At 62.4% G+C, this 57671-nt stretch carries 43 protein-coding genes and 1 pseudogene (1 of these 44 running past the window's edge); 15 read left to right on the forward strand and 29 right to left on the reverse strand.

The genetic code is table 11. The annotated features are described in order from the left end of the window. Positions 1-225, forward strand: a pseudogene (locus tag BN1233_RS08060) (serine--glyoxylate aminotransferase); the annotation flags it as partial. A 418-nt stretch (positions 226-643) separates the two neighbouring features. Here BN1233_RS08060 and BN1233_RS08065 read toward each other — a convergent pair. The 4 genes from BN1233_RS08065 to BN1233_RS08080 form a co-directional block, all read right to left on the reverse strand. Next, a complete protein-coding gene (locus BN1233_RS08065) occupies positions 644-976 on the reverse strand; it encodes a BA14K family protein (RefSeq protein ID WP_052763732.1) in 333 nt (110 codons plus the stop codon). 158 nt (positions 977-1134) lie between these two features. After that, positions 1135-4548, reverse strand: a complete 3414-nt coding sequence (locus tag BN1233_RS08070; protein WP_046862950.1) for an acyl-[ACP]--phospholipid O-acyltransferase — start codon at positions 4546-4548, stop codon at positions 1135-1137. Positions 4549-4677: 129 nt separating this feature from the next. Beyond that, positions 4678-4956 carry a YiaA/YiaB family inner membrane protein gene (locus tag BN1233_RS08075; protein ID WP_046862951.1) on the reverse strand — a complete coding sequence of 93 codons (279 nt, stop codon included), beginning with the start codon at positions 4954-4956 and terminating at the stop codon, positions 4678-4680. Between the two features lie 44 nt (positions 4957-5000). After that, positions 5001-5702, reverse strand: coding sequence for a PspA/IM30 family protein (locus tag BN1233_RS08080; protein WP_046862952.1), 702 nt, complete (start codon positions 5700-5702; stop codon positions 5001-5003). A 101-nt stretch (positions 5703-5803) separates the two neighbouring features. On the opposite strand from BN1233_RS08080, the gene BN1233_RS08085 reads away from it, so the two are divergent. Further along, positions 5804-6427: a TetR/AcrR family transcriptional regulator gene (locus BN1233_RS08085; protein ID WP_046862953.1), complete on the forward strand. Its 624-nt coding sequence runs from the start codon at positions 5804-5806 to the stop codon at positions 6425-6427. Between the two features lie 85 nt (positions 6428-6512). Here the strand turns inward: BN1233_RS08085 and BN1233_RS08090 are convergent, their stop codons facing one another. The 15 genes from BN1233_RS08090 to BN1233_RS08160 all read right to left on the reverse strand — a co-directional run bounded on the left by BN1233_RS08090 (position 6513) and on the right by BN1233_RS08160 (position 23812). After that, positions 6513-6962: a BA14K family protein gene (locus tag BN1233_RS08090; RefSeq protein WP_046862954.1), complete on the reverse strand. Its 450-nt coding sequence runs from the start codon at positions 6960-6962 to the stop codon at positions 6513-6515. A 167-nt stretch (positions 6963-7129) separates the two neighbouring features. Then, positions 7130-7378, reverse strand: a complete 249-nt coding sequence (locus BN1233_RS48255) for a hypothetical protein (RefSeq protein WP_187144260.1) — start codon at positions 7376-7378, stop codon at positions 7130-7132. 211 nt (positions 7379-7589) lie between these two features. After that, positions 7590-10214: a caspase family protein gene (locus BN1233_RS08100; protein WP_048709568.1), complete on the reverse strand. Its 2625-nt coding sequence runs from the start codon at positions 10212-10214 to the stop codon at positions 7590-7592. A 295-nt stretch (positions 10215-10509) separates the two neighbouring features. Further along, positions 10510-10887 carry a hypothetical protein gene (locus tag BN1233_RS08105; protein WP_046862956.1) on the reverse strand — a complete coding sequence of 126 codons (378 nt, stop codon included), beginning with the start codon at positions 10885-10887 and terminating at the stop codon, positions 10510-10512. A gap of 34 nt (positions 10888-10921) precedes the next feature. Next, entirely contained in the window at positions 10922-11917 is a 996-nt protein-coding gene (locus BN1233_RS08110; RefSeq protein WP_046862957.1) for a peptidoglycan-binding domain-containing protein, read from the reverse strand. 138 nt (positions 11918-12055) lie between these two features. Beyond that, on the reverse strand, positions 12056-12520 hold the full coding sequence (locus BN1233_RS08115; RefSeq protein ID WP_046862958.1) for a hypothetical protein: 465 nt from the start codon (positions 12518-12520) through the stop codon (positions 12056-12058). A gap of 75 nt (positions 12521-12595) precedes the next feature. Further along, a complete protein-coding gene (gene tssH / locus BN1233_RS08120; protein WP_046862959.1) occupies positions 12596-15337 on the reverse strand; it encodes a type VI secretion system ATPase TssH in 2742 nt (913 codons plus the stop codon). 11 nt (positions 15338-15348) lie between these two features. Beyond that, the gene (gene tssG / locus BN1233_RS08125) at positions 15349-16410 is read right to left on the reverse strand and encodes a type VI secretion system baseplate subunit TssG (RefSeq protein WP_046862960.1); all 1062 of its coding nucleotides are present in this window, start codon (positions 16408-16410) and stop codon (positions 15349-15351) included. Next, on the reverse strand, positions 16374-18329 hold the full coding sequence (gene tssF / locus BN1233_RS08130) for a type VI secretion system baseplate subunit TssF (protein WP_046862961.1): 1956 nt from the start codon (positions 18327-18329) through the stop codon (positions 16374-16376). Before tssF ends, tssG begins: the two co-directional genes overlap by 37 nt. 8 nt (positions 18330-18337) lie before the next feature. Beyond that, positions 18338-18886, reverse strand: coding sequence for a type VI secretion system baseplate subunit TssE (tssE, locus tag BN1233_RS08135; protein WP_342341640.1), 549 nt, complete (start codon positions 18884-18886; stop codon positions 18338-18340). Between the two features lie 124 nt (positions 18887-19010). Then, the gene (locus BN1233_RS08140) at positions 19011-19490 is read right to left on the reverse strand and encodes an Hcp family type VI secretion system effector (protein ID WP_046862962.1); all 480 of its coding nucleotides are present in this window, start codon (positions 19488-19490) and stop codon (positions 19011-19013) included. Between the two features lie 127 nt (positions 19491-19617). Beyond that, on the reverse strand, positions 19618-21126 hold the full coding sequence (gene tssC / locus BN1233_RS08145) for a type VI secretion system contractile sheath large subunit (RefSeq protein WP_046862963.1): 1509 nt from the start codon (positions 21124-21126) through the stop codon (positions 19618-19620). A 19-nt stretch (positions 21127-21145) separates the two neighbouring features. Continuing rightward, positions 21146-21670 carry a type VI secretion system contractile sheath small subunit gene (gene tssB / locus BN1233_RS08150; RefSeq protein ID WP_046862964.1) on the reverse strand — a complete coding sequence of 175 codons (525 nt, stop codon included), beginning with the start codon at positions 21668-21670 and terminating at the stop codon, positions 21146-21148. Between the two features lie 96 nt (positions 21671-21766). After that, entirely contained in the window at positions 21767-23212 is a 1446-nt protein-coding gene (locus tag BN1233_RS08155; RefSeq protein ID WP_046862965.1) for a type VI secretion system protein TssA, read from the reverse strand. Between the two features lie 57 nt (positions 23213-23269). Further along, entirely contained in the window at positions 23270-23812 is a 543-nt protein-coding gene (locus BN1233_RS08160; protein WP_048709570.1) for an OmpA family protein, read from the reverse strand. 98 nt (positions 23813-23910) lie between these two features. On the opposite strand from BN1233_RS08160, the gene BN1233_RS08165 reads away from it, so the two are divergent. Genes BN1233_RS08165 through tagH form a run of 3 tightly spaced genes read left to right on the forward strand, consistent with a single transcriptional unit; the run spans position 23911 to position 27781 of the window. Next, on the forward strand, positions 23911-25761 hold the full coding sequence (locus BN1233_RS08165) for a type VI secretion system Vgr family protein (RefSeq protein ID WP_046862966.1): 1851 nt from the start codon (positions 23911-23913) through the stop codon (positions 25759-25761). Positions 25762-25769: 8 nt separating this feature from the next. After that, complete coding sequence (locus BN1233_RS08170) at positions 25770-26333, forward strand: DUF6931 family protein (protein WP_046863225.1); 564 nt, start codon at positions 25770-25772, stop codon at positions 26331-26333. A gap of 38 nt (positions 26334-26371) precedes the next feature. Further along, positions 26372-27781, forward strand: a complete 1410-nt coding sequence (tagH, locus tag BN1233_RS44135) for a type VI secretion system-associated FHA domain protein TagH (protein ID WP_046863226.1) — start codon at positions 26372-26374, stop codon at positions 27779-27781. A 584-nt stretch (positions 27782-28365) separates the two neighbouring features. On the opposite strand, the gene BN1233_RS48260 is transcribed toward tagH, so the two are convergent. Beyond that, positions 28366-28863 carry a PAAR domain-containing protein gene (locus BN1233_RS48260; protein WP_046862967.1) on the reverse strand — a complete coding sequence of 166 codons (498 nt, stop codon included), beginning with the start codon at positions 28861-28863 and terminating at the stop codon, positions 28366-28368. A 186-nt stretch (positions 28864-29049) separates the two neighbouring features. Here BN1233_RS48260 and tssK point away from each other — a divergent pair, with 186 nt between their 5' ends. From tssK to BN1233_RS08210, 6 genes are read left to right on the forward strand one after another with little or no spacing between them, the layout of a single operon-like run. Next, complete coding sequence (tssK, locus tag BN1233_RS08185) at positions 29050-30387, forward strand: type VI secretion system baseplate subunit TssK (RefSeq protein ID WP_046862968.1); 1338 nt, start codon at positions 29050-29052, stop codon at positions 30385-30387. Further along, positions 30384-31805, forward strand: coding sequence for a type VI secretion system protein TssL, long form (tssL, locus tag BN1233_RS08190; RefSeq protein ID WP_046862969.1), 1422 nt, complete (start codon positions 30384-30386; stop codon positions 31803-31805). Before tssK ends, tssL begins: the two co-directional genes overlap by 4 nt. A gap of 27 nt (positions 31806-31832) precedes the next feature. Then, positions 31833-35423, forward strand: a complete 3591-nt coding sequence (gene tssM, locus BN1233_RS08195; RefSeq protein WP_147707048.1) for a type VI secretion system membrane subunit TssM — start codon at positions 31833-31835, stop codon at positions 35421-35423. Between the two features lie 6 nt (positions 35424-35429). Beyond that, positions 35430-36122 (forward strand): type VI secretion system-associated protein TagF, encoded by a 693-nt coding sequence (tagF, locus tag BN1233_RS08200; protein WP_046862971.1) that lies wholly within the window; start codon positions 35430-35432, stop codon positions 36120-36122. Continuing rightward, positions 36119-36892, forward strand: coding sequence for a PP2C family protein-serine/threonine phosphatase (locus tag BN1233_RS08205; protein ID WP_046862972.1), 774 nt, complete (start codon positions 36119-36121; stop codon positions 36890-36892). The genes tagF and BN1233_RS08205 overlap by 4 nt, the downstream gene beginning before the upstream one ends. Beyond that, positions 36892-38718, forward strand: coding sequence for a serine/threonine-protein kinase (locus BN1233_RS08210; protein WP_046862973.1), 1827 nt, complete (start codon positions 36892-36894; stop codon positions 38716-38718). Before BN1233_RS08205 ends, BN1233_RS08210 begins: the two co-directional genes overlap by 1 nt. An 11-nt stretch (positions 38719-38729) precedes the next feature. On the opposite strand, the gene BN1233_RS08215 is transcribed toward BN1233_RS08210, so the two are convergent. Next, positions 38730-39008, reverse strand: coding sequence for a hypothetical protein (locus tag BN1233_RS08215; protein ID WP_046862974.1), 279 nt, complete (start codon positions 39006-39008; stop codon positions 38730-38732). Between the two features lie 97 nt (positions 39009-39105). After that, positions 39106-39543, reverse strand: coding sequence for a hypothetical protein (locus tag BN1233_RS08220; protein WP_046862975.1), 438 nt, complete (start codon positions 39541-39543; stop codon positions 39106-39108). Between the two features lie 222 nt (positions 39544-39765). On the opposite strand from BN1233_RS08220, the gene BN1233_RS08225 reads away from it, so the two are divergent. Continuing rightward, positions 39766-41493 (forward strand): DUF4384 domain-containing protein, encoded by a 1728-nt coding sequence (locus BN1233_RS08225; protein WP_244470976.1) that lies wholly within the window; start codon positions 39766-39768, stop codon positions 41491-41493. Positions 41494-41688: 195 nt separating this feature from the next. Here the strand turns inward: BN1233_RS08225 and BN1233_RS42685 are convergent, their stop codons facing one another. The 4 genes from BN1233_RS42685 to BN1233_RS48265 all read right to left on the reverse strand — a co-directional run bounded on the left by BN1233_RS42685 (position 41689) and on the right by BN1233_RS48265 (position 47252). Further along, on the reverse strand, positions 41689-43230 hold the full coding sequence (locus tag BN1233_RS42685; RefSeq protein ID WP_052763734.1) for a transglycosylase SLT domain-containing protein: 1542 nt from the start codon (positions 43228-43230) through the stop codon (positions 41689-41691). A 95-nt stretch (positions 43231-43325) separates the two neighbouring features. Then, positions 43326-44879 (reverse strand): methyltransferase regulatory domain-containing protein, encoded by a 1554-nt coding sequence (locus BN1233_RS08235; protein ID WP_046862977.1) that lies wholly within the window; start codon positions 44877-44879, stop codon positions 43326-43328. Positions 44880-44935: 56 nt separating this feature from the next. Then, positions 44936-46939, reverse strand: a complete 2004-nt coding sequence (locus tag BN1233_RS08240) for a caspase family protein (protein ID WP_197094622.1) — start codon at positions 46937-46939, stop codon at positions 44936-44938. Next, on the reverse strand, positions 46917-47252 hold the full coding sequence (locus BN1233_RS48265; protein ID WP_187144262.1) for a hypothetical protein: 336 nt from the start codon (positions 47250-47252) through the stop codon (positions 46917-46919). The genes BN1233_RS08240 and BN1233_RS48265 overlap by 23 nt, the downstream gene beginning before the upstream one ends. A gap of 963 nt (positions 47253-48215) precedes the next feature. Between BN1233_RS48265 and BN1233_RS08255 the strand changes: the two genes are divergently transcribed. The 3 genes from BN1233_RS08255 to BN1233_RS08265 all read left to right on the forward strand — a co-directional run bounded on the left by BN1233_RS08255 (position 48216) and on the right by BN1233_RS08265 (position 54669). Beyond that, complete coding sequence (locus tag BN1233_RS08255; protein WP_082145257.1) at positions 48216-50027, forward strand: ShlB/FhaC/HecB family hemolysin secretion/activation protein; 1812 nt, start codon at positions 48216-48218, stop codon at positions 50025-50027. Between the two features lie 51 nt (positions 50028-50078). Continuing rightward, entirely contained in the window at positions 50079-54248 is a 4170-nt protein-coding gene (locus BN1233_RS08260) for a two-partner secretion domain-containing protein (RefSeq protein ID WP_048709573.1), read from the forward strand. Between the two features lie 127 nt (positions 54249-54375). Further along, positions 54376-54669, forward strand: coding sequence for a hypothetical protein (locus tag BN1233_RS08265; RefSeq protein ID WP_046862981.1), 294 nt, complete (start codon positions 54376-54378; stop codon positions 54667-54669). Between the two features lie 369 nt (positions 54670-55038). On the opposite strand, the gene BN1233_RS08270 is transcribed toward BN1233_RS08265, so the two are convergent. From BN1233_RS08270 to BN1233_RS08280, 3 genes are all read right to left on the reverse strand, one after another. Continuing rightward, positions 55039-55620 (reverse strand): glycosyltransferase, encoded by a 582-nt coding sequence (locus BN1233_RS08270; RefSeq protein WP_048709576.1) that lies wholly within the window; start codon positions 55618-55620, stop codon positions 55039-55041. Positions 55621-55788: 168 nt separating this feature from the next. Then, on the reverse strand, positions 55789-56775 hold the full coding sequence (locus BN1233_RS08275; protein WP_046862982.1) for a Bug family tripartite tricarboxylate transporter substrate binding protein: 987 nt from the start codon (positions 56773-56775) through the stop codon (positions 55789-55791). Positions 56776-56810: 35 nt separating this feature from the next. Further along, a protein-coding gene (locus BN1233_RS08280; RefSeq protein ID WP_046862983.1) for a fumarylacetoacetate hydrolase family protein crosses the window boundary here: on the reverse strand, positions 56811-57671 show its 3' portion. 18 nt of this gene lie beyond the right edge of the window; 861 of the gene's 879 nt are visible here — the last part of the coding sequence; its start codon lies off the right edge, out of view; its stop codon occupies positions 56811-56813.

The following is a 57671-nucleotide window of genomic DNA, read 5'->3' on the forward strand; positions in this document are numbered from 1 at the left end:
AGGCGCTCGAACATGAGCCTCGGCAGCGGGCTCGGGCAACTCGCCGACCGGGTGTTCCGGATCGGGCATCTCGGGGATTTTCACGAGCTGATGGTCACGGGCACGCTGACCGGCATCGAGATGGGGCTCTCCGTCTGCGGCATCCCGCACCGGCCCGGCGGCGTCGACGCCGCCATGGCCTACCTCTCCGGAAACACAAGACCCCTCCAAGACGCGGCTGAGTAAGAGAAGTCTCAACTCGCGAGGTTCGCCCGACGAGGTGGATCTCGCGAGTTGCTGGAAATGGAAGTCAGAAGACTTCCCGCTGCCACTGTCGACGTGGCAAGCCGTAGGCGTGATGCACTGCCCATCCCACCGCACTGCCGTGATTGCGAGCCGCAGGCGAAGCAATCTACCCGTCGCCCGATGCGCTCCTGGATTGCTTCACTGTGTTTGCAATGACGAAGAGGGTATGAGGACGCGAAGAGCACCGCCGGAAACGGAGTGACGCTGGACGCACTTCCGTCATCGCGATCCGAAGGCGAAGCAATCCAGAACTATGCGGCATCAGTGAAGTTATGTCTGCACATATGGCGCCGTCATTTCCTCACTCAGCTGTATTCACAGCCGAGTGAGAGTTGTAAATGACGGCGGCGTCGCCGTCTCAGTACGTGCAGACGATCCGCTCTCCGGTGTGTGCGAGATACGTCCCGGTCAAAGGATCGAACGACCGGTATTTGCGCGCGCAATAGGCAGCGAGGCTCGGGCTCATGGTGGCCGGAGGCGGGGGAGCCGGCGGCTGGTTCGCCATGGCTCCGGCGATCATCGCACCGGCCGCGAGGCCAACCACGCCTGCTGCGAGGGCACCGCCATAATCATGATGGTGATGACGATAGTAAGGGCCGTAGTAGCGACCGCGATAGCCGGCTTCGGCCTCGGTGACAGCCGCTCCGAGAAACGTGGTTGCGGCAAGACACGCGACAATGATCTTCTTCATGGTCAGCCCCCGTGGAGTTCAGTTTGTCCCGAATGGCCAATTACCGGGACTTTGTTGCGCGTTTGTTGCGCGGCGTGTTTCGCATATTGGATGGCGCCGGGCAACGGCCCCCTCCATCGGCCAGCTGTCTCGCACTTCGTAATGCAGCACGATCAACCTTACTCCGCAGCGATGACCGGTGCGGCCTGAGTTGCACGCTCACGCACGAGACGAGTGACGCCGGCGAAATCAATCTTTCCCGACCCGAGCACGGGGACCTTATCGACCACGATGAGTTCCGCCGGAATCATCAGGTCGGATGCTCCCTTGCCTTTCGCGAAAGTCTGGAAAGCGGCGCGCGTCGCTTGCGCCTTCTCGGTCACGAGCACCAGCCGCTCGCCCTTGCGCTGATCCGGCAGGGACGCGACGGCCGAAAGCGCATCCGGCCAGAGTTCGGCGGCGAGGGCCTCCACGGCAGCAAGCGAAATCATTTCGCCGCCGATCTTCGCGAAGCGCTTTGCGCGACCCTTGATCGAGATGAAGCCCTCGGGATCGATCGAGACAATGTCCCCGGTATCGTGCCAGCCTTCCGCGGGCGGCTCCAGGACGCCGGGATTCTCGGCGCGCAGATAACCGAGCATCACGTTCGGTCCGCGCACGAAGAGGCGCCCTCCGTTCTCGACTCCCGGCACGGGTTCGAGCTTCGCCTCCATGCCGGGCATCAGGCGGCCGACCGTGCCGAAGCGGTTGAACATCGGCGTATTGATGGCAAGGACCGGCGCCGTCTCGGTGACGCCATACCCTTCGAGAATGCGAATGCCGAACTTCTCCATGTAGGTCCGGCGTGTCGATTCCTTCACGGGCTCGGCGCCGGCGAGGATGTAGCGTAGCGACCGGAAGTCGTAGGCGTGTGCTGCTCGGGCATATCCGGCTAGGAATGTATCGGTCCCGAACAGGATCGTCGCATTCACGCCGTATACGAGTTCCGGAACGATCCGGTAGTGCAGGGGAGACGGATAGAGATAGACTGGTACGCCGGACACGAGCGGCAGGACGAGCCCGACGGTGAGCCCGAAGGAATGGAAGACCGGCAGGACGTTGAAGACCTTGTCGGTGCGGCCGAAATCGATGCGCGCTGCCGCTTGCGCCGCATTCGCGAGCATATTGGCGTGCGAGAGAACGACACCCTTCGGCACGCCCTCGCTGCCGGACGTGAAGAGAATCGCGGCCGGGTCGTTCGCCCCACGCTTTACGATCGGCTTGCCGGACGAGAGGAGCGCCCGGACCTTGTCGAGTGTGCCGACGTCGGCACGCACATCCTCGAGATAGACGAACCGCACGTCTGCGCTCAGGGCGCTCACCAGGTTATCGAGTTTCGCTTTCTCGACGAAGCCGCGCGACGTAACGATCGTCGTGATCTCTGCGGCGCGGCAGGCCGCGAGGATATTGGTCGCGCCGGCCGTGAAGTTGATCATCGCGGGGACCCGCCCGGCGGACATGAGGCCGAGCAACGTGACGGCCGCGCCGTTGGCATTCGGCAGCATCACACCCAGCGCTCTCCCCTCATCCGCGAGCGGCATCAGCTTGCGCCCGAGCACGTTCGCTCCGATCAGGAGTTTCCGGTAGGTGAGGGCGCCGGTGACAGGATCCTCGACCGCGATGCGGCGCTTGCCGTGCTCCGCCGCGGCCGTGGCGACGGCCTCGAAGACGGTGCGGTCCGTGGATGTCGTGCGGAAGACGAGGTCCGACATGATCTGGTAGAGCGCCGCGCCTGCCGCCTGGCGGCGCCTCTTGCCCTTCAACTCGGGATCGACGGAGAGCTTCACGGGCTCGAGGATCGTGACCGTGACTTTTGGCCACCAAGCACGCCGAACCTGGCTGCGCGTGAGCCGCGAGAAGAATGTCTTTTCGAGCCCCTCGATGCGCACGGGCACGACCATCGCCTCGGATTTGTCGGCGATCAGCCCGGCGCCGTCGTACACCTTCATCAGGCTGCCCGTGACGGTCAGGCGTCCCTCCGGGAAGATGATCAGGGATTCTCCGTTCCTCACGGCGTTGATGAGCGTGCGCGTCGCCATCGGTCGCGTCGGATCGAGCGGCATGGCACGGGTGATCTTCAGGAAGGGCCTGACCCACCACCGTTGGGCGATGCCGTGGTCGATCGCGAAGACGGGCTCCTGCTCGAGGAGCGACATCGCGAGCGCGCCATCGAGAAAGCTCACGTGGTTGAGCGCGATGATCGCATTCGGGCCGGCCTTCGCGAGGTTTTCGAGGCCCTTCACCTCCAGGCGATAGAAGGCGCGGAAGAGGATCGAGAGCAGATCGCGGAAGGGGCTCGTCGGAAGTGTGCGCAGGATGACTAGGCCGGCCACGATGTTGAGGCATGCCAAGCCCCCGATCAGAAGGGCGAGGGAAACGCCCGCGGTCTGCAGAGCAGCGACCGTAATGCCACCGCCGACCATGAAGGCCGCGGAGAGGACATTCACGCCGGCGACGACCCGCGCGCGCCGTTCCGCTCCCGACCAGGCCTGGATTGCCGCGAAGGCCGGCACGATGAAGAGGCCGCCGGCAACGGCGAGCATGCCGAGGTCGATCGCGACGCGCAGGCCTTTCGCCGTTGCGAGGAATTCCTGAGCGCCGATCGGGCTCGCTGCGGGCATTGCACTCGAGATCGCGAAAGCGAGGTCGAGACCGAAACCGCCCATGAGCAGTGCTGCGATGGGCGTCGGCAGGAGCACGATGCGCCCGCTCGCAAACCAGGAGGCGAGCCCGGAGCCGACAGCAATCCCGACGGAAAACACGGCGAGGAGGGCTGTCACGACCTCTTCGGTGCCGCCGAGCGAATTCTTTACGAGAGGCGGCAGCAGCGACAGCATGACCGCGCCGACGAGCCAGAACCAGGAGACGATCACGCCGCCGCGCCATAGCCTCGCATCACCCCACAGATCCTGCAGCAGCGTGCGGGTAGAGCGGAGGACATTCGGATCGACGCGGAGCTCTGGCGCGGCCTCGCCGGTCTTCGGGATCATGAGGGCTGCGCCCCAGCACAGCATCGCGAGCCCGATGACGAGGGCGCCGAACGAGGCGGGGTCACCGCCCTCGCGTGCCGCGTAGCCGCCGACGATCGTTCCGAGAAGAATAGCCAGAAAGGTTGCCGCTTCGACGAGTGCATTGCCCGCCGGCAGTTCCTCCCGCGCGAGGTGATCGGGGAGAATTCCGTATTTGATGGGCCCGAAGAGCGCGGAAATGGTGCCGAAGGCGAAGAGGGCCGCGAACAGGATCGGCAGCGAGTGAAGCGCAAAGCCCAGTACCGCAAGGCTGGCGGCGGCGATCTCGGCGAGCTTCAGCCGCCGGGCGACGAGAGCCTTATCGAAGCGATCGGCGAGTTCGCCTCCGAGGCCGGACAGCAGAAAGAACGGCGCGATGAACACCGCCCCAGCTAGGGTCACCAGCGCCTCCGCATCGGATCCGCCGATCTTGAAGAGGATCAGGAAGACGAGGGCGTTCTTCAGGAAATTGTCATTGAAGGCCGAGAAGAACTGGCACCAGAAGAGGGGCGCAAAGCGCCGGGACGACATGAGCTTCGGGAACATCGGATGAGTCTCGGTGTGGGCAGGCTTCGGCGGGCCAGTGCCAGAATAGGTGGTGACCCTGAAAGATCAGCTGAAGCCTGCGCCGGGTTGCTATTGCGGTAAAGGTTCCGTTTCGGCGCTCGAGCATGGTCAGTCCCGGCTCTGCTCGATCCCCATGAGCAGGCGCTCCGTCTTTGCGTCTTCGATGCGGTTCATCAGCCTGCGGCCCTCGTGCACGTCGCGAACGGTCTTCGTCACGGTAATGCAGGACTGCACCAGCATGACGATACCCATGGCGAAGTAGCCTTTGATCCAGGTATCGAGAGGCATGAAGAGGATGCCGGCAACGACCATCGCAAGGGATGTCAAGAACGAGGCATAGGTGAATGTGACCCACGACTGCGAATGGGGTGTGGCTTGCGGGTTCATGAGAATTGTCCTTCCGGTTCAAGGAGGGGTTTCGGGTGAGGTTCTCAGGCGGATGTTTGATCGGCGCTTTTCTGCCTGAGGCGATTGAGGACATCAGCCGCGGTCGGCCGTGTGCGAGGTCCGAAGCCCGCGGCCTCCAGGCGCTCCGAGATGCCGTCGGCCCCGGTTTCTGGATCGAGGGATTCGAGCGCCGCCTCGGCTGCTGCCTCTTCGGCCTGCTTTTCACGCAGGCGTTTCAGCGTCTTTTCGGCTTCCGCCAGGGCGCCTTGATCGGCCACACCATGCCTTGGAAGATCTGCCCTGAGGCGGCGCACGGCCTCGGCTGCTCTCGCGATCCGGCGGCCGCGCTCCAGGTCCTGCAGGCGCGCCGTTGCTCGGGAGACGGCACATTTCAGGCTCGCGATCTCGGTCCCGAAGGCTGCTCTTGCGCTTCGAATGGCATCCCGCTCGGCCTCGAGCCCGGCAATGGCTTCGGCGGCCTCGGTGGCGAGGTCCTCACGGTCGCCTTTCAGGGCCGCAACGGCCCGGGTCTCGAGATCATTGATTCGGGTCAGCGTATCGTCGAGGCGCTTCGCCTCTGCCTGATCCTGAGCGATCGCGAGGCCGAGGGCCTTTCGACTACGCTCGACAGCAGCCGTTGCATCCCGCATCTGTTGGTCGAGGAGCAGGAGTGCGTGCCGATCGATAGCTTCCTCCTCGGCGGCCGCAACAGTGCCGCGAGCGAGGGTTACGAGAAACTTGAACATGGCGTTCTCCCTGGCGCGTGAACATCGTTCACGAGAGAGTTATGACAGAGCTATGAACGATGTTCAAGAGAAAAATGTGTGCTGGCCAGGAGGGTCGTCGCATGAGTACGGATGAACGCCGCCGGAGGCTCCGGGAAGCGCTGGTCGATGCGGCGGAGCGCGTCATTGCCGAGTCGGGGCTCGGGAGCCTCAAGGCGCGCGACCTGGCCCGGGAGGTCGGCTGTGCGCTTGGTGCGATCTACACCGTATTTCCGGACCTCGACACGCTGATCCTCTCCGTCAATTCGCGTACTCTGGCGTTGCTTGACAAACACCTGATGGAATCAGGGGGAATCGGACCCAAGGCCGGGTCCGTCGAAGAGCCTGGTGCAGCCACACAACGCCTCGTCGCGCTCGCGAACGGATATCTCGGGTTCGCCGCACAAAACCGGCACCGGTGGCAGGCCCTGTTCGCACACCGCATGGCGGACGGCCGCCCCGTTCCCGACTGGCATCGGGCCGAGCAGATGCGACTGTTTTCCTATGTCGAGGAGCCACTCCGCGCCCTGCAGACCAATCTCCCGGACGAGGATCGCTCTCTCCTGGCCCGCTCCCTGTTCTCGGCGGTGCATGGGATCGTCAGCCTGGGCCTCGAGGAAAAGCTCACCAGCGTTCCGCTTCCGAAGCTCCAGCGGCAGCTCGAGCTTCTGGTCTCGGCCACTGCACACGGGTTGAAAGACGGCTGAGAACACCGTGCGGCCAACGAGGCGGTCCGCACAAACAAAAGGGGAGAGCTGATGCTCTCCCCTTCGTGATCGCAACCTCTGTTGCTCACGGGCAGGGATGACGGTTGCCGTCGTAGCCCAGATAGGTCCCGCTTGCCGGGTCATAGGAGCGGAAGCGCTGCGAGCAATAGGCATGAGCGCTCTGGTTCGGCACCACATAGGTCGGTGCAGCCTGTGCCTGCTGTGAGGCTATAGCTCCGCCGATCAACGCGCCGGCAGCAAGTCCCGCGATGCCGGCTGCTGCCGCGGAGCCGTGGTCACGGTGGTAGTAACGGCCATGATAGGGGCGCCCGTAGTAGCGGCCGCGGTAGGCCGGCCGACCGTAATAGCCGTGCCGATAGCGGTATTGCGCATAGGTTGTGAGTGGATTGGAGTCTTGCATCTTGGCAATCGCCTCGGCGATTCGGGTATTCTCAGCCTGTGCCGGAGCCGAAGCAAATAGAGCGGCCCCGAAAGCTGCCATGGTTGCAGTGGCAATCATGGTCTTTTGCATCATTCTTCTCCTTCCGTCAGCACGGAAGGCGAACGTTTTGCTACCGCTACTGTTCCAAGACACGTCGGGACGGCGTGCCGAACTCCGGGCGCTGTGACCGAAATAGCACTTGAAACCTGAGCAGCGGTTCCGAGCCGCGGAGAAGAATGCACGGCGGCAGCAGCAGAGTTCTAGCGCAACCAGGCTCGGCTGCTCCCGCCGTGGGCGCGGAGCGTGTCGGAGGAAAATCCGATGAGGCGATCGGAAGCGTCAGCCGCCCCAGCCGCCCCCACCGCCTCCACCGCTTGGGCCGCCACCGCCTCCTCTTGACCCGCCGGACGGGCCGCCGCCGCCTCCACCGCCGCCGGACGATGCTGAGCCGCCTCCGCCGCCACCACCACCGCCCCGGGAGCCTCCGCCACCCGAACTGCGCCCGCCACCGAAGTCACCCATGGGGGAATACATCGGCGAAGGCGCATACACGGCAGGCGGCTGATACATGCTGGCAGGGGCCGGGGCGGCATAAGGCTGTGCGCTGAATGCCCCTGGCCCTTGGGCAGGCACGCAGCCGCCGACGAGCGACGCGGTACAGATGCAAAGTGATCCTGCGAAAACGAACTTCAAGTGGTTCACGACCATCGTTAGCTCCTCTTAAAAGAGATCGACCCTCGGATTTCGTTTCTGCCAAGCCGCGCGCGCGATCTGGACCAGTTCGGAGTCCAGATCGGCATCACGCGGAACACGTTCACTTGACAGCTCGCGAGAGAGGTCACGCGCGGCCTGCCGCTTTGCCGCAAGCGGCAGGCCGGCAAGCCTCTCCTTCCAGGACGTGTTCGTTCCTGTCCGGTCCAGTGCGATCGCAAGCGACATGAATTGCGCAGCAGTCGAGAGATCGCGTGCGGACTTGCCCTGCGCGGCGAGCTCGCCGCGCCAGAAGGCGCCCCAGGCGTCTCCGCGCTCAGCGGATTTCTCGAACCAGCGTGCGGCCTCCGCTTCATTCTTTCGAACCGAGATCCCGTCGCGATACATCCGCCCGAGATTGCTGGGAGCCGCCGGGTGACCGCCTTGCGTTGCCGCCGAGAAGAGTTCGCGCGCCCGCTTGAAATCCTTTCGAACGCCTTTGCCTTCGAGATAGGCAAGGCCGAGATTATTCATCGAATAGATGTCGTTGCGCGCCAAGCCGGCCTTGTAGAACTCGATGGCCCGGGCCTGGTCTTGTCCGATGTTGCGGCCGTAGAGGAAAATCGCCCCGAGCTCATTCATGGCATAGGTGTGACCCATCTCGGCCGCTCGCAGCATCAGCTCGAGTCCCTCGGTGACATTGGGCTCCATCCCGCGACCATAGAAGACGGCGCGGCCGTAGTTGTAGATTCCGTACGGATCTCCGAGATTGGCGTTCTGCTTGTAATAGTCGTTTGCCTTCGAGCGATCGATCGGCCGACCTGCACCAACGGCGTACATGTAGCCGAGCTGGTGAAGGGCGCGCCTGTGGTGCCGTGCGGCACTTTCCTCGAAACTGTTCCAGGCCGCATCGATGTCACGGGCCGCGAGTTGCGCCCGTCCGAGCTGAAAGAGGAACCGTGCAACGTTCGGGTATGTCCTCGAGGCTTCGGTGCACGCCGCCATGGCTCTGGACGCATCGATCTCGTTCGGGAGAACGCCGGGGGCAACACCATCGAGATCCAGTGGCTCGGCTGCAGTGACATCGCACTCGTGAAGCTTTGGCTCGATCCGCATGGTGACCTTATGGCCGGAATCGCCCAGGCTCGCTTCGACCGCGAAGGTCTGGCCCTGGGAGCCGACCTGGGGCTCGTAGGTCATCGTGCCGATCTCAGCTGCGCTGATGCGAGCGCCGGGGAGAACCGTGCGCTCTCCCATTCTGAGGATCCCTTTCGATGGGACGGACGAGATCATCAGATTGGGCGCGGATTGCTGATCCGCCGGCTTGAAGGGCTGAAGCTCGAGCGACACGGGACCCACGCCGATCACAGGATGGATCGTGCGCTGGAGCGAGGTCGCGAACTCGTCCATCTCGCTTCGAAGGTCGAGGGTCGGCGGGCCCGCTACCAGCGTCTGTCCGGACCGCGTTCTTTCGGAGGCACTCTGGACTGTGAGAGCGACGACACCTCGTGCGCTCTGACCGTAAGAGTCACGAACGGTATAACCCACAAGTCCGACGGAGCCTTCGGGGACGCCCGCCGCGTCGAACACGGCTGAATTCAAGGCGGTCGCAGGATAGCGCCGGGCCGATTCCACGGGTCGGCCATCCAGTAGGAGCCGACCCATATCTGGTAGCAGATCGAACGTAACCTGCAGGGCAGCGTCGTCGAAGACCTGCGGCTCCGGAAGACCGAAGCGAGTGGAACCGTTCTCCGGGACGGTGACATGATGCATCGATGCCACGAGCGGTGGCAGCTTTCGATCCATCAGGAAGAATGGTTCTGTCAGGGACGAGTTCTCCCAAGGGATCTGCCGCCCGCCCGTTGCCTCGATGACGTCGCGCCGCACATCCGTGAGCAGCACTCTGATTTCGCGGTTGGGAGTGAGGGCCCGACTGACGAATGCATCCGTGAAGGGGCTGAGTGCTCCTTTCCCGTCGAATGCCACACTGCCGGGCTCGGTCGAAAAGGAGATCAGGGTGCCCAAGCCAGGGCGGATCTGCGCAAGTCCCTTTGCATTGTCGACGCGCTGAAGACGGTCGGCAATCCAGAAGCGCTGGGACCTGAACGGGTTGTCTCGGCACGCATCGAGAAACACGAACTGCATCCTGCTCTTGATGCGCATCTGAGACAGAATCGTGTCGATATTGATTGTCTGAATCTCGATGTCGTACGGCGATGCGAGCTTCGCGTCCGTCGGAACGATGTAATTCGATCCCGCGAGCTGAATGGCATGGCCGGAATAGTAGAACAGGCTGATATCGGCGCCGCCCAGGGAGCGGAAGAACCGCTCGATCATGGCTTCGATTCCGAGGCGATCCTGATCGGCCGCTGAGATGACCTCGAACCCGGCGCGACGGAGCACTTTCGTGACCTCCGCGATATCGTTGGTTGGATTCCTGAGTTCCGGAAGCGCTGAATACTCGGAATTGCCCAAGACGAGGGCGACGCGGCGCTCCGCCGCTAAGCCCGCGGCTGTCGAGAGGAGAATTGCAAGACTGATGAGCAGAGTAGTGACCGCGGCTTTTTCATACCGTCGGAGGGCGGCCCCACTCTTTGCAAAGAGAGGGAAGCGATGACGCCGCGCGCTGACCGATCCGATCCACACAGCGAGCATACCTGCTATGTTTCGAATGTATTCAGAAGAACAAGCAAACCTAAATTCTGTCAAGTGCGGCTGCGCACGTGCAACTCGTAAGAGCGTCTACGATTTCGAGGAAATGCCATGGGTGGCTGCATATCCGCTCTGGAGGCAGTAGGTGCATTCACTCCAGATGAGAGTAAATAGCGTCGTAACCGCCTGATTGGGACGGCAACATGTACCCGCCTGAAGGTCCTCTTAAGGAGGGCGGTGAGCTCGCAGGCGTTCCTGACGGAGTTGAGCGATTAATTAGCTCAGCATCGATCCGTTCTTAACGCTTCAAATAGGTGCACTCGAATGCAGGTTGTCCAGCCTGATACGCGTCGCCGTTCTCAAAGCCGAACACGTCGACATCCCGCATTCTAAACACGTCATTCCGTTTCAAGGTGAAGATCCATCCTGACCAATTGCAGCCACGTCGGCTCTCTGTCGTAACGGTCAGTTCGGAGCTTTCGTTGACCAGAGTTCGGAAGAGCAGCCTCTCGCAGCCACGGCCAAAGTCGACGCTCGAACGGCTGATTCTCAGAGACATGCCCTCACATGCTTTGCTGATTGGTTTGAATTGGCCTACCCAGGTTGTGTCCACGCTATCAGCATTGGCATGCGATATAGAGATCGTCGCCACGAGGAATCTAGCAATGAGCTTCATCGATCCCTACTCCTGCTATCGTGGTCTGATACTCTCATAGGATGTTAGCTGGCAGCTCATCAAAATTTCCTCGCCGATCTACTACATTTTGAGCAAGCAGCAGCAATTCACGATGTGCCTTATTTTTCGCTGGAGACATGCCGGTCACATGGCACTGATCGGCTGCTTCAGCCCACCGCCCAGCTTTGACTGCAGCATTCATCTTCGGGAAGTCGATCGGAATCCGGCCATAGGCGAAGCTCAGGCTGAAAACCTGGGCTGCTGCAGGAAAGTTCTCGAAATCGCTATATGACGCGCCACACGCGGGATGGGTGAGCAATGCCGGTAGCTTTTGATCGCGCAGGATCAAAGCCATCTGCTCATAGACGCGTTCCGGGATCATCCGCAGTCTGCATACTTTGGCATATTCACCTAAGTTGTTGCCGGTTCGGGACAGAGCTGCAGCCGCATCCCAATCGGCGAGCATTTGCGCATCTGTCGGTGCCTGTTTGGTGCTCGGATCTTGGAACATGACTTTGAGCCAGGCCTGGGTAGCCGCAGATCTTGGATCGATGAGAAATCCAACCCCGCAGGTAACATCCTGCTTCGAACTCGTCGCAACTCGATTGTTATACATGTGAAAGACTGCACCTTCGTGCTTCCGCGTGAAAGCGAGCAGGTATCTCCACGCCACTTCCCGCATTTTGGGTGGACGCGAAACATCGCTTGCGGTCACATGAGGAGTGGTGTTCGGAGGAACTGGCGCTGGCGGCGGTATCGGAGATGGAGCGATACTGGCGCCGTTGCTCAGAGACTGGAAGGTTGCGCCTCCCGGGTCAACACGACCGTCCGGCCGCGTCATCCCTAGGCTGCTCAGATTGCGCCGTTGGTACTCCGTGATCGCGAATTTGGTGAGATCACCGCAAACGCCATCGACGTCGAGAGGCTTCAAGGGGAAGGGTAGCTTGGCATTAATCAGCGCCTGCACGACCAGTACGTCCTCACGACGGTTCTGCCCGCCTACTCCCACAGACCCCGAGATCTGAACCACGACGTTCCTCCTGTGTACAAGATGCCTCTCGTGGAGGCCCTTCGACGCGCAAAGATATGGCTTGCCTGCCGAACAATAGATGCGTGGATACAGTGCCTAACGAAGGAATTGTGACACAGAACAGCCGTGTTTCGGCACTCAAGGTACCGGTGGCAATCTCCGTGCTTCGAACGCGAACGTGAGCCCCGCCTGAACGGACCCGATCTGGACGAGGTGCGATTGCGAGACGCCTTTTAGGTCCCATTGGGGGGCGCCGAGGCCCGGCGGGTAGAGCGGGTGCGAGACATATCCGGCTGCATCGGTGGCGAGGCCTCCGGGACATTGCGAATAGCCCTTCAATTCGAACTGGGATGCATCCGGGAGGGGCTGGACGACGAAGACATCGGCGCCGCCCACGAGCTTGCTGCCCGGAGCAAACCCCACGACCTGCTCCATCTCGGCGGGGGTGCGCCCCACGATGTATTTCAATGTCGTGCAGTATCCGACCGGGCGACTCGGGTCCGGCTTCATCCCGATCGGCAGAACCTTGACGAGGGTATCGAGGCCGCCTCGCTTCCAGACCGAAATGGCCATGGAAGCGAGTACAGCCTGATTGAGCATCATGGATCCCCTCCGATTGGACCGAGTTCACTCACTCCATATCATCACCACCGAGCCGCCGCGCCGAAATGGTAGGTCTCACTCGGCAGGGACCGACTCTTCGGTAACACGCTCGGGCAGAGACTCCGGCATATTCTGCGGAAACGCCGGCAGGGCATCGGCCTTGCCGCCCCAGTGATATGCGAAATCACCGTTCTCGATCGTGACACGCGCTTCCGTGAGCTCCTCCTTATTGAGCGAGCGCCTGAGGAACTCCCGTGAGAGAGCCGGAAGAAGCGTGTTCGTAATGATGTTGTCGATCATGCGGCCGCCGGAATCCGGATCGTTGCAGAGCGACACGATGTGGTCGACGACCATGTCGTCGTAGAGGAACACCGCATCGTGGTTTTCCTCGATCCTGCGGCCGATCCGGTCGAGCTGGAGCCGGACGATACCGCCGAGCACGTCGGAGGATAGCGGGAAATAAGGAATCGTCACGATCCGGCCCAGGAGGGCCGCTGGGAATACCTTCAGGAGTTCGGGGCGCAGAGCTGCCGCGAGAGCTTCGGGATCGCTCGCATATTTCGGGTCGCGCCCGTAATCCATGATCAGGTCGGTGCCGACATTCGACGTGAGGATGATGAGTGTATTCTTGAAGTCGATCCGCCGCCCCGTTCCATCTTCCATCTGGCCTTTGTCGAAAACCTGGAAGAAAATCTCGTGGACGTCGCCGTGCGCCTTCTCGACCTCGTCGAGGAGGATCACGCTGTAAGGTTTCCGCCGGACGGCTTCGGTCAGCCGGCCGCCTTCTCCATAACCGACATAGCCGGGAGGAGCGCCCTTCAGCGTCGAGACGGTGTGCGCCTCCTGGAATTCCGACATGTTGATCGTGATCATGTTCTGCTCGCCGCCATAGAGCGCTTCGGCGAGGGCGAGCGCCGTCTCGGTCTTGCCGACGCCGGAGGGGCCGCAGAGCATGAAGACGCCAATCGGCTTGTTGGGATTGTCGAGGCGGGCGCGATTGGTCTCAATGCGCTTCGCAATGACCTTGAGGCCGTGCGACTGGCCGATGACTCGGCGGTTGAGAATGTCCGGAAGATCGAGGACCGTCTGGATCTCGTCCTTCACCATCCGGCCGACCGGGATGCCGGTCCAGTCCGACACGACGGACGCGACGGCTTGTTCGTCGACATGAGCGTAGATCATCCGGCGCTCTGGATCGAGCGCCTCGAGCGATTGGAAGCGTTGGCGCAGGTCGCCGCGGATGGCCTCACTGTCCTGATCGCTCTCAGATTCGGCCGTCTCCTCCCGCAGCTTTCCGCGAAGAGCTTGAATTTCACTGACGAGGGCCTGCTCCGAAATCCACTCGCTTTCGAGGCGTACGAGCTTCTCCTGCAATGCGGCGATCTCGTCATCGATCTCCACGATCCGATCCTCGTCGGCCGTGCCGAGATCCCGCTCGGCGACGAGACCCGCCTTCTCCTTCTCCCGCGCCGCGATGGCTCTGCGGGTGTCCTCGATGGCAGCGGGCGTTGCCGTCTGGCTGATCGCAACCCGCGCGCAGGCAGTATCGAGGAGGCTGACCGCCTTGTCGGGGAGCTGGCGCGCCGGGATATAGCGGTGGGACAGGTTCACCGCTGCAACGATCGCCGCGTCCGAGATGTGTACCTGATGGTGCTTCTGCATCGGGCCGAGGATGCCTCGCAGCATGTCGCAGCAGCGCGCTACGTCCGGCTCGTCGACCTGAATGGGCTGGAAGCGGCGGGTCAGAGCCGGGTCCTTCTCGAAATACTGGCGGTATTCGGACCAGGTCGTCGCTGCGATCGTGCGCAGCGTTCCGCGGGCGAGCGCCGGCTTCAGCAGATTGGCCGCGTCGCCCGTGCCCGCCTGACCGCCGGCGCCGATGAGTGTGTGCGCCTCGTCGATGAACAGAATCGTCGGAACCGGCGAGCTCTGCATCTCGTCAATGACTGAACGCAGCCGCTGCTCGAACTCGCCCTTCATGGAGGCGCCGGCCTGCATCAGCCCGACGTCGAGGGCACAGAGCCGCACGCCGCGCAGGGCAGGGGGGACATCGCCCGAGGCGATGCGCTGGGCAAAGCCCTCCACGACGGCGGTCTTGCCTACGCCGGCCTCACCGGTGAGGATCGGATTGTTCTGCCGCCGCCGCATGAGCACGTCGATCACCTGCCGGATCTCCGCGTCGCGTCCGAGCACGGGATCCATCTGGCCTGCCTTGGCCTTCGCGGTCAGATCCTGAGAGAAGCGGTCAAGGGCTGTGTTGCCCTTGGCGCCGGCCGCGGTCTCGGCGCCGGGAGTCCCGGCGGCCAAAAGGCCGGACCCGTCCATCGGCCGAAGATTCTCTTCGCCCGAGCTCGCCCAGACAGAGCGGTATTCGCCAGCAAGGGCGTCAGCCGGGATCTTACTGAATTCCTTTGAGGCGTTGACGAGCGCCCGCCGCAATTCGAGTGACTCGAGCGCACCGACGAGAAGATGCCCAGTGCGGATCTGTGTCTCGCCGAAGAAGAGGGTGGCATAGTGCCATCCACGATCGAGCATCGCGACGACGGCATTCGAGATGCCGGGCATCTCAGTTTCGTTTTTTCGGAAGCCCTCGATGGCGCTGCCGATCTCGGCGAGCAGCTTCGCCCGATCGAGCTTGTAATGATCGGCCGTCAGCGAGATGTCGGTCGAATTCTTCTGAAGAATGTGGAACAGCCAGTGGGCAAGCTCGACATTGCGGTGCCCAGACCTCTTGGCGTGCCGGAGTGCCTGGAAGAAGGCCTCGTGGCCGACCTGATTGAGTTTTCCCGTGACTGCCTCGAGGCTGATATCGGCCATGATGGTTTCCCCTATGCTGTCGCGCGTTCCCGCTGCTGGCGCTTGTGTCTGAGCCGCTCCGCGGGATGAAAGCGGGCATCACATCGCAATGTCTGATCGCCCCTCGACCAACTCGGCGCGACCCAACTCGTGTAGCCGAGCTGGCCGGATCGGCCGAGGCGAATGGGTTGTACGGCGCCGGCCGGAATGGCGAGTTCGACATCCCAGTCCAGCTGCTCCCCGACATAGAAGAACACAGCGTCTCCGAGCGGCTCGCAATGGTCACCGGTCGGGAGAAACCGCTCATATATCGGGAGATCTTTGGCGTAGATCCGGACCCGGAACTTGTCCTGCACGCTGAAGACGCTGGCGCCGAGCATCGCGTCGACACCAAGCCCGGCATGGGACTGTCCGAGGCGGGTCCGTTCGCTCTCCTCGAAAACAAGCCATGAGCCGACGAACTGCTCGACCTCCACACGGACGCCGAACAGCCCGGCGAGGAAGCTCTGCAACCGCGATGCCGACTTTGCCTGAGGCGCGAGCAGGCCGGCGAATGCCGCCTTCTGGGCATCGGGAACGGAATCACACTGCCGATAGGGCGGCGATCCGATCCCGGCGAAGGAGCCCAGATAGGCCAGGAATCTATCAGCTTCGGGCCGCTCGACCTGGCCGATCGGGCGGGCATCCGCCCAGGCCCGAAAGAACAGCTGGAGAAAGCGGTGATTCAGGAGGTCGAGGAAGCGCGGGAAGGCGTCATCCCCATGGAGGTTCCACCCGTAGGCCTCCTCGGTTGTCGCCAAGGGCAAAGCGCCTTGCGGACCCAGCAGGCCGAGAAACTTCACCAGGAGCCTGATCCGGCCCTGCTCGTCCCGTGAGGCCCTGCCGATGCTCGATGCGGGAAACTCCAGGAACGGATCCTCGCCGAGGAGGACGAACTCCTCCCGACGCGTCGCGCTGTCGCCGATCCGCGGCCGGTCCGGGAAGCTCCGCTCGAGGCGGCGCATCAGCGCAAAGAAGTCGAACCGCCAGGGTTCTCGCTCGACGTCGTGGAGATACGTCATAGCGGGCCTCGCATGCCATTGCGCGGTGGCCATCGCATGATCTCGCCCCGCTCGCTCGTGCGCACGACGGTCTGCGTAAAGTGATTGAGCGCCGCGTATTCCGCGAAGAAGCGATCGAGGATTGCGCCAAGGAGAAATGCACCGCTCCCCTCGAAGGCACGCTCGTCGAGTGTCACGGTGATCTCCGTGCCTCGCGCGGCACCGATCCCGAGCCGTTGCCGGATCCGCCGGACGACGGGCCGGCTATCGACGCTGCGAACGCCGCGGATCCTGCGCTCCGTCGCACTGTCGGACAGGTCTCCGAACAAGGAGAGGATCTCCCGCAATGCCTGAGCGTTCTGCCCGGCAGCCCGGTGGGTGAGCCCGAGATGACTCACACTCAGCATATTGATGAGCCGCCAAGTGGCGGCGCCGGTATGGACTGTCTCCGTCCGGCTCCGGAGCTGCTTGACGACCGGCTCGCGAGGCGGGGTCGGGCCGGCGATGCACAGGATATCGATCGTCGTATTGTCGAGCAGCCTGAAATCGGCACCGCCATCGCCGATGGGCAGATGCTCCGGCAAATGACGGTTCGAGCAGAGGGCTCTGACGCTCAACTCGGCGACTACCGGCTCATCTCCGAGGCCGGCTGGCTCGGCGAGGCTGAGGTAGAGTTCCGTGCCTGTATAGTCGGACGCCGAGCCGTAGCGGCGCTCCTGGGCGCTTCGACGTCGCGGAAGCCGACGGGCCGTGTAAGAGAGGCGCGTATCGCGGCCGTTGGGTGCCGAATAGAGTGGGCGTACCTCGATCTTGTCGCGGCCGCCGAGGAAGTGAGCATAGACGCTCAGGACGCGGTGGGGCTCGAAGTCCAGTGGACGGCTGCGGTCCGGAACGAGGTGATATTCGTGCTGGTTCGAGCGGACCGGGATCCGGTCGGCCGACATCTCGAACAGGTTGACGGCCGGGGCTGCATAAAGGGAGAAGAGAGACGGCTGCGTTATGGTCGGCAGCCTCGCATTGACCTCGTTGAAAGCAAAGAGAATGTCGACGCTGCCGGACCTGACTTTGGGAAGCACCTCGTCGAGCCGGTCGAGCCTGAACCCGAGGAATTTGCGCGGGAACAGGAAATACTCGCGCAGGAGGTCGAAGCCGTGGAAGACGCGCAGGTCATTCGGGAGGAGCGATTCATCCGCTTCGAACCCGACCTGCCTCAAGCAATCCTTCGGCGCCGGGACGACCACCGGGTCCCCGAAAGAATCGAGGTAGCGGAAATAGACACCGAGGCAATTCGAGAAGAGCTGCTCATAAAGGGCGATCGCGTCCGCCTCGGTACCCATCAGGTAAACCGGCAACTCCGATGCGCGACAGCCCGCGAGCCACGTGTCGGGCCCGTTGGCCTTGCCGGCATTCTGGGACTCGTCCTCGATGCGCGCTGCCGTGCGGTGCGTGAGCGTGAGACGCAAACCTCCGACAACGTCTCGACCGAGCGAGAGTCCGAGCGCCTGGAAGGGGCCCGGCGTCGTGTAATACTCCGCACTCGCCACATCGAACGGCCATAGCGTGATGTCGGAGCAGAGCCGGTAGCGGCATGCCACGCGCCGTTCGAGTTCGCGATAGGAGGCGTCGATATAGGCGCCCCGCGCGATTCTGACTCCGTCACGGAGAGCTGGGTCCCCGTAGGTCGGCAGGAGCTTCGCCATCAGCGCCGATGGCGTCGGCGCGAGATAATGCGGGAGGAGCTGCTCGAGCAGGTTGTTCGTGAATTCCGGAAACTCGTGTTTGAGCTTGAGCTGCACGCGTGCTGCCAGGAAAGCAGCGCCCTGGAGCAGTCCCGTGATCATCGGATCGGTCCGCTCGTCCAGCAGACCCCCCAACCGTTCGGCGACACCGGGATATTCGGCCGCGAACTCGGCACCCTGCTCCTGCAGGAGGGCGAGTTCCCGGTTGTAGAGATCAAGGAACTCCCGGTGCATGGACCACTCTACAGGCGGTTGATGACGATCTTGCCGGTGTCGAACTCGACATCCGCAACGAACTCGACGGGGACGTTGACCGGATCGCAGGAGAGATCCGCCCGAACGGTGAAGCGTACCTTCAGTTGCTTCGGATCGATCGAGTCGTCTCGTCCGACGATGATCGACTGCGGAACCAAGCGAGGCTCGTAGCGGACGAGCGCGGCTTCGATTTCCGCCGGGATACTTTGCACGGCGGCCTCGTCGATGGAGCGGTGCACGACATCGGGCAGTCCGAAATTGAGAACCGAGCGACGCACGTCCTCGAACTCGCTCAAATCCTGGGTCGACTCGAGGGCGATCGTGTTCAGCAAGGCCTCAAGATCCCTGGCCACCTCGCGCCGGAGAACCGGTTCCGTGATGGCGCTGCGGTGGCTCGCCCGTCGGCTCGCAATGACACGCTCACCCTGCTCGTTTCGCAGGTCCAGTTTTGTTCGTGAATCCCGCGCTGTGAAGGCCGCGCGGAAAGCATGCATCAGGGGTGGGCTGACCCGATCTTTGAGCGTGGAGCCTGCCACTAGCCTTCATCCCAATCGATGGTCTGTCGTAGCGGAGTCCGAGGCAGCAGACGAGAGCCTTCTGCCGGGATCGCGCCACCACCGGATCGACGGGCCATGGACCTGCCGATCCGGCCGGGGCCGATCACTTCTGGTTCGCTGCGATATCCCACGTCGCCGTCTTGGCGGCCTCACCGGAGCCATCCGCCTTCTGGGGGGTGTACTCGTATTTGAACTTGGCGAAGTTCAACGTGACGTTCTCGGTAAGCCTGTCTTCCCCGCCGGAGCCGCCGGTCGAGACGCTCGTGATGAGAAGATCGTTCATGGTGATCTTGATATATTCCAGGGGCTTGTCGCCCGCTTTCCGGACCACGAGAACGGCTTCCGGGTAATGCTTGCCGCTGCATGCAGCCTGCATCAGCGCATTGCTGGAGGAGTCGATGTATTTCGTCAGGCTCAGATCCTGGACGTTCACCTTGCCGGCGCCCGCGCCTCCGCCGATATGCGCGGTGCCTGCATTGCTCATGCCCCACGACCAAGCAAGGACATCGATCTCCTCCTTGTGCTTGGCGTCTTTCGACTCTCCCTTGATGTCTCCAATCTTGATGAACATATCGACGGCCATATGGCGCTCCTGTAGTGCTCACTGTGATGGGCGCAGCGACCAGCGGTCGATGCCCCGGTCAACATCGAAGTTTCTAAGCTACTCTGAGATGAAGAGCGGTGCGCCCGCGCGCACCGCGGAACCAGCTTTAGCCGTTGTTGGAGCGCACGCGAGATACGAGGCTGAGCCCGATATCCATGCCCTCGAGCTGATAGTGGGGGCGCAAAAAGAACCGCGCCGAGTAATAGCCTGGATTTTCCTCGTCCGGCGTGATCTCGATCTTGGCATCGGAGAGCGGCTTCCGTGCCTTTGTCGCCTCGGACGAGTTGGTCGGATCGCCATCCACGTATTCGGTGATCCAGTCCTGCAGCCAGCGCTGAAGTTCGTGGGTTTCTTTCGTGGACCCGATCTTGTCCCGCACCATGCATTTCAGGTAATGCGCGAAGCGGGAGACCGCGAACATGTAGGGAAGCCGGGCCGACAAGTTGTCGGAAGCTGTGGCATCGACTCCGTTCGGGCCGAAATACTGTTTTGGCTTGTAGACCGACTGGGCTCCGATGAAGGCTGCCTTGTCAGTATTCTTCCGATGAGTGAGAGGGATCAGTCCCGACTTGGCGAGCTCTGCCTCCCGACGATCGCTGATGGCGATCTCGGTCGGACACTTCAGGTCCACGCCGCCGTCATCGGTCGGGAAGGTATGAGTGGGGAGATTGATGACCTCACCGCCCGACTGCACGCCACGGATGCGAGTGCACCAACCAAATTCCTTGAAGGCGCGATTGATGTTGACGGCCATCGCGTAGGAAGCGTTCATCCAGGCGTATTTCTCGCCCTTGTGGCCGTCGGTCTCCTCCTCGAAGGCGAACTCCTCGACCGGCTCGGTCTTCGCGCCGTAGGGCACGCGGGACAGAACGCGTGGCAGGCAGAGGCCGATATACTTCGAGTCCGGAGAGTCCCGGAGCGACTTCCAGGCCGCGTAATCCGGCGTGTCGAAGATCTTGCCCAGGTCCCGCGGATTCGAAAGCTCCGTCCAGGCATCCATGCCCATCAGGGTCGGATCGGCGCCGGCGAAGAACGGAGCATGTGCTGCGCCCGCGATCTTGCTGAGATCGCGCATGAGCTGCACATCGGTCGGAAGGTGGCTGAAGTAATAGTCCGCCACAAGACAGCCGAAGGGCTCGCCGCCCAGCTGTCCGAATTCCTGCTCGTAGACTTTCTTGAAGAGCGGGCTCTGGTCCCAGCGTGCTCCAGGATAGAGTTTCAGGTTCTTGTAGAGCTCATTCTTCGAGACGTTCATGACCCGGATCTTGAGCTGCGAATCCGTCTCGGAATTGAAGACGAGATAATGCAGGCCGCGCCATGCGCTCTCAATCTTCTGGAATTCCTCTGCGTGCAGGATCTCGTTCATCTGCACAGAGAGCTTCTCGTCGATGCGGGCAATCATCTCCTCGATCGTATCGAGGACGTCGTCCCGGATCAGGCTCGAATCAGCGAGGGCCTGCCGGACGAGAGTCGAGACTGCGTTCTCGACCTCAGTTGCCGCGCGTTCGGTGCGTGGCTTGAAACTCTGCTTGAGAAGGGAAGCAAACTCGTCTGCGTCCCGCGTTTCTACGGCGGCGCCAGCCGCCAATGTCTCTGTACCTGCCGATGCCGCCATAGCGACCCCCTCTGGTCTGTCAGTTCTCGGTCTCGGACGAATGCGTGCTTTCGGTCAGCCGGTCCTTGAGAGCTGCCATGAGCTGTGGATCGGCCAGTAGAGCCTTGAGCTGTTCGCTCGCGGCAGCTTTCCCGTCCATGTAGCGGAGGAGATTCGAAAGCTGCTGGCGAGCCTCGAGGAGTTTCGCGAGTGACGGCACCTGCCGCGCGACGGCGGCCGGAGTGAAATCGTCCATCTTGCGGAAGTGCAGCTCGACCGAGAGCTTCTCGCCGGGCTCGTCTCCCAGCTTGTTGTCGACCTTGAAGTTGACGGCAGGGTCGATCGCGGCCATGCGCTTGTCGAAGTTGTCCATGTCGAATTCGAGGAAGCCACGCTCGTTCATGTCCGGCTTCTCGACGCCCGATGCATTGCCGGAAAGATCGGCCAGCACCCCCATGACGAAGGGGAGCTCGATCTTGCGCTCCGCATCGTAAGGGTCTTCATAGGAGATATGGACTCGTGGCGCCCGATTGCGCCGGATGAACTTTTGACCTGTATCCGCCATATGTAGATCTCCTCCGTGCGCCCCATTCCGTCCACGATTTCGCCGCATTCAAGAGCAGGCGAGATGGCACGTCAACAATGATACTGGGAATTTTCTTCAGTAGCTCTGCGTCGCCCCGATGCCGGGTAGAACATCCTTAAGCAGACTCAAGAAATCTTTCTGTGACATTCCGCACGCCCGGTCCGTCAACAGCGGAATCGGGCTGGCCGGCTCGGTCATCCGATAGAATGTGCTGACCTGCTCGAGCAGCGCGATCGCTTCGTGCCGTGTATTCGCGACCGGAATGACGCCATCCGGGTGAGCCCTTTCATGCGCGCCCGCGGTCTCGGCGGCCGAGGGCTCGTCATTCGATGAGCATTCCGCCTCTGTGCTGCCTTCGGGAATGCTGTCCGGCTGATCCAGGCTGGCGTCTCCGGAGAATGATGAATCGTTCGATTCCAGGGCGACCCCCGACAGTCGCTCGATCGGCAACTCGAAGATCTGATCGTTCCCCAAGCGGATGGAAGCCTGGTCGGCATGCGTGGGGAGGAGAGTCTGGATCACCTCATGAAAGGACTTCCCGATCAGGTATTGCGCCTGCCTGACGAGAAGCAGCGCCGGACTCGACGGCTCCGATCGGGCGAAGTAGCCGGCGGCAGACGCCAAGGCCCGCGCGGCGTCCCTGACGGATTGTATCGGCGCCGCTGCAGCCGGGCTGGGGATCGGCGAAGCGACCCCGCCGGATGGCGGCGAAGCCCCGGATTCAGCTGCAGGTTGGGTTGCGAGTGCTGCCGCCGGGGACCGCTTCGCGACCGCTCCATCGAGCGCTGCGAGGATCTTATCGACCAGCGGAGAGAGCTTGGTGAAGGTAATGGCCTGGTCATAGCCGGCCTTTTCCAGCCATGATGCGCGGAGGCCGGCAATCGATGTCCTGAGGCTGTCGATCCGGTCGCGCGTTTCCACCAGAGTGGCGAGGTCGGCTTCGCGAAAGGCCGCTTCGATTGCCGCTGCGTCCGGCGCATCCTCCCCTTCTCGGGCACTTGCCTCCCCCTGTGCCACCATCATGTTGCGGAGGCTGATCGCACCGAACCGCCGGCTGTGAACCAGGGGAGCATGCTGCAGGGGCAGGATCACGGTCGGGGAATCGTCCAGTGTCTGGAGGCTCACCATGCGGAGCGTGAAGTCCCCATCCTCGCCTCTGGGATGGACGTCCTCCCAATGCTCCGCGAGGAGACCTGCGATTGTCTCGATGGCGGAGGAAAACGCTTCCAAGTCTCGATTGAGGATCGAGAACTTGGCGGCGAGCGTCAAAAGGCGAAGATCGCGAGTGGTGTCGAGAAGCTTCTCGAGCGCTTGAAACTCCGCATTGAAATCGATGCTGGTCCGGTCGAACGGGATCTGCCGACCCTCGACATCCCGGCTGAAGAACGTTGCCGGCAGAAGGCCCTCCGCCCTGGCAACGTAGTTCATGTATTCCGGGTCACCCTCGAGATCGAGATCCGGACCACAGGGTTCGCCCTCCGAAACAGGCGCCTTCAGAGCCTCGAAATCGATTGATGCCATGAGGCCTGACGAGTCCTTATTCTGATGGCCTCAATCGCGGCACGGTCCGCTCGATGTTTACTCGGCCCGTAGCCGCGTTTCGACCCGGCGATTGGACGGGTCGAACGGGTCGGCAACCCTCGGCTTGGTCTTGCCGTATCCCCGTGCCTCGAGCTTTGTGGTGTCGATGCCCTTTTCGCGGAGGTAGCGCACGACGGAAGCGGCGCGACGCTCGGAAAGCGTCATGTTGTAGCCGTCCGAACCCTTAGCATCGGTATGCCCCTCGACGAGAAAGGACGCGGAGGCGAGTTGCGGATCCTTGAGTGCCTTCGAGAACTCATCGAGATTGGCTTTCGCCGCTTCGGTGAGGACATCCGAGTTCAAGTCGAAGGTGACTATGAGATCGAATGCCTCCCGCGCGCGCCCGGGGCGTGCGGTTGGAATCGCGCTGTTGCATTCGCCTTCGGTTCCGATGCAGAGGCCGCGGGTGGCGCCCAGATCCGGATTCGGCGCGAAGTGCTTGACGATATCGGATGCTCTATAGGCTGGGTCTGCGAACGCTGCGTGGCCTGGTACCGCCATCAGCATGGCCGTCAGCGCGAATAGTGCGTTTCTGCACATGATAAAGACCAATTCTCGTGTCCACTCGACTATGACGAAGGTGGCATGTATCGTCAAGGCGCGCCAAGTGCGCGCGAACACATGGCGAAGGATGGTTTATGAGCTCGGGGCCCAGTCAAGCCAAACGGATCGCATCGTTCAAGACACCGCTCGGTGACGATTTTTTCGTCATTACACGCTTCGATGCTACGGAAGGACTGAGCGAACTCTTCGAGTATCGGATCGAGGCCCAAAGCAAAGCAGAGAATGCAGACCTGAGCTCCATGCTCGGTGAAAAATGTGAGATCAAATACAGGTTGAGAGGAGGCGGGACTCGCTATTTCAATGGCATTCTCGTCGAAGCGCAATGGCTCGGCCAAACCGGTAGCTACTATACTTACCGCTTCGTGCTGAAGCCGTGGTTGTGGCTCCTGTCTCAGCGTTCCGATTGCAAGATATTTCAACAGAAGACGGCCCCGGAGATCATCAAGGAAATTTTCAACAAAGAGGGTAAAAAGGATTTCGATGATCGCCTGTCCGAGCAATATCAACGGATGGAGTATTGCGTTCAATACCGGGAATCCGACCTCTCCTTTGTGCTGCGACTGATGGAGCAGCACGGGATCTACTACTATTTCAAGCACAGTGCGGGCGGGCATAAGCTCGTGCTGTCGGATTCGAAATCCTCGCACGACTCGCAGCAGGCCCCCGTAGAAGCGCCTGTCGGTCCCGCACGGCCGCCTCCCGCGGATGGTTCATATCCGTTCCTGCCGCGTGGAAGCCAGGATCGCCGGTTCGTCGAGCACATGATGGACTGGTCCTCTGAGCGCAGGTTGCGAACCGGCAAGGTCGAGCTCAACGACTACGACTTCAAGCAATCGACGGCCGATCTGCGCCGCATGAAGGAGGACGGGATCGCGGCGGCGAAGAAGTACGAGCTCTACGACTATCCCGGCAAATACACGGACCGGAGCGATGGGCATCGTTTCGCCGAGATCAGGGTTCAGGCTCAGCAGGCGCTCGACGGGCGTCGGTATGCGGCCGGCGAGGCATTCAGCCTTTACCCGGGAGCCCTCTTTCGGCTCTCGGGCCATTATGCATCTTCCGAGAACGCGGAACATCTCGTCGTCCGGACAACGCACCGCTATGAGGCAGAGACCTACCGCTCCGGAGGTGAAGGCGGTGAATTGTACGAAGGAGCCTACGAACTCCTGAAGAGCGACCGCAGGTTTCGGGCCCCGCTCGTTACCCCGAAGCCGTTGATCCATGGTCCCCAGACTGCGAAGGTCGTTGGCAAGAACCGGCAGCAGGGAGAGGAGATCGACGTAGACGAGTATGGCCGCATCTTCGTGCAGTTCCACTGGGACCGGGACGACGACACGACTTCGCGGCCGGTGCGCGTGGCCCAGGTGTGGGCCGGAAAGGGTTGGGGCGGCCAGGTCATTCCACGGATCGGCCAAGAGGTCGTCGTCGAATTTCTGGAGGGCGACCCAGACGAGCCGATCGTCGTTGGAACGGTCTACAACGACCAGCACAAGCTCCCTTACGAACTGCCCGCCAACAAGACGCAATCGGGTGTCAAGTCGAACTCCTCGAAGGGGGGAAGTGGCTACAACGAGCTGAAATTCGAGGACAAGAAAGGGGAGGAGGCCGTCATCTTCCACGCCGAGAAGGACCTGAACTCGGTCGTCCTCAATGCCGAGACCCGGGAGATCGGCGAGAAGTTCTCGAGTGGAGCATCGCGCAAGACCACCCTGAAGAACGGGGATGATGTTCTCAATGTCGACTCCGGCAGCCTTCTCGTCGAGGCGAAGGTCAGAATCGTCCTCAAGGTCGGCAACAGCACGGTCACGATCGAGCCGAACAGTGTCACGATCGACTCGCCGACCGTGACCGTGAAGAGTATGGAGACATCCGTCAAAGGCGACGTGAAGGTCGCCGTGACGGGTGGAATGATTACCTTGAACTGAGCGTGTCCGTGCAGTCTCGCCTCCGCTTCGCTACCGCGCGGGAAGTCTTCGACTCCTTCCCCTCCGCCACTGACGACATCAAGGCCGAGCCGACGGACCAGTCGCCGCTCGTCTTTGCCCGTGCTCTCGCCGATGGACCCACGCCCGAAGACGCGATCGGCTTCTGTGCCTATCTGCTGCCGCGGCGTGAGGCCGTGTGGTGGGCGTGCCAGTGCCTCCGGTCATTGAGTTCCGCTTTGACACCGGCCGAGATGACGTTCATCGAGACGGCAGAAGCCTGGGTGCGTGAGCCCGACGATCACCGGCGTCGGGCTGCCGTGAATGTCGGGCTCGCAGGCAACCGCAATGGAGCGGCAACCTGGGTCGCCTTGGCGGCCGGGTGGTCGGGTGGCACAATGATGGCCGGTGAGAACGCGGTTCCGTGTCCTCCGCACTTGACCGCGAAAGCCGTTCGTGTGGCGGTGTTGACGGGCTTGGCCCGCATTTCCGCCGGGGATCGGGCGGGCCGGATCCGCGCTTGCCTCGAAGGAGCCGTCCGCCTCTTGGCTGGCCCGTCGGGAAGCGCTGGCTGAACGCCCGCGCCCCGAACGAACCGAGGAGAATGCTCGAGATGGCTCTGCGTCTCTCGATCGAAAACGAAACGAGTTTGCCGGATGGCGGTCCACTGAGCGTTTCCGTTTCGGGCAAGCGCGGGCTCGACATCGGTCGCGACCAATATCTCGACTGGACGTTGCCAGATCCCTCTAGAACGATTTCAGGCAAGCATTGCGAGATCCGTTTCCATGATGGGGGCTACTGGATTCACGATGTGTCCACCAACGGCACATTCCTGAACGGGAGCGACCGGCGCCTCCCTGCGCCCCATCGCCTGCGCCATGGCGACCGCCTCGAGATCGGGCATTACATCATCGCAGTGGCCCTGGATGGTGAGGAGGCGCAGGAAGACGTCGATCGCTCTGCGCCCGTAGCGTCCGGGTTCGGGAGTTCCGACCTGTGGAGCCCGGCAGGCGATGCCGCTCCCCCGCTGCCCCGTCGAGACCTTCAGCCGGCGCGCGAGACCAAGCCTGTCCGCCCGGATTTCCTGGACTGGGCCGTCGACACTCCAACTTCATCCTTCGACCACGCTCCCCTTCCGCCTCTTCCTGCAGAATCGCGACACGAAGACGAGATGGACTGGGCGCGCGCTCCCGCGCCAATTCCGGTTCAACCGCCGCCGGTGACGCCCGTCCCGACACCACGCCGTCCAGGCGCCTCTGCGCCGTCGGGACCGGATCCGTGGAGCAACGTGGGTCCGCACGACGAGTCGCGCCAAGACATAACTCCAGTCGAGTTTCCTCCTCCCTGGTCCGAGCCCCCGCCGCGCCCCGACACCGCTCCTCCCGCAGAGCCAGTGGCGCCCATGCCGCCTCCCGCAACCGGTGGACCGTCAGGCGGAGATATGGCCGTCATTCGGGCTTTCGCGCGGGGAGCGGGAATTCCGGAGGAAGTCGTCGCGTGGCGAAATGGCGAAGAGCTGGCCGAACTTCTCGGCACGCTGATGCGCGTCATCGCCGAAGATCTGAAGCAGCTGCTGATGGCCCGCGCTGAGTCGAAGCGCCTGGCGCGCAGCACCAACCAGACGATGGTGCAGGCCGTCGACAACAATCCGCTGAAGTTTTCGCCGACGCCGGAAGATGCGCTCCGGCTGATGTTCGGCAAGCCGACCAGCGGCTATCTGGATGCCCGGCGGACGCTCGAGCAGAGCTTCAAGGATCTCAAGATCCACCAGGTCAAGACGTATGCTGCCATGCAGCACGCGCTGCGGATGCTCGTCGAGGACCTGGATCCACAGGCAATCGCCGAAAGCACGGAGGCCGACAAAGGTCTCGCCGCTATCGTGGGATCCCGCAAGGCGAAGATGTGGGATGTGTTCGCGGCACGATGGCAGGCGAAGACAGCACCGCACGAGGACGGGCTCGTCGACGCCTTCATGCTCTATTTCGCCGAGTGCTATGACCGAAGCGGCGGCAAGCCTCGCTGAGTCCGGGAATGCCGTTCAGCCAGGATCCTGGGCGCTTCGTGTCGTCTGTGAGGAGCCTGCAGCACGCTGATTGGGCGTGAGGTTTTGCCTGATGTTGTCCACACGCCTTCACCATCACTGCGAACGGAGTGAACCAATCCAGCAGCGTATCCGTCGAAGGGTAGATTGCTTCACTTCGTTCGCAATGACGGAGGTGCGGAAGGTAGGGCAGTGCATCACGTCCGCGGCTCGCAAGGACGGCGGTGGGTCCGGCGCTACTCCGGTTCCGAGTGTGCTCCTCGCGCCCTCACACCCTCATCGTCATTGCGAACGCAGTGAAGCAATCCAGGCCACCGCCTCAGGACGGATTGCCTCGCCTGCGGCTTGCAAGGACGAGGTAGCAGCGAGACGGGCTAGATGGCTGCGGTTCCCAATAACAAGATGTGCCGCAACGTAATCTGCTGCCTCCGGCTCGCATGAATAGAGGCAGCACTGCAGCAAATCTTACCCGATCCTGCATCGCTCGCAGAGCCAGTACTTATATGTCACTGGCTATCGCGCTCTTGTCGGGCGACAGAAATGCGTCGGGTCGAGCACGACCTCCCTCAACCAATGATCACGGTCGTGCAGCCCATGATGATCTTGTTCGGCGGCCCCACTGCCTCGACGACCGTGTCTCCGACTCGACAGGCGGGGAGGTTGTTGATGAAAACCGTCGTAGAGCCGTCGACAACCACGCCAGGGCCGTGCGGCGGGATCGGGAGGGGCGTGGCGCAGACGTGAATGTCGGCGCCACCGGCGGCTCCCGAAATCATTGACCCCATCGATGCCGCTGCACTCGCCTTTGTGGCTTCCTCGGCAGCTTTTGCTGCAGGAGCACCGGGAGTGCCGGCTGCCGCCAGGGTGGCTGCTTCGGCGGTCTTGATCGCGGCGTCGGAAGCCTGCTTTGCGGATTGGATCGCCGCCGCTGCTGCTGCGCCGACACCCCGCCATGCCGGCAGCTTTCCGATAAACACGTTATGGCTGCCGGGGCCCGGCTGAAGAATACCTGGAAGAGGGTGGACGACCCTGTCGGTAACTCGCGCAGCGGGACCTTTGGGCATGCCTGTCCTGGCTCCTGAGCGCTATTGTGGAGCGCGCCGGTCCCATATGCACGGAGATCGGCGTGCTGTCATGTGATGAATGTTACACGTCAATTTCCGGCCTCTTTACCTCGGAGGGCGCATCTGCTGAATTCGAACCTCAGAGGGAGGGCCCTCGAAGCGCAAAGGCTGGCGGGCCTCAGAGAAATGTCCTGGCATAGCAAGCTCGTGTGGTCGGAAGGCCTCTTCCTGAGGCCGCATCACCTCCAGCAGAGCGATCGATATCTCGAGAACCTCATCGAGAGCCGCGTTCGGCACATAACGCCTTACCCGTGGGGCTTCTCCACGCTCGAGATCGACCGCGATCTCGCGCAACAGAGCAAGTTCGGCCTCCGGCGGGCAAGCGGGGTCATGCCGGACGGCACCCCGTTCGATCTTCCTGCGCACAGTCCGCTGCCGCCGCCGGTCGAGGTGCCGGAGAGCGCGGCCGGGCATCTCGCCTGGCTTCTTTTGCCGATCGCCGCACCCAATACCCGAGAGGTCGACGATGCCATCGTCGACAGCGCAAGCCGCTACGTGCCGGCAACCGAGATGCTCATCGACTCGACCTCGCCGCTCAGGATCGAGGAAGAGATCGACATCGCGCATCCGCGTCTCTCATTCGAGGTCCGCAAAACGCCTAAGCCCGGCTATGTCGGTCTCGCTGCAGCCCGGATTCTCGAAATCCGCGATCGGACGATCGTCTTCGACGAGAAGTTCGCGCCACCGGTGCTGACCTGCTCCGCTCATCCGGTCATTGACGGCTGGACGGATCGCGTGATCGGGTGGATGGACAACAAGGTCGAGGAGCTCGCACGCTATGCTGCCGATCCGACGGCCGGCGGCGGACTTCAGAGCGCCGACTATTTCATCCTGCAACTGCTCAACCGGCACGTCCCGGTCCTGAAGCATTTCCGCCAGTCGCGCTACGTTCATCCGGAGCGTCTCTTCGAGGAGTTCCTGCGGATTGCCGGCGAGCTCGCGACCTTCGCGACCCCGGAGCGCCGCGCACGAACCTACCCGGCTTACGATCACGACAACCTCGAAGAGGTTTTTATGCCGGTGATCCGGGACATTCAGGATTTCCTGAGCGCACAGACGGGACGGCGCGCGATCCGGCTCGAGATCATCGAGCGGGCGCCCAACGCATTCGTCTCGACGATCCGCGATCGTACCCTGTTCCGCAATGCGACGCTCGTGCTCGAGGTGGCTGCTCGGCGTCCGCTGACCGAGATACAGAGCCAGTTCCCGCATCTCTTCAAGGTCGGGCCCAATACGAAGATGAACGAGATCGTGCACGCCCATCTGCCGGGCGTGAACCTCATCCATCTCCCCACACCGCCGCCTCAGATCCGCGCGATCACAGACCACGTCTATTTCTACCTGGACCGGACGTCCCCGCTCTGGCCCGAGTTCAGCACGGCCAGTTCGGTCGGGATGCATTTCTCGGGCGATTGGCCAGAGTTGCAGCTCGAGTTCTGGGCGGTCCTGGAGGGGCGGCGATGAGCGGCAGCGGCTCTCCCTTCGATCCCTTCGGGCGCAACGAGCGGACGATTATTCGCCCCAACCCGGCCGGTCGACGGGCTGAATCGCGCCCGTCTGCATCCATGGCTCCGATGCCGCCATTGCCGGCTGCACCATCATCGCCCTCGCCGCAGCCGACGGGAGACGAGTGGGCGACGACGCCGGCTCCGATGCCGCCGCCCGTCGCCGTAGAGCCGATGGAACGCCAGCGGGCGGTCATCCTTCGGCGTGAGGAACTCATCACCCCGAACGAGAACCCGGTGATGCGAGCAGCGGGCCCGCTCCTGCTTCTGCTCGGACGATTACGGGTCGCGCTCCTGCGGGCCCCGTTCGCGCAGCTCATGGAGCAGGTTGCCGACGCGATCCAGGAATTCGAACGTGAGGTGCGCGGCGTCGGCCTTTCATCCGAACAGGCCCGGACCGCGAAATATGTGCTGTGCGCGACGGCGGACGATATCGTCCAGAACATTCCAAGCGAAGATCGCCAGCTCTGGACGCAATACAGCATGCTCAGCCGATTTTTCGGAGAGCGGATCGGAGGCGTCCGCTTCTTCGAGGAGCTCGAGCGCGCGAAGCTCGATCCGAACACGAACTATTCTCTGCTCGAACTCCAGCATGCCTGTCTGGCCCTCGGCTTCCAGGGTATTCACCGTACCTCAGCAGGAGGCCAAGCGACCCTGCAGCAGATCCAGCGGAGCCTCTACGAGACCTTGCGTCGGGTAAAGCGGGCCAACCCCGAACTGTCGCCTCGCTGGCAGGGTCAGGCCATAGCGGTTGCAACGGCTCGGTCCCAGGTCCCCGTCTGGGCCGTGGGATCCTTTGTCGGCGTCGTCCTGCTCGGAGTCTACCTCTTGCTGCGGACCTTGCTCGGCGGCGACAGCGAAGCAGTCGCGGCCTCCCTGGTGGCCGTGCATCCCACGAACGAAATCGCCATTCAGCGCAGGGTCTTCCAGGCGCCGCCTCCGCCTCGTCCAGCGCCTCAGACCAGCCGCATCCGCGCTGCGCTCGGGCCGCCCCTGGAGATCGAAGAGAAGGGCAATCTCGTCATCATTCGGATGTCCAATCTTGCTCTCTTTGCACCCGCGAGTGCGACGGTGCGCGACGAGTTTGCACCGCTGATCACCAAGATCGCATCGGTCATCGAGAAGGAGCCGGGAACCGTGAAAGTGGTCGGCCATACTGACAGCGCGCCGATCCGCAGCGTGCGTTTCCCGTCGAACTTTCATCTCTCCGTCGAGCGCGCCAAAGCCGTTGCGGCCTTGCTCAAGCAGCAGCTTTCCAAGCCGGAGCGCGTGGAGACGGAAGGGAAGGGCGCCGATGTTCCGATCGCCACGAATGCGACGCCCGAGGGGCGAGCGAAAAATCGTCGTGTCGAGATTCTCGTTCAGCGCAGCAACTGATCGGGTGGGTCAAGACGTATGAATACGATGGCATGGATTCGGATCGCCGCCATCCTCGTCGGGGTATTGGCCCTGGCGGTTCTAATCTGGTTTGCGGGCCCGCTTGTTGCAATTGGCGAGGTTCGGCCGTTCGATGAGGTCTGGCCACGGCTCGCTCTGATTGTCCTTGTCCTCGTCATCGCCACGATTGCGATTGCGCTCGACATCCACAAGCGCCGGAAGGCCAGTGCTGCGCTCGAGCAAGCCATTACGACGGCTGACGAGCCGGAAGGCGACGCACGGGTTCTTCAGGATACCATGAAGGACGCCCTCGCGACGCTTCGCTCTGCGAAGGGTCGTAAGGGCGATTATCTCTACGATCTTCCCTGGTACGTCATCATTGGTCCGCCGGGCGCGGGCAAGACCACGGCCCTCGTGAATTCGGGGCTCAAGTTCCCGCTGGCGCGCGGTGGCACCCCGGAAGCGGTCGCAGGTGTCGGAGGAACACGATATTGCGACTGGTGGTTCACGGAAGATGCGGTTCTGATCGATACCGCTGGGCGATACACGACCCAGGATTCCGACCCGAAGGGTGATCGCAAGAGCTGGCTCGCATTTCTCGATCTCCTCAAGACCAATCGTCCGAAGCAGCCCATCAACGGGGTCCTGGTGGCGATCAGCGTCGAGGATCTCCTGACGGCGGGAGCGGAAGAGGTGAACGCGCACGCCGCGGCGGTGCGCAAGCGCCTCGCCGAGCTGCACGAGCATCTCAAGATCGACTTCCCGGTCTACGCGCTCTTCACGAAGGCGGATCTCGTCGCGGGCTTTCGCGAATCCTTCGAAAACCTCACCGAAGCCGAGCGCCAGATGGTCTGGGGGCACACCTTCCAGACCTCCGACCGAACCCGCAATATGATCGGAGAAGTGCCTTCCGAATACGATGCGCTGGTCTCACGGCTCAACGAACAACTGCCGGACCGCCTGCAGGACGAGCCGACTCCGGCGGCGCGCGTCGTGCTGTTCGGTTTCCCAAGCCAGATGGCCGCTCTGAAGCGGCCGGTGATCGAATTTCTGAACAGGGTCTTCGAACCCACCCGCTATCATGCCAATGCCACGCTGCGCGGTTTCTACCTCACCTCCGGTACGCAGCAGGGGACGCCGATCGACCAGCTCATTGGGACTCTGGCCAGGAATTTCGGCGCCGAAGAGGTGCCGAACATAGCCTATTCCGGCCGAGGAAAGAGCTTCTTCCTGACCGATCTTCTTCGGAAGGTCGTCATCGGCGAAGCCGGCTGGGTGTCCAACAACCGGACGGCCGTGCGGCACGCCACGATGGCGAAGGTGGCCGCCTTCGCGGGCCTCGGAGCCCTGACGGCGCTGGCCCTGGCGCTCTGGTGGATCAGTTTCGGTCGCAACCGCGAGCTGATCGCCTCGACCGATAATTCCGTTACGGAATACCGCACCATTGCAGGCCCGCTGCTGCGCGAAACCACCGTGTCGGATCGCAGCTTCGGCAAGGTCCTGCCGCTCTTGCACAAGCTGCGGCACATGCCGACCGGATACGCCTCCCGCAGCGAGCCCGAGCCGGTCGCGAACACGTTCGGGTTGAGTCAGCGGGACCGCCTGCAATCCGCAGCGGAGACAGCCTATCAGGTGGCGCTCGAGCGCATGTTCCGGTCGCGGCTCATTTACCGACTGGAAGAGCAACTCGAAGCCAACATCAACAATCCGGGATTCGTCTACGAGGCGCTCAAGGTCTACCTGATGGTTGGCGGACAGGCACCGGTCGATCGGGACTTCGTCGTGGCCTGGATGCGCAGCGATTGGGCGGACAACCTGTTCCCGGGGGCCGCCAACGTCAAAGGCCGGGAGGCACTGGAGGAGCATCTCCTCGCGATGCTCGATCTCGACGAGGGCCGCGAGCCGTCCTTCCAATTGAACCAGGCCTTGATCGAGGACTGCCAGCGGACGCTCGCGCGGATGAGCGTTGCCGAACGCGCCTACGAGCTGCTGAAGTCGCAGGCCCGTATCAGCCAGCGGGACTGGGTGGTCGCATTCCGCGCCGGGCCGGATGCGAGCCTCGTTCTGGAAGGCGCCTCGGGCGAGGATCTCGAGTCGATCCGGGTTCCGTTCTTCTACACGTATGATGGGTTCCACACGGCATTCATGGATCGGCTCGAGAGCATCAGCGAGCGGGTCGAGAAGGAACGCTGGGTCCTCGGCAGCGCCGGCCAGCAATCGGCGGTCGAGTCTCAATATTCGGCGTTGTACCAGGATCTGCTTCGCCTCTATACGCGCGATTTCACCGCCGCATGGCAGCAGGCGCTGAAGAAGCTGAAGCTCCGGCCGCTGACGGCCGACAAGCCACGATACGTCGCTCTGAGCGCCGCTTCGGCGGCGACGTCGCCCATTCGGCAGCTGATCGAATCGATTCGCGATGAGACGCAATTGACCCGCGAGCGCCCGAAGGCCGCGCCCGGTACCGCCGAACAGGCAAGGGCTGCCGCACAAGGTGCCGCCACCCAGGCAGCAGGACGTATCGCGCAATCCATTGCCGCACAGGCAAAGCTGGCCATCCCGGCCGGCCTCGGAGCCCCAGCGCAAGGCCTCGTTGGGACTGGTTCCGGTGAGGCTCCGGGTGCAAATATCGAAGCTCTCTTCAAGGGTTTTCACGTTCTGCTCGAAGGCGACGGTGGTCGACGGCCGATCGACGCGCTTCTCAACACCCTGAGCGAGATCAACCAGAACCTCGCGATCGCGGTGACGAATCCACAGCAGGCCCCGGCGGCCAATGCGGCGCTTGTTCAGCACGTCGCCACGCTCCGGGCCACGGCTTCTCGCTTCCCTCCACCGTTCGATCAGATGATCCGGAATGTGGCCAACGACTTCGAGGGGGACGCATCGGGAGCGACCGTCGCCACGTTGCAGCAGGCCCTTGGCGATCAAGTCACTCGCGTCTGCCAACAGGTCGTCACCAATCGCTATCCCTTCGTGAAGGGAAGCGACCGCGAAGTCCCGCTGGCCGACTTCGCCCGGCTGTTCGCACCGGGCGGGATCATGGACAAGTTCTTCAAGCAACAACTGGAGCCCTATGTGGATCAGTCGCGGCTGCCCTGGACCTGGCGCGTGGACAGCCGGGTTGCACGGGGACTCTCGCCGGTGACGCTCCGCCAGTTCCAGCAGGCATCGGAGATCCGCGACGCCTTCTTCGCTACGGGAGGCAATCTCCCTTCTTTCACGATGGCCGTGACGCCTCTGACGCTGAGCGGCGATGCGGCGACGGCGCGGTTCGAGATCAATGGCTCCGCAGTCGTCAGCCAGCAGGGCGTGAATGCCCCGACGAATGTGAGCTGGCCGGGCGGCGGCGTGGCTCGCTCGGCCATCACGATCAACACTGGCGGGGGCGGAGGCTTCTTTGGCGGCGGCTTCTTCAGTCAGCCGTCGTCCGTTCAGAAGGACGGCACCTGGTCATTCTTCCGCCTCCTCGATTCGGGCTCGGTTCTGAAGAGGGGTGACGGCCTCGTCGCGAGCTTCGTTGTCGGCGGACGTGAAGTATCCTACGAATTCAATGTCGGCTCTCTCATGAATCCGCTGGTGCTCCCGGCCCTTCGGGAATTCCGTTGCCCGACCGGGATTTGATCCGGGATGCGTTGCGGCCTCTACGGAAAGCTCCCTTCGAAGCGCGACTTCGTAGCTGTATACATGCCCCAGGGCTTCCTGCGTGTGTGGGAGCCATGGCTGCAAGGCGGACTCTCGGCAAGCCGCGTGGATCTCGGCAATGCGTGGCAGCAGGCCTTCCTTCGCGCGCCAATCTGGCGTTTCTGGCTCGGCTCGGAGATCTGCAGCGGTGTGACCACAACGGGTGCGTTCATGCCGTCCGTCGATGGAGTCGGTCGCTATTTTCCACTCACGATCTTCGCATCGGCGGAGCATCCCGAGGCTATTCCTCCTCCGGAACTCGATCCCCAGGAGGCCTGGTACTCGAAAGCAGAAGAATTCCTTCTGTCTGCGCTCGAGCCGGACGCCACGTTCGAGGCGGTCTCGCAGTCCCTGGGCGATCTCGAGCCTCCTCTCTCCCATCCCGCGTCTCCGCCAGGATCAGAGGTTGTTCGTCTGGCCGACGGGACCATGGCCGCGGTTGCCACCGGCTCCGCTCTCCCGGGAGTTCTCGCAGCCATCCGGGCCGAAGACTACGCCAGGGCCTATGCGACGGCTTCCTTTTGGTGGACAATCGGCGGCGAGGGATTTCCGCCGCTTGTGCTCGTCGGTCACCGGATGCCGGATCCCTACGTCTTTACGGGCCTGCTGACGGGTCGGCTCGACGGAGTTCCTGGGTGATCGTAGCGTCGGATCTAATCGGCTTGCCGGCCTCCGCCTCGTACGAGACGGGGATTGCCACTCATGTCGGCCTCGTGCGTAACCACAATGAGGACAACTGTATCGCGGACCCCGACAGCGGGCTCTGGGCAGTTGCCGACGGGATGGGAGGCCACGAGGCAGGAGACGTCGCAAGCGAGACGGTCATCGAAGCCCTGCGCTCGATCGGTTCGCCTGCTTCCGCTCCGGACCTGCTCGCGCGGTTCGAGGACAGGATCCTGCGGGCCAATAAGCGCCTGCGCGAGATCGCACGTGAGCGTGGGAGCGCGATCGTCGGCTCGACCGTCGCGGCCCTGCTGGTTTTCGAACAGCATTATGCCTGCGTCTGGTCGGGAGATTCCCGCATCTATCTCATTCGCGCGGCTGCAATCTCGCAACTCTCCCGTGATCACACGGAAGCTCAGGAACTGGTCGACAGGGGGCTGCTGAGCGCCAAGGAGGCGAAGCAATGGCCACGACGGAACGTTCTCGTCCGTGCTCTGGGCGTGCAGGATGATCCGGAATTCGACCTGAACCAGGGGATGCTCGAAAGCGGAGATGTTTTCGTGATCTGCAGCGATGGTCTCACGGCCCATGTCGAGGACCAGGAGATTCGGGATCATGTCGAACACGCGCCGGCACAGGCTGCCTGCGACGCGCTCGTTGCACTTGCGCTGAAGCGGGGCGGAACCGACAATGTGACCGTCATCGTGATGCGATATCAGTCCTCTCGCGCAGAGATTCGGGCCTGATGATCCGAGATCGAACAACGTCGGCGTGTCCCACATGCGGCCCCGGAACGCGTCTCAACGGCATCTACGAAATCGAGCGGCTGATCGCAGTCGGCGGCATGGGCGAGGTCTACAAGGGACGCGCCATCCAGACGGGCGACGCCGTGGCGATCAAGACGATCCGGCCGGATCTGGCCGAGAGCGAGGCCGCACTTGCCCTATTCCGGAAAGAGGCAACGGCGCTCCACAACCTCTATAACGAGGCGATCGTCCGCTACTACGTATTCTCGGTCGACCCGGATCTCAGGGCGCCGTACCTGGCGATGGAATATGTCGACGGGCAAGCGCTCTCCGACGTTCTCAAGCAGGGGCCGCTTTCATTCGAGTCCGTTGTCATTCTGTTGCGGCGCATCGCGGGCGGCCTCCAGGCGGCGCACGAGCTCGGCATCGTCCATCGTGACGTCTCGCCCGACAACGTCATCCTGCCCTCAGGAAGCGTCGCGCGGGCAAAGATCATCGATTTCGGCATTGCACGGACGACGCTGTTCGGGGACGGAACGATTATCGGCGACGGGTTTGCGGGCAAATTCGGCTACGTCTCACCCGAGCAACTCGGCCTCTTCGGCGGCGAGGTCACGCCGAAGTCCGACATCTACAGCCTGGGCCTCGTCATCGCCGAAGCTTCGCTCGGCAGACCGCTCGACATGGGAGGCACGCAGCTCCAGGTCGTCGAAAAACGCCGAAAGATGCCTGATCTCGGTGCAGTTGATCCTCGCCTGCGGCCGCTCCTCGCGAGGATGCTCGAGCCCAATTCGGACGATCGCATCGCGACGATGGCTGAGGTTGCGGCCTGGCGCTTCGAGACACCCGCGCCTGCGGGCAGGAAGTGGCCCATTGCAGCGGCGAGTGTCGCCGGCGTAGCCGCTGTCGCGGGCATAACCTTCCTTCTCCTGCCACAGCTCACAGGGCCCAATGGCAGCAAGGTTACGAATCCGGCCAGTATTCAGACTCCAGGACTCGATCCCGGATCCTCGAGTGGCACTCCGACCGAGCCGTCTGGCCAAGGCACGGTCAGGCCACCGGAGCCTGCGCTTTCCGGCCCAGGCGCATCTCCTCCGGAACTGATGCCTCCACCAAGTCCGACAACGCCAAATACCACGCCGCCGCCCACATCCCCGACAGAGCCTGCGAATGATGCGCCACCCGTAATCCCGCAGCGCTTCACGTCCTCCGATCCGGTCACCCGCTACGTACGGGACTATGAGGGAGGGGATTGCTTCTTCCTCAATCCGACGAATGTAGGCGCGGGTACAGCCGCGGTCGAAGGTTTCGGCTCGACCCCGACCCCGTTCCAGGCTTTCGATGAGGCCTTCAAGAGAGCTCTTGGATTCGAGGCGCAGATCAGTCTGCGCCTTCTGACCGATGCACAATGTCCGGCCGTCACTTTCCTGCGAAAGGTCGGAATCGATTCTGCACGCGCGCCAAAGCTGGAGATCGAGGCCTTCAGCCTCAAGGACGGGGAGCCGCTCAGCGGCTCGGTAGAGGGTTTCGGCGATCAGCACGTCGACGTCGTCCTCGTCGCGGATGACGGCTACGTCTACACTCTCTCCGATTACCTGAAGCGGGAGAACGGAACGATTACGTTCAACCTCCGCCTGAACCGCCCGGAAGGGGGGCGGGCCAAGCCGCAACTCGTCCTCGCTATTGCGAGTCCCAAGCCGCTTGCGCTCCTTGCGACGGGCAAGCCGATCGCGGCCGATGCCCTGTTCCCGCTTCTGGCCGACGAGGCGCGAACGCGTGGATTCCCGATCGATGTCGCAGTCAAATATTTCAGGCTGGAGGGCTGATCGTCGAGAATTCACTGCTCCCGATACAGATCGCCCCATTCCTCTTTCCACACGCGATCCGGATCGACGACCACGATCGGAGCCTTGATTTCATTTGCGAGACGTATGGCGGAGCGGAAGGCTTCGACCACGCCCATCTCGGCGCTCGTGACGCTCTCCTTGAGCCTGCCGGCCGTCACTCCGGCCGGGCACAGGATTGTGCCAAAAGGTTCGCCGTCACGCGCCGTGAGCGACAGCGTGATGGCGTCTTCCTGGGGCTCGTCGACTTGCTCGAAACGGTTCCGTGCCATGGGTGAGCCTCGATTCCTCGAATTCGGGCGGCAGGGCGGCGATGTCACTATGGGCATTTGCCCGCATTCGCCGGTCTGACTGCAACGCAGCCCTTCATCAATACACGAATGTGGCCTCTGCCCGTGTGCTCGTTGTCACGAGGCTCGCGCAATCCGGAAGCGGTGTGCCTGAGGATCCATTGCAGGCGAGGACATCATTGACGATGAGCCGGCCGATATCGCCACAGGACACATCGGGGATGTCGAAGAGCACGACTTTCGAGCGCTCGGGGCGGATATCTGTGAAGTTGAGGCCGACCCGCCTCAGGATGACCCCAGCCTTGTCGAAGAGGAACACGTCCAGCCGCAACTCCTTCAACGCATCCGTCGTGCCGTTGCCGATCACGAAATAGCCCCGGCAGGCATTCGGCACGGATTCGAGCTTGTTCAGTTCGACCGAGATCTTCTTTCCAGCCGGTGCTGCTGTCTGGGCGGTCGCAACGGTCGGCAGGCTCAGGCTCGCAGCGAGAAAAAGGTGAATAGTGTGGTGGCGCATGCTGGTCTCGTCTGGCGTGTTCCCGCAGGATCGCAGGCAAACTATGATGGGTCCATGATGGACGAGGCGCCAGCCCTTGATCCTGGATCGGTGGGGACCGTCCGGCTTCCGAGTGAGGACTCGGCAGGGCCGGCAATTCGATCTGACTCCGAACAGGCGGAGGAGGTTCTGGTCATCGGTTCGAGGCCAGAGCCTTCGGGAGGCACAAAGCGTTTGCCGACAGTGCCGTTGCTGGCGTCTCTGGGTTTGCACGCCGCCATATTGTTCCTGTTTGCCGATCTCAGCGACGAATTGCCGGACCGGCCCCGTGTCTTGGAGCCTCCCGCGATCGTCGCGGACATCGTGATCGATGTGCCTCTCCATGAGACCGTTCCCGTTGCAGAGGTGACCGAGATCGACGCCCTCCGGGAGATGCCGCCACAGCTCTTGAATATTGGGGTTTCGGATCTCGGGTCGATTGCAGCAGTAGCGCCAGTTGAACCAATCGGCCCGTCGAGCTCGCCAATCGAACCGCAGGAGCTGCCGCCCGCCGGTGAACTGCATGCACTTGCCGGAGTAGCATCGGCGCCCGTCCCAGTTCCCGAACTGGCCGAGTCGGCGGTCGAGGAGCAAGCCCAGGCTCTCAAAGCTGCAGAGCCACCAGATCGCGACACGGTCGTGCGGGTGGATTCCCGTCCCGTAGAACTCCACTACGCCGCGCCGGCTCTCCCCCTGCCGGGATCGGTTTCCGCGGTGGAATTCGCCACCGTTTCAAAGGTGGGTCCGCCTGCTTCAACGCCCGTCGCTCCTGTCGCGATATCGGGTACAGGCAACGCCTCGCCGCCGCTTGATGCGATTGTCACTCCTGAGCCGAAATCTGCGAAGCCGATCGAAGCACTGCCGCTACTGGCGCAATCTCTGGAGCTGCCGCCTCCCGCTGCGCGCATGCCGGACGTGGACGCCGTATCGGCAGCACCCGTGCTGGCTCCAGCGAATGGGGAAGAGACCGTAGTGTCAGCCCTATCACCAGCGAAGCCCGTGGTGGTAGCTGAGATGGCACCGGCGATTGCAGAGGTGAGTCCAATCCCCTCCACCGCGCAACCTTTGGAATCTCTGGCGGCCTCCCATCTCGATCCTGTCGAGAGCAACTCCCCCCATGAGGCCGTTTCGGTGCTGACGCCGAACGGGCCAGCTGCTGCGCTCCAGGGAGAGGACCGCTCAGAGATGGCTGCAATGCTCCTCCCACCCCGATTGGACAAGCCGACTGCTAGTCCCCGGATCGCGCTGACGCAGGCGATCGGCGGGTTTGACTGCGCACGCCTGCAGATGGGCTGGGATGCCGCGGAGGGATCCGTGTCGATCTCGGGGCATATTCGATCTTCAGAGGATCGGGATCGCCTCGTCGCCACTTTGACGGCGATCGATGGTGTGAAGCAAGTCGTGAACAGGAACCTCTACATCGTCGGCGAACCCTATTGCCGGGTGCTAGCCTTCCTCGGTCAGCCGGGGCTCACGAAATCATCCGATCAACGGCAGGGACTGGAGATGCTCGGGTCGCCTGCCCAATCGGGAGTGGTCCGCCTGAAGGCCGGCATGCCACTGGAACTGAAGCTCGCGGGCCCGGCCTTCACGGCCTACATCTATGTCGACTATTTCACCGCCGATGGACGGGTCTATCACCTCCTGCCGACGCGCAATCTCGAGGAGCAGCGCGTCGAGCCAAACGAGGCATTCGCGGTTGGAGGGAGTCGCGGGCGTGGATTGAAAGCCACGATCGGTCCACCATTCGGGCTCGACATGGTCGTGGCGGTTGCAAGCACACGTCGTCTCTTTCCAGACGTGCGGCCGACATCCGAGGACGCGAAGGGGTATCTTTCGGCTTTCGACGCCGCCCTCGCCGAGGCTCGCCGACGGGATCCAGGCGTTCAGCTCGAATACGCCTATTATCTCGTGCAGACGTTTGCGAATTGAATGCGCATACGTTTTCGTTTCACTTCCTCCTGCCTCTTCGTCATTGCGAACGCAGTGAAGCAATCCAGGAGCGCATCCGTCGACGGGTAGATTGCTTCGCCTGCGGCTCGCAATGACGGGAGTGCGACGGGAGGGGCAGTGTGTTGATGTATACGGTTCAGAGCAATGCGGTGGGCGCGACAGTGCATCAGCGTCTCACTGGCTCGAAATCGCCGCAGGAGTAATCCGCCGGACTTCTTGGTACCGGTTGAGCCTCGTCGAGATCATCTCCTCGAAGATCTTGTGGATCTCGGCGACGGACCGTGCGCCGTCCTTGTCGTAGAAGATCGATTTGTTCGCCTCGGCCGGGGCCGGCAGGATCTCGGCGGCGGCGAGTTCGGGATTTCCTTCGACGCGGTCGATAAAGGCCTGCGCTCCGGCAGGGCCGAGAAAGTGCACCAGATAGATTTCGCCGCCCGTGAGATATCGGCCGATACGCTTCTCGATCCGAAGCGTGTCCCGCTTCAGCATCTCTCCGGCCATCAGCGCCGACAGATAGGGCTCGCGGCGCAGATCCAGGATTCTGGCCCGTTCTTCCGGGTCCGGCACTGTGAACTGGTTTCCCACTCGTAGGATTGCCTTCACCTCCCGATCCAAGCCGTATTTCGCACCGAACTCGTAGAGCACGCCCAGCCAGGTCCGTTCGATGAACTGGAAGAGACCTGTTGCGGACGAAGTCTTGGCTTTCACCTCGGTCTTAAAGCTTGATTCCTTGTCGGCCACGGCCATCAGGAGCGTCGGGTCTGCACCAACGACCCGGCTCGCCCGGACGACGGTTTCGACGAGATGGCGCCGCACCCGAATCTGCCCGAAGGCGATGATGTCGTTTGGGTCGCCTTTCGGCGCGATGCGCGGTCCCGGCGGAGGTGCTGGCAAGCCTGGCGATGGAGCGGGCGAAACCGGCTGAGCCGGGGCAGGCTCCTTGTCGTCTGCTGCCGTGACCGCTTCGACGGCAGCCTTTGCGGCCGCGAGATCCTCCTCGACTGCAGCAAGAGTGAGCCGCGGGCGCGGCGCCGTCACAGACAATGTCGGCGCAAAGCTGTCCTCGACCGATTGAGGCGGAGATTCGTGTGGCCTCAAGACGAGGAAGACGGAGCCGAGTGCCAGACCGGCACCCAGTACACCTGCAGCAACGAGTGTCAGGCGAGAGTGGCCAACGGATGCTGCCGGATTATCTGGAGTCGGCGTGCTCGAGGGCGATTTCCGCACTGGCTCTGCGGACGGTTTCGCATCGAGCCGCACGATGGTGAGGGCAGATGAGGAGTCCGTAGAGGGGGCAGCCTGCTTTGGGCTGATCGAGAGGGCAATCGCGTCGAGCCAGCCTACGAATGCACCGCCCTTTTCAGCGAACGCCACTAGATCCTGCCGCAAGCGCTCGGCCGTCGCACGGGGGAGGCCGGCTTGGCGCTCCAGCTCCTTCGCGACATCCCGCGGTTTTTGGGCTCTGAGCGATATGGCGAAAAACCAGTCGGCCAGCGGCGTGCGGAGCTTTTCGAAAGGGGTCCCGAGGCAAGGATAGGCGGCATGCCCGCAGTTCTCGCACGAATAGGCGCGTCGCTTGAGAACCTGTTTGAAACGGGAGCGCCGCCCGCAAACTAGGCAATCGAGTTCCAGGCCTCCGAAGCGGAGCAGCATGATCTGCTCGAGGCAAGCCTCCTCGGTAAGTCTGGCTTTGAAGGCGCGGTAACTGTCCTTCATGGAAACCTGGTTTGCCGCTCACAGCCGAGAGTAGCTATTGTCCCATAGCTCATCTGGTCGGACAGCACGGTGATTCTGGGCACAATCCGGATCATTCAGGCGACCAGGACTCCAAGCCGGGCAACCCGCTCTAGGTTGTCCTCGACCGTGGACTGGCTGACCAAGGTTTCGGCAGGGCTCCTGCCTTCAGCAAGTTGACCTTGGTACGACAGGGCGTGGCGGACCCCTTCGCAGAGCTGGTCGATCGTGCGGGTCCCGTCGAGGAGCTGAAGAAAGGTCCGGACGATCTCATCGTCGAGCGATATCGTCCAGTGCAGCAGGTTGATGACGGGAAGCCCGTGAGCGGCTTGCCAACGGGCGAGGGCGCTCGCTTCCGGGCGGTCGTGGATGGCGAGCGTCATCGGCGCTGCCGTCCGCCGCAGCACGACGGTGCGGGCCAGGAATGCCCGGCAGAGGACTTGCGCCAACCCCTTCCTCTCGGCCAGGGACGCTGCGGCGTCCGGATCACGCTCGAGCCTTGCCGCTGCACTCCGCAAGAGCTGGTCGAAATGTTCCGCTTGCGGCCAGATCTCGCCGAGATGCAGGAACGCTGCCTTGCACAATTCGTGGTCGACCGAGATCGACGCTCCAGATCCGGTGCGAAACGTCACCGTGCCGCTCGCCGCCGGATCAATCGGACCGCTTTCCGGCTCGGTGTTCGACGCTATGAACAGCTCCATTACGCAGGACGGATCGATCTTTCGCTCCAGGCGGAGATCCGCATGGCAGAGCAGGGTCTCGCGGAAGCCGCGGCCCAGGAGGAAATCCATGTACTGCTCCCGGGCTACGATCTCATCGTTCGGAAACCGGTCTAGAAACTCGTTCATCGGCTCGAGATGTCCGTGCAGTTCCGGCGACGAGGCGGCCTCGGAGAGGAACTGCAACCGGTTCCGCGCCGCGCATGCCATAACGTCCGAGAACAGAAAGGCCGTAAAGCCCTCGTCGAGATCGTCATGGTACAGAACCGCGTCGGGAACCTGGCTCGTCCGGTGCGCAAGATGCCGGAGGAGCACGCCGTAGAGCGAGGAATCGTCCGTTGCCTCGGCCGCGAACTGAAGGATCTTGCGTGCTTGATCGATCCGCTGCTTCGGGTCGTGGATGTCACGGGTGTGGAACCGCATGAGGTCTCGGGCGACCCGTCGCAGATGCCCGTACGGCAGGCAATTGTAGCTCACATAAGCAACGCCCTGCTGTGCGAGATTCTGTGAGAACACGGCCATCATCTTGTCCTGGACGCTCGGCGGAACCCAGGAATAGACGCCATGCGCGATGACGTAGTCGAATGTGCCGAGGTCAGGACCAACTTCCATGATATCGCAGCGGCGTAGGCTGACATTCGCCATGCTGAGCGCATCGATCATCCTCGTGCCCTCTGCAATCGCGAGCGCACTGAGATCGAGCCCCAGGAAGGTGCTGCGCGGATACTGATGAGCCATCGGGATCAGGTTGGCGCCACTGCCACAGCCCAGTTCGAGGACACGGCAGCGATCTGCCCGCGCGGGGTCCATTCCATGCAGGAAGGCGAGTGTTTCCAGTGCAGCCGGGTGAGTCTGCGGGAAGGCGATCGGCGGGTAGCGAACTTCGTCGTAGGCTGTGCTGTGTTCGCTCATCGTCCGATTCACCTTGTCTCGGTGGCTCTCCGTCGGTCCTGGTCCTCTCGTTCGGGCTAGCCGCCTGTGAGATTGAGCGTCCCGACATTTCGCCACTGCCTGAGTGCAGCAGTCAATTTCGGCCCTCCGCGCCCGTTGATCGAGCCGTCGTAATAGCCGCTTTTCTTCAGACGGGTCTGGAGGGCGCGGATCGTATCGCTCGACCAATTGGTCGATTTCGTCGCCATCTCGTTGAGAGACTCGCCGGAATCCGAAGCGATGCCCTGGAGGAGATTGTCAGCCGCAGCAGCCGGATCTTTCTTGATCCCCCGTCCCTCGTCGAGAAGGATCGCCGCGGCGAGATATCCCCTTGGGTCACCGAGTTCGGTCGCCTTCTCGAAATATCCCAAGGCTGAGGCTGGCGTCCCCGCGACATTATCCTGCGCGAGCACGCCGAGATTGTAGGTCGCGATCGCCGAGCCTGCCTCGGAGGCTCGGTTCAGGAGTTCGACAGCCCGACGGACGTCGCGCCGGATTCCGGCGCCCTGGATCAGAGCGACGGCGAGGTTGATGGCCCCATCCGGACTCCCTCTCTCGGCCGCATGCTCATACAGCGAAATGGCCGCCTTGAGGTCCTTCGGAGCGCCGTCACCGGTTTCCAAAATTAGGCCGAGGCTGACCATGGCGCGGAGATTGCCGCGCTCCGCTGCATCCCGATACAGCCGGATCGCTTGGTCTCGGTGGCCGGCCGCGGCCAGGGCTCGCGCGAGGAGGGCGGTATAATGCGGCATTTCCGGATTGGCCGCGACGGCCTTCCGGCAGGCAGCGATCGCAACCTCCGCGTTGCGCGCAAGTTCGCCGAGCGGCACGCCGGCGGTGTTGGCAGTGGCGTCACGGGGATGAGTGGCCAACCGCTCGCAGATCGATTCCGGCGGTTCATCCGGATCGCCGATCTTCGGCAGGGCCTGGAGCATCTCGCGGGCTTCGGGCGCGTAGCGGCCGTCCGGATTGCGCGCGAGATAGAACTCCACCAGCGGGCGCATCCGGGAACGCCGCGCGAGGTCCCAGAGCGTCTCCTCTGCGAGGCTGTTCGACGTGGGCGTGCTGCGAACCGCGCTGTTCTGTTGCGGCAGGGCCGCGACCTGAACTCCCTTCATGAGTTCCTTCACGTCCGAGACGTGGCCTCCTTCCGGGTAGCGTTCGAGATAGATCTGCATCAGCGTCGGGTCGCGGGTGCTGGCAGAAAGCTGAAACAGCTGCGTCTCCGGTGAGGTCGGTGCCGGTCCCGGCGCGAAATAGAATTGGCGTGTGAGAGAGGAGTTCTCCCACGGCACCTGGTACCCGCCGGTCGCAGCCAGCACATCCTTGCGCACAGAGATCATCATGGACCCGACGTCCTGCCCGCGCGTATTCAGATGGCCGAGGAGCGCTTTCGTGAACGGGCTGTTCCGGCCGCCTCCATCGAAGGCGACATTGTCGGGCTGTGTCGCGAACGAGATCATGAATCCGGCCGCATTCCCGACCCGCGCAAGCCCGTTCTGGATCGGACTCGTCCCTGCTTCGGCTGATGAAGCAGGCAGGGGGTTGTTGCGGCAGGCATCGAGGAAGACGAGGTGGATACCCTTGCTGTTCTCGAGGTCCTGAATGATGTTCCGCAACTCGACCGTGTTCCGGGCAACGTCGTCCCGGTTCCGGATCGTGGCATCGACCGGAACGAGATAGTTACGGGACGAAACCTGAAAGCCGTGGCCGGCGTAATAGAACAGCGAGACATCCGCCTCTCGTGCGGTTTGCGTGAATGTCTTGATCGCCTGCTCCATGGCCGCCTGGCTCAGGTCGGTCCCATGGATCACGTCGAAGCCGAGCGTTTTCAGGGCTGCGGCTATGTCGGAGGCGTCGTTCGCCGGATTTCGCAGCGCCTGCAGGTGCTGATACCCGCTGTTGCCGATCACCAGCGCGACGCGTTTTTCCGCCTTGACCGGCTGAGCCAGGGTGATCTGTACGCTGCAGATCAGCGTTGCGACCAGGACAAGCGCACCGAGGAGGTGGCGGCCGGCGCTAGAGTCCACCAGCCTTCGCAAGGCGGTTCTCCACCGACTGAAGTGCTGCTTCGATCCGGTTGCCCAGCCTGACCTGGATGCGCGCAGCGGTCGGCTCATCGGCCCGGAGGAGCGCGATAACCTTGAGGACCTCTCTGATCGCGGTCCCGACCGCTGCACGAGCCTCCGACACCATCCGCGATGCCCTGACCCGGCGGGCCGCCTCACGGATGAAGGCAGACACGCCCCGGAGCGGCTGAGGCAGGTCGACAACCCGGCGGTCGAGTGCGTCGGCATAGGTTTCCAGAGCATTTCCAACGCAGGTGACATATCCCTGCGTGTTCGCACGATTCATCTCGAACTCGCGATCGCACTCCGCCACCTGCCGCTCGAGTTCCGTTCGACGAAGTCGAGGGTCCTGACCGTACGTTCTTCCGTGTCGAGCCCCATGCCGAGCGTAGGCCCACCGCCGCCACTGGGCAAGGCTATATCGATTGTGTCGGGCGGATCCCGTTAAGGGATTGAGGTCCGTTGGGAGCACGGTGACGAGATTCGCCGGTATGACGGGAAAACTGGTGACATAGATAATCTGGCTGCCCGGCTCACCGATCGTCTCGGGCGGGAATGCCGCGAAGGGGCGCCCGAAGAGCGTGCCGCCGAGCCCGCACCGGAAGTCGAGGAACGGACTGATGCTGCAAAGAAGGAAGCGGCCAGCTGTCTGAATCGCGTTCGAACCCCGAAGTTCAGAAATTGCGGGACCGATGCTCCGACATCACCGGCCTTGCTCTGGAGCGAGGATCCGGACGTGATCGTAAGCAGCCCTAACATGGTGAATAGCGCATTTCCGTTCGAATGGTGTCGTCGAGAGTGAATCCTCCTGGATTCGGTGACTGGACGACGAGGTTGACGCCACTCGGGAAGAAGATGCTGCCGCCTGTCGTGTAGGGGATGCTCGGGGACAGATGCGAGTCGCCGGTGTTCGAGAGGAGAGCGACGGTCCCGCTGGCGGTGGGCTGCCTAGTCAACAAGCGCCTGGCCGGCGAGAACGTCCAACTTGGGGATAGCGCCCGGCTCGATTGGAGCATCGGTCGTCGAAGACCCGAGGAGAGGCTTGGTTGGGAGGTTTAGAACGGTGGTCACGCCTTGCGGCGCTAGGCCGATGAGTGGGAACGTTGCGACCATTGTTCGGAACGCAATCCAGACGTGATCGGAAAGTCACGCCGTCTTACTTAAATTAAATGTTGTTAGGAGCCGATCGTTATCCTCTTGACGTGCTTCTCCATTGGATGATCGATTTGTCCAGATCAAGGGATCTGGAATGCAGCAGCAGAGGCACGTGCGGCGCGCACGGTGGCAAGTCGCTCGCGACTGTCACGGCAGCCACGGCTTAGGGCTTGAGAAGGCGTCCACGCGCCGGAGGCTTGCGGCTCTTGTCCTGACAGTGCTTCTGCCCGGGGCCGCCTTTTCCCAGACCGCCAGCCAGATCACTCCGCCGAGTTTCCGCCCAGGGACTCCACAGGCAGGTGGAGCGATTGTCTTCTCGGGGAGACCGGGGCTCGATGCCCCGCCGGGGGCAGACCGCCTCACGGTGCGTCTCAAGGGCATCACCGTCGAGGGACCCCTTCCCGCCCTAGCCGCCGTCCATCGCGCCCTTGAGCAACGTCTCGTCGGCCAGCCCATCAAGGCGAGCGAGCTCTTTGCAGCCGTACGCGATCTGGAAGCCGCCTATACCCGCGCCGGCTATGTGCTCGTGCGCGTCGTCCTGCCAGCCCAGACCCTGAAGGATGGCGGCACCCTCCGGATCGTCGTGATCAACGGCTATATCGAGCGTGTCGAGGCGGCGGGCGTGCCGGAGATGATTCGGCCACGGGTGCTTGCCGTCGTGACACCCCTCGTGGGCCAGCGTGGTCTCACCCTTGCGCAGATCGAGCGGCGCTTGCTGTTGGCGGGCGACACCCCGGGCACGGCTTTGACATCAACCCTCAAGCGGGGGGAGGGCGCCGCTGGCACGATCCTCGTCGTTGAGGCCAAGCATCGGCCGGTGAGCGGCTTTGTCGGGGCCGACAATACGCTCGCAAGCGCCCTTGGGCGCTCCGTCATCAACACTGGTCTCGACCTCAACAGCGTCCTGGGTGTCGGCGAGACGATCTATCTACGCGCCTATGGTCATCCTGGCGGCGACGACTTTCGCGGCTTCGGTGGGCTCTTTACTGACCGGCCGCGGGTGCGCACCTTGGCGGCCGGGACGGTCGTGCCGATCGGCGTTGATGGGTTGACCTTCAACATCGAGGGGACGCAAAGCAAGACGACGCCGAAGCCGCTCTCGTTCCAGACAGCAAGCGTCTTCGAGCGTCTATCACTTCGCCTGCGCTATCCCTGGGTGCGCTCGCGCCAACTCAATGTTGGCTCGGAGCTGATCTTTGACGCGCAAACCGAAGACTTCTCGCTTCCATTGCCCGGCCTTGACATTCCGTTGTCGTCCGATCGCCTGCGCATCGCGCGCCTTGCCGGCGACATATCCTATCTTCTGCCCGCGAACGGAATCGTCGCGGCGCGGGCGATCGCCTCTTTCGGACTTGACGGCCTCGGCGCTCGCAGCGCCGCCGAGGCGAACATCTTCAACCCGCTCTCGCGCCTCGGCGCCGACGCTGATTTCCAGAAGTTCGAGGCGATCGCCTCGATAACGCAGCCCGTCGCCGAACATCTCGCCTTTGCGGCTTATGCGCGAGGCCAGACGTCGTTCAATCAGGCCCTGGCGCGCTCCGAGCAGATTGGTATTGCGTCGTTCAACGAGCTGTCGACCTTCGATGCCGGCACGCTCGGTGGGGACAGCGGCTGGGTGGTGCGAGCCGAGGTCTCCTCACCCTGGACCATTTCTGGTCTTGCCGTTCCAGTCACTGTTGCGCCCTATGCCTACGCGGCGACTGGCGCCCTCTACCTGCAGCGGCCGACCGTGCTCGAGCAGGGAATCACATATGTCTCCTCGCTTGCTGTCGGATTGCGCTTTGGCGCCACGATCGATCCCAACTTCTCGGACGCCTACCTCGCCCTCGAGTTCGGCCGCGCCTTTCGTGACGACAATGAGCCCGATGCCAACCGCTTCACCTTCGTCGGCTCAATCCGGTTCTAGGAGCTGACGCAGGCATTCAACCAGCACACCACGATCACAGGGTGACCGCCAATGGACTACAGGGGCCAGCGTCTTACCGCCACCCACCATCTCACGGCCACTCTTCTGGCCTCGACGGCTCTGGTCGGCGCGGTGCCGGCCCTGGCCGGGGAACTGCCAACCGGCGGCACGGTGGCTTATGGCGCGGTTGGCATTACAACGCCGCAGCCGAATGCCATGGCGATCACCCAGTCGTCTGGGACGGCGATTGTCAACTGGCAGGGCTTCTCGATCGGCTCAGGCGCGCGCGTCGACATCAGCCAACCATCGTCTTTGTCATCGCTTCTGAACCGGGTGATAGGCTCGACCCCCTCGACCATTGCCGGGCAGCTCAACGCCAACGGCCAGGTCTACCTCGTCAATCCGAACGGAATCGCCATCACCAAGACCGGGGTCGTCAAGGCTGGTGCCTTCGTCGCCTCGACCCTCGGGATCAGCGACGAGGATTTCATCAACGGCAAACGCATCTTCACCGGCAATGGTCGATCGGCCGCCGTCACCAATGAAGGCGCAATCGAGATCGGGCGAGGCGGCTACGCGGCGCTGATCGGCGGCACGGTCGACAATGCCGGCACGGTCAGCGTGCCAATCGGCAAGGTCGGCCTCGGCGCCGGCGAGCAGGCGACGCTTGATCTATCCGGTGATGGCTTCCTGCAGGTCGCCGTGCCGTCGACACAAACAGGGTCCGGTGACCTCATCCGTCAGTCGGGCCGCATCCGTGCCAATGGCGGTCGGGTCGAGATCAAGGCGGCGACCGCCCGCGAGATGGCGCGGCAAGTCATCAACATGTCGGGCGTCATCGAAGCACGAACCGTCAGCGGCCGCTCGGGCGCCATCGTCCTTGGTGGCGGCGAGGGCGGCAAGATCACGATTTCCGGGCAGCTTGACGCTCGCGGCCTGCATCGCGATGCCAAAGGTGGCGCCGTCACGGTCACGGGTCGGCATATCGATCTCAAGGGTGCCTCCATCGATGCGAGCGGCACAGCCGGCGGTGGTTCAATCAGGATCGGTGGTGCCTACCAGGGCAAGGGGGATCTCCCGCGCGCGCAGACGACCGCTGTCGACAAGAACACAACGATCAAGGCCGACGCGACGACGAAGGGCAATGGCGGCAACATTGTCATCTGGTCCGACGAGAAGACCACCTACGCAGGCATGATCAGCGCCAAAGGCGGGCCCGAGGGCGGCAATGGCGGCAACGCGGAGGTCTCGGGAAAGGCCGTCCTCGAGTATCAGGGTCTCGTCAATCTTTCGGCACCGAAAGGCAGTTTCGGGACGCTGCTGCTCGATCCGACCAATGTCTCGATTGACGCCACCGGTGCGACGGTGGTGCCGGGAAATAACTCTCCGAACCCTTCCGTGTCCTCGATCAGCGTTGTTTCGCTCCAGGACACGCTGAACTCAGCGAGCGTCACGATCAACACATTCGCTACCGGAACAGACCTCGGCGACATTAGCGTGAATGTTCCGATTACCTGGCTGTCGGGTACCACCCTCACGCTGCAGGCGGACAACAACATCATTATCAACCAGGACATCACCGCTACGGCCGGTGGCTTGAGCCTGCAGGCAGGCGGCTTGATCACTACACCAACTGCTCCGCTTGGAGCGATCAAAGTCGGCACATTCATCCTGCAGGGCGGAAACTGGGAGCAGAATACGGCCAATCTTCCGGCCTTCACCGCCAGCGATTTTCGAATCGAAACAAGTGAGTCCGGCAACGCCGCAGGGAGCTTTCTGAGAGTCCTCGGCGGCGACGGATCAGTAGGAGCTCCTTATCAAATCACCGACGTCTATGGCCTCCAGGGCATTGCGACGCGAGGTGATTATCTCGCCGCAAGTTATGTGCTTACTAATGACATCGATGCAACTGGGACAGGGAACTGGAACCCAGTCCCTGAACAGCCCGGCGCATTTAGCGGTTTCCTCCCTATCGGCGGAAACATTGTGGGCGACCAAGCGCCCTTTTCAGGAAACTTCAACGGCGCTGGTCATGTTATAAGCGGACTGACAATCGGAAGACCCGGTGACCTGAACGTCGGCTTGTTCGGGCAAACCGAGTCTTCTGAGACTGGGTCGAATAACATCCAAGCTGTTACGCTTTCCGGTGTCAGCATCGTTGGCGGAGCGACCACTGGGGCCCTAATCGGGACCAACAATGGAAGCATCATTACTAACGTACATGCTTCAGGGTCCGTCACCGGAACTGTGGATCAACGGGGCACCAGCAGCTCTGCGCAGGTGACCGTTGGTGGATTAGTGGGCAACAACGCAGGAACCATCAGTCGATCGGGTTATGGCGCGCTTTCTGGTATCGGAACGTCGGGTGACACAGTTCGAGGCGTGGCATTTGCGGACGAAGGCTCGGCATCGGTGACGGTCGGAGGACTTGTCGGCATCAATTTAGGAGCAATCAATCAGACGTTCACACGAGCGACGATTTCCAGTTCAGCCAATTCAACAGGAGGCCCGGCAGTAACCATCATTCAAGGTGGTCTAGCTGGTTCGAACGAAGCTGGGACTGTCCAGCAATCGTACTCGCAGAGTGATATTCCAGCTGGCATTTTGAATGGTGCCCCTGTCCTGACCAGAGGCGGCCTTGTCGGTGCGAACAGCGGCATCATTGAAGAGGCATACGCGAGCGGTGCTGTACCCTTTGACACAGTTGGTTCGGGCAATCCGACACAAATCGTGGGTGGTCTCGTTGGCACGAACGAAAATTTGAGTTCAAGCGTCACGCGATCTTTCTGGGACACGACAGCAACAGGCAGAAGCGCTGGGTTTGGAACAAACCAGGGGACCTTTGAAGCCACATCATTGACGACCGAGCAACTCACGACTGCAACTACATTCGTCCCATTGGCGCGCGCGCAAGGGTGGAACTTCGAGACCACTTGGGCTCCTCCGGACGGGTTGTACTATCCTGAGCTTTATGCGGTCTCACCGGTGATTCGGGTCATTCCAGGAGATGTGTCCCGTCAATACGGACAGCCGAATCCGGCGCTTCCCGTAATCGCCAGTTTCGGCGGCCCGTCGAGTTTCGTATTCGGACCGCCGGGAGATGTCGTGAATCCGTCGGGCGCCCTCGCGACCTCAGCGACAACGAACAGTGCTGTGGGGATCTATCCAATAACGGCGCCGATTGACCCGACGACCGGAGCGCCACTCATCATCAGCGCGCTCGGCGTGCCTTATCGCGTGGTCGTCACAGGTCCGGACGGTGCGTCGGCAGCGAGCCCAACTCTCACGGTGACCCCGGCTCCGCTCACGATTGTCGCCAACAATCAGATCAAGCCGTTTGGCACTAACTTGGTATTCACCGGCAGTGAGTTCACACCGGTCGGCCTAGTGAATGGCGATCAGATTTCGTCCGTGGCGTTCTCTAGTCCCGGCAGCGGCAGCGCGGCATTCTTCGGCCTTTACCCAATCTTTGTCGGCGATGCGCAGGGCGACATCGCCAACTATAACGTCACCTACGTTCCCGGCACACTGATCGTCGGGCCGAATCCCGCTATTGCTGCGGAAGCGGGCCGTGGCACCAATCTTGTCTCAAATCTGCCGACCACTATCCCGATTACGTGGAACCCACCAGACACGATCGTTATCGAGGACAGTGGCGGCGGTAGCGGCGGAAGTGGTGGGGGCGGGGGTGGTGGCCCGACGCTCGGGACGGGACTCGGGACGATCACGCGCGATGCTGCTCTTGCGACCTTGGCGTTCGTCGAGCAGGTGTCGGCAGAGCTTCAGCAACGTATTGCCGAGTGCGAGAATCGTCTCGACCGTCGGGAGATCGATGCCAAAGGATACTCGTCTTGCGTCGGCGATGCTCTCGAGCGCTACGCCCGAGATCTCGATAGTCGGGTGGTCGAGCTGCCACCACCGTTCCGCGGTATTGCCGCAACGATCAGGCAGACGGCCCAGCGTGTCCGCGTGGCTCGCACAGTGCAGGAAGCTCGCGCGGCCGTCCGGGTTGCTATTTCGGTGGTCCGCAAGGCAATTGCACTACTGCGAGCGGATGATGAACCAGCGATCGCTCGCATCCAGATCCAGCAAGGGGCAAGTCCAACTCGAGCACGCGCTGAGGCAAAGGAGGTAGCAAGGATTCGGGCGCGGCAGGGCGCGGCAATCGCTTCCAGCCTCGAAATGGTTGAAGCAAGGCTCACAAAAGCTGTTGGCCTCTAATTGCGTCACGTGACTTCCTTGATCATTTTCTACCTCCGTTCGACCAGCGTGTCGCTGGAACAGAACCGTAAAGGCCGGGGGCGATAGCACTAAACCACTGCACTGATGGTCATAGTGGGAGGGCTCTATGGCTCTGAAGGCGCGCAGCAGGATAAGCTCGCGGCACAGCATGTTCATCCAGTCGGACGATATCTATCTCGACATATCGAGTACTTCCTGGATGGAAGTTGCAAGGGAGCCGTTAGGTCGCAAGATTCGCGAACCTGCAGCCAGCAACAAGTTGGTGGACGAATGCCGCAATCAGCTGGCCCTGACCCGAAAAACGGAGGAGCTCTCGCAAAAGGCTGCACAACTTGAAACGAACGTAGTGTTGCATCGCACTAACAACGGCAGCAGGGGTCACGCGCTATGGGCCTCTTGACAAAGGGCTCGAAGACCCAAACGCAATCCTCGGACGTATGAAGGAAAGACGCTTAATGATCGTCACGGAAGAGGTGTAACATCGGGCCGAGCAGATCATCGTGAGGTGGTGCACGACGGATGACGGCCCATGGCGGCCGGCGCACTTAACCCCGGTGCAGCTAGAGCAACGGCGACTGGCGGCAGACGCGCTGTTGCACCAGAGGCGGTTAACGTCGGCTCAGGGGTTACCCTGTTGGAGCAATTTGATCCGGTGGATACTGAATCTGGCAGAGTGATCCCGTAGGTAACTGAATACGTTCGATTATCGAACTTGCGCTGGGTCGAGCGGCGGCGCACCGGCAAACTTCATCCAGTATCAGAATTTCTGCTAATGTGGCCGCCACACCACCTGCCCGATATGCCCGAGACATTTCGACAGGTCTATATCGCACCAGAGATGGTAACCATGCTGTCGTGCCTCGGCCGAGAAAACATAGTCTTCCCCGAGAGTTTCCCCTCGCTCCTCGTCGATGGCGAACCGGAAGACGGGTGGGCGGAACGCCTCGAAGACACCGAGCCGCACGAGAAGGCAACCGGTCGGAAGATAGGACATCTCGACCAGACCGCTGTCGTAATCACCGGCCTTCGGCTCGAGTGTTGCACCGAGCATGTCGTTGGGGGCTGTGCGCCGGCGATAGGTCGCGCCAACGATATCGTGGCCGTGACCCAGGAGGCGCTTCAGCGTATCGGGCGGAAAAATCAGGTCCGAGTCGAGGAAGAGCAGCCATTCGGCCTCGAGTTCCTGAGATGCCTTGACGATCTGGTTCCTTGCCGTGGGAAGGACGGAGTTCTTGCCGTTCAAAATGACGAGATCCAGGTCCCTCGTTGCATAAGCCATGAGGGCAAGGCTCATGGCGAAATCCGCGTGCACCATATCGAAGGATGGAATCCCGATCGCGACGCGCGTCATGCATTCTCCTGTCGAGGATGAGAGAGGATCTCGTGCCCGCCCCGATCATGGCGGAACAAGTGATCCCCGCCATATCCGATATCCGTTTCCTTCGCTTGAAGATCGATGCTCGAGAGGCAGGCCTGCACGGGGCCGGAGCTATCGTACAGGCTGATCAGGAGGGGGTTCTCACTCGACCTTGCCGATCCTTTGCACGGCGGAGATCAATCGGGCGCTGTCGTTTTGGACGAACCGGGCGAAGTCGGGAGCATCCTGATAGGCCGGCGGGCTTCCAGCCTTTTCGAACGTGCCGGAGACGTCCGGGTTCTTGAGCGCCTGGCCCATCGATTCTCTCAGTCGGGTCATGATCGGTTCGGGAAGATTGCGCGGCGCGAACAGGCCGGCCCAGATGTAGAACTCGACGTCCGAATATCCGAGTTCCTTAAAGGTAGGCAGGTCCGGGAAGCTCGCAGTCCTTTGCGCTCCCCAGTTCGCCAAGACTCGCATGGCGCCCGAGTCCACATGCGGCTTCAGCACGCCGGGCGCGGAGGCGAGCGCCTGGATCTGGCCGGAGAGGAGGCCCGTGACGGCAGGGCCTGCTCCACGGTAGGGCACATGAAGGAGCTTGATGCCGGCCTGGTTCGCGAACATTTCCATCGCGACGTGGAGTGTGCCGTAAGGTCCCGACGAGCCGTAAGGAATCGCTCCGGGCCGTGCCTTTGCATCCGCCACGAAGTCCTGCAGGGTTTTCCAGGGTGCACTCGCCGGAACGGCCAGGAGGGTGGGGTCCGCCAGGACCCGAGCGACCGGCGCCAACTGGCTCACTTCGTAAGAGGGCTGTCGTCCGAACAATCTGTCGGCTTCGGGCAGCACTGCCAGGGACGACAGGGTCATCAGCAGCGTGTAGCCATCCGGTTCCGCCTTCGCGACCGCAGCGTTTCCGACGGCACCGCCCGCGCCCCCGCGGTTTTCGACAATGACCGGTTGTCCCAGGATCTTCTCGAGCGCGGCAGCGACCGGCCTTGCCGCGAGATCTGCTTGGCCGCCAGGTGGGAACGGGACGATCATCGTGATGGTCCGTGTCGGCCAGGTCTGCTGCGCGAAGGCGCCCGTTCGCTCGAGTGCGGCGAGCCCGGGCACCATCGCGAGGCCTTTCATGAAGGTGCGGCGTTTCATCGTTGTCCTCCCTTGTGATTATGCTTCCGTCGGGCTCAGGCGACGGGATTCTCTAGCGCCCCGATGCCTGTCACCTCGATCCGCACGACATCATCTGGTTTCAGGAATTTGGGCGGCGAGAAGCCGAGCCCGACCCCGGCAGGCGTGCCGGTCGCGATCAAGTCACCCGGCTCGAGAGTAATCCGAGCCGAGATCGTCTCGATGAGGGTCGGGATGTCGAAAATCAGGTCAGAAAGGGGAGCTTCCTGGCGGAGCTCACCATTCACCCAAGTGCGCAATTCCAAGGCCGTCGGATCAGGGACTTCGTCGTTCGTGAGGATCGCCGGTCCCATCGGGCAGAAGCCGTCGATGCCCTTTCCGAGCAGCCATTGACGATGCCGCTCCTGCAGGGTTCGCGCCGTCACATCGTTGATGATCGTATAGCCGAACACATGCGACAGGGCGCTGGACTTGCTGATGCCACGCCCTCCCTTGCCGATCACGATCGTAAGCTCGCCCTCGTAATCGACGGATGAGGTCGGATCGAGATACGATGGGATCGGTTCATGGGGCCCGATCACCGCGGATGGCGGCTTCGAGAAGATGACGGGCACTTCGGGCACGACTTCCTTCGCGCTCGCATCATAGCCGCTATTCGCGAATTCCTTGGCATGCGCGTGATAGTTCTTCCCGACGCAGAAGATATTCCGCGGAGGCCGGGGGAGGGGGGCCTTAAGCTTCACATCCTCCACCCGCATCCGTCTTGCGCCCCGAACTGCCTTGTCGAGAACCTCGAATGACACGCCGCTGGCAAGCAGGTCGAGCATGGTCCGCGGGAGTGATGCATCGGCTACGGCGAGGTCTACGATCTCACCGTCTCCCACCAGAACGCCGATGCGAGTGCCATTACCATCCTG

This window comes from Microvirga massiliensis, assembly GCF_001006805.1.
GTDB lineage: Bacteria > Pseudomonadota > Alphaproteobacteria > Rhizobiales > Beijerinckiaceae > Microvirga > Microvirga massiliensis.

Bases quoted from the DNA above. Each gene is read 5' to 3' on its own strand.
- BN1233_RS08065 (WP_052763732.1), bottom strand. From the start codon at position 976: ATGAAGAAGATCATTGTCGCGTGTCTTGCCGCAACCACGTTTCTCGGA.
- BN1233_RS08070 (WP_046862950.1), bottom strand. From the start codon at position 4,548: ATGTTCCCGAAGCTCATGTCGTCCCGGCGCTTTGCGCCCCTCTTCTGG.
- BN1233_RS08075 (WP_046862951.1), bottom strand. From the start codon at position 4,956: ATGAACCCGCAAGCCACACCCCATTCGCAGTCGTGGGTCACATTCACC.
- BN1233_RS08080 (WP_046862952.1), bottom strand. From the start codon at position 5,702: ATGTTCAAGTTTCTCGTAACCCTCGCTCGCGGCACTGTTGCGGCCGCC.
- BN1233_RS08085 (WP_046862953.1), top strand. From the start codon at position 5,804: ATGAGTACGGATGAACGCCGCCGGAGGCTCCGGGAAGCGCTGGTCGAT.
- BN1233_RS08090 (WP_046862954.1), bottom strand. From the start codon at position 6,962: ATGATGCAAAAGACCATGATTGCCACTGCAACCATGGCAGCTTTCGGG.
- BN1233_RS08100 (WP_048709568.1), bottom strand. From the start codon at position 10,214: ATGCTCGCTGTGTGGATCGGATCGGTCAGCGCGCGGCGTCATCGCTTC.
- BN1233_RS08105 (WP_046862956.1), bottom strand. From the start codon at position 10,887: ATGAAGCTCATTGCTAGATTCCTCGTGGCGACGATCTCTATATCGCAT.
- BN1233_RS08115 (WP_046862958.1), bottom strand. From the start codon at position 12,520: ATGATGCTCAATCAGGCTGTACTCGCTTCCATGGCCATTTCGGTCTGG.
- tssH (WP_046862959.1), bottom strand. From the start codon at position 15,337: ATGGCCGATATCAGCCTCGAGGCAGTCACGGGAAAACTCAATCAGGTC.
- tssG (WP_046862960.1), bottom strand. From the start codon at position 16,410: ATGGCCACCGCGCAATGGCATGCGAGGCCCGCTATGACGTATCTCCAC.
- tssF (WP_046862961.1), bottom strand. From the start codon at position 18,329: ATGCACCGGGAGTTCCTTGATCTCTACAACCGGGAACTCGCCCTCCTG.
- BN1233_RS08140 (WP_046862962.1), bottom strand. From the start codon at position 19,490: ATGGCCGTCGATATGTTCATCAAGATTGGAGACATCAAGGGAGAGTCG.
- tssC (WP_046862963.1), bottom strand. From the start codon at position 21,126: ATGGCGGCATCGGCAGGTACAGAGACATTGGCGGCTGGCGCCGCCGTA.
- tssB (WP_046862964.1), bottom strand. From the start codon at position 21,670: ATGGCGGATACAGGTCAAAAGTTCATCCGGCGCAATCGGGCGCCACGA.
- BN1233_RS08155 (WP_046862965.1), bottom strand. From the start codon at position 23,212: ATGGCATCAATCGATTTCGAGGCTCTGAAGGCGCCTGTTTCGGAGGGC.
- BN1233_RS08160 (WP_048709570.1), bottom strand. From the start codon at position 23,812: ATGTGCAGAAACGCACTATTCGCGCTGACGGCCATGCTGATGGCGGTA.
- BN1233_RS08165 (WP_046862966.1), top strand. From the start codon at position 23,911: ATGAGCTCGGGGCCCAGTCAAGCCAAACGGATCGCATCGTTCAAGACA.
- tagH (WP_046863226.1), top strand. From the start codon at position 26,372: ATGGCTCTGCGTCTCTCGATCGAAAACGAAACGAGTTTGCCGGATGGC.
- BN1233_RS48260 (WP_046862967.1), bottom strand. From the start codon at position 28,863: ATGCCCAAAGGTCCCGCTGCGCGAGTTACCGACAGGGTCGTCCACCCT.
- tssK (WP_046862968.1), top strand. From the start codon at position 29,050: ATGTCCTGGCATAGCAAGCTCGTGTGGTCGGAAGGCCTCTTCCTGAGG.
- tssL (WP_046862969.1), top strand. From the start codon at position 30,384: ATGAGCGGCAGCGGCTCTCCCTTCGATCCCTTCGGGCGCAACGAGCGG.
- tssM (WP_147707048.1), top strand. From the start codon at position 31,833: ATGGCATGGATTCGGATCGCCGCCATCCTCGTCGGGGTATTGGCCCTG.
- tagF (WP_046862971.1), top strand. From the start codon at position 35,430: ATGCGTTGCGGCCTCTACGGAAAGCTCCCTTCGAAGCGCGACTTCGTA.
- BN1233_RS08210 (WP_046862973.1), top strand. From the start codon at position 36,892: ATGATCCGAGATCGAACAACGTCGGCGTGTCCCACATGCGGCCCCGGA.
- BN1233_RS08215 (WP_046862974.1), bottom strand. From the start codon at position 39,008: ATGGCACGGAACCGTTTCGAGCAAGTCGACGAGCCCCAGGAAGACGCC.
- BN1233_RS08220 (WP_046862975.1), bottom strand. From the start codon at position 39,543: ATGCGCCACCACACTATTCACCTTTTTCTCGCTGCGAGCCTGAGCCTG.
- BN1233_RS42685 (WP_052763734.1), bottom strand. From the start codon at position 43,230: ATGAAGGACAGTTACCGCGCCTTCAAAGCCAGACTTACCGAGGAGGCT.
- BN1233_RS08235 (WP_046862977.1), bottom strand. From the start codon at position 44,879: ATGAGCGAACACAGCACAGCCTACGACGAAGTTCGCTACCCGCCGATC.
- BN1233_RS48265 (WP_187144262.1), bottom strand. From the start codon at position 47,252: ATGAATCGTGCGAACACGCAGGGATATGTCACCTGCGTTGGAAATGCT.
- BN1233_RS08255 (WP_082145257.1), top strand. From the start codon at position 48,216: ATGCAGCAGCAGAGGCACGTGCGGCGCGCACGGTGGCAAGTCGCTCGC.
- BN1233_RS08260 (WP_048709573.1), top strand. From the start codon at position 50,079: ATGGACTACAGGGGCCAGCGTCTTACCGCCACCCACCATCTCACGGCC.
- BN1233_RS08265 (WP_046862981.1), top strand. From the start codon at position 54,376: ATGGCTCTGAAGGCGCGCAGCAGGATAAGCTCGCGGCACAGCATGTTC.
- BN1233_RS08270 (WP_048709576.1), bottom strand. From the start codon at position 55,620: ATGACGCGCGTCGCGATCGGGATTCCATCCTTCGATATGGTGCACGCG.
- BN1233_RS08275 (WP_046862982.1), bottom strand. From the start codon at position 56,775: ATGAAACGCCGCACCTTCATGAAAGGCCTCGCGATGGTGCCCGGGCTC.